58 protein-coding genes (1 of these 58 running past the window's edge) are annotated in these 54,311 nt (G+C 70.8%); 35 read left to right on the top strand and 23 right to left on the bottom strand.

Features of this window, described 5'->3' with window-relative positions; genetic code table 11:
• Together ACE3T5_RS03930 and ACE3T5_RS03935 are read left to right on the top strand one after the other, a co-directional pair.
• Nucleotides 1-314 (top strand): hypothetical protein (locus tag ACE3T5_RS03930; protein ID WP_374664670.1); only part of this gene is annotated, 314 nt, incomplete at its 5' end.
• A 228-nt stretch (nt 315-542) separates the two neighbouring features.
• Nucleotides 543-2,456 (top strand): ATP-binding cassette domain-containing protein, encoded by a 1,914-nt coding sequence (locus ACE3T5_RS03935; protein WP_374664672.1) that lies wholly within the window; start codon nt 543-545, stop codon nt 2,454-2,456.
• A gap of 27 nt (nt 2,457-2,483) precedes the next feature.
• On the opposite strand, the gene ACE3T5_RS03940 is transcribed toward ACE3T5_RS03935, so the two are convergent.
• A complete protein-coding gene (locus ACE3T5_RS03940) occupies nt 2,484-3,935 on the bottom strand; it encodes a PLP-dependent aminotransferase family protein (RefSeq protein ID WP_374664674.1) in 1,452 nt (483 codons plus the stop codon).
• Between the two features lie 128 nt (nt 3,936-4,063).
• Here ACE3T5_RS03940 and ACE3T5_RS03945 point away from each other — a divergent pair, with 128 nt between their 5' ends.
• The 8 genes from ACE3T5_RS03945 (at nt 4,064) to ACE3T5_RS03980 (ending at nt 10,727) form a co-directional block, all read left to right on the top strand.
• Nucleotides 4,064-4,678, top strand: coding sequence for a LysE family translocator (locus tag ACE3T5_RS03945; RefSeq protein ID WP_374664676.1), 615 nt, complete (start codon nt 4,064-4,066; stop codon nt 4,676-4,678).
• Nucleotides 4,675-5,583 (top strand): DMT family transporter, encoded by a 909-nt coding sequence (locus tag ACE3T5_RS03950; protein WP_374664678.1) that lies wholly within the window; start codon nt 4,675-4,677, stop codon nt 5,581-5,583. Before ACE3T5_RS03945 ends, ACE3T5_RS03950 begins: the two co-directional genes overlap by 4 nt.
• Before the next feature lie 24 nt (nt 5,584-5,607).
• Nucleotides 5,608-6,807: a PLP-dependent aminotransferase family protein gene (locus ACE3T5_RS03955; protein ID WP_374664680.1), complete on the top strand. Its 1,200-nt coding sequence runs from the start codon at nt 5,608-5,610 to the stop codon at nt 6,805-6,807.
• A gap of 2 nt (nt 6,808-6,809) precedes the next feature.
• Complete coding sequence (locus ACE3T5_RS03960; protein ID WP_374664682.1) at nt 6,810-7,430, top strand: glutathione S-transferase family protein; 621 nt, start codon at nt 6,810-6,812, stop codon at nt 7,428-7,430.
• A 7-nt stretch (nt 7,431-7,437) separates the two neighbouring features.
• Complete coding sequence (locus tag ACE3T5_RS03965) at nt 7,438-8,307, top strand: PhzF family phenazine biosynthesis protein (protein WP_374664684.1); 870 nt, start codon at nt 7,438-7,440, stop codon at nt 8,305-8,307.
• Nucleotide 8,308: 1 nt separating this feature from the next.
• A complete protein-coding gene (locus tag ACE3T5_RS03970; protein ID WP_374664686.1) occupies nt 8,309-8,986 on the top strand; it encodes a VOC family protein in 678 nt (225 codons plus the stop codon).
• A gap of 28 nt (nt 8,987-9,014) precedes the next feature.
• The gene (locus ACE3T5_RS03975; RefSeq protein WP_374664688.1) at nt 9,015-9,983 is read left to right on the top strand and encodes a threonine dehydratase; all 969 of its coding nucleotides are present in this window, start codon (nt 9,015-9,017) and stop codon (nt 9,981-9,983) included.
• Nucleotides 9,984-10,055: 72 nt separating this feature from the next.
• Nucleotides 10,056-10,727 carry a histidine phosphatase family protein gene (locus ACE3T5_RS03980; RefSeq protein ID WP_374664690.1) on the top strand — a complete coding sequence of 224 codons (672 nt, stop codon included), beginning with the start codon at nt 10,056-10,058 and terminating at the stop codon, nt 10,725-10,727.
• Here ACE3T5_RS03980 and ACE3T5_RS03985 read toward each other — a convergent pair.
• Together ACE3T5_RS03985 and ACE3T5_RS03990 are read right to left on the bottom strand one after the other, a co-directional pair.
• Entirely contained in the window at nt 10,718-12,085 is a 1,368-nt protein-coding gene (locus tag ACE3T5_RS03985; protein WP_374664692.1) for an ATP-binding protein, read from the bottom strand. The two genes, ACE3T5_RS03980 and ACE3T5_RS03985, sit on opposite strands and share 10 nt — an antisense overlap.
• The gene (locus ACE3T5_RS03990) at nt 12,082-12,768 is read right to left on the bottom strand and encodes a response regulator transcription factor (protein ID WP_374664694.1); all 687 of its coding nucleotides are present in this window, start codon (nt 12,766-12,768) and stop codon (nt 12,082-12,084) included. Before ACE3T5_RS03990 ends, ACE3T5_RS03985 begins: the two co-directional genes overlap by 4 nt.
• A 64-nt stretch (nt 12,769-12,832) precedes the next feature.
• Here ACE3T5_RS03990 and ACE3T5_RS03995 point away from each other — a divergent pair, with 64 nt between their 5' ends.
• Nucleotides 12,833-13,525, top strand: coding sequence for a phosphatase PAP2 family protein (locus tag ACE3T5_RS03995; RefSeq protein ID WP_374664696.1), 693 nt, complete (start codon nt 12,833-12,835; stop codon nt 13,523-13,525).
• Between the two features lie 83 nt (nt 13,526-13,608).
• The gene (locus ACE3T5_RS04000) at nt 13,609-15,216 is read left to right on the top strand and encodes a phosphoethanolamine transferase (RefSeq protein WP_374664698.1); all 1,608 of its coding nucleotides are present in this window, start codon (nt 13,609-13,611) and stop codon (nt 15,214-15,216) included.
• A 23-nt stretch (nt 15,217-15,239) separates the two neighbouring features.
• Here the strand turns inward: ACE3T5_RS04000 and cynS are convergent, their stop codons facing one another.
• The 11 genes from cynS to mdeB form a co-directional block, all read right to left on the bottom strand.
• Nucleotides 15,240-15,683: a cyanase gene (cynS, locus tag ACE3T5_RS04005; RefSeq protein WP_374664700.1), complete on the bottom strand. Its 444-nt coding sequence runs from the start codon at nt 15,681-15,683 to the stop codon at nt 15,240-15,242.
• Nucleotides 15,684-15,703: 20 nt separating this feature from the next.
• Nucleotides 15,704-16,507, bottom strand: a complete 804-nt coding sequence (locus ACE3T5_RS04010; protein WP_374664702.1) for an ABC transporter ATP-binding protein — start codon at nt 16,505-16,507, stop codon at nt 15,704-15,706.
• 82 nt (nt 16,508-16,589) lie between these two features.
• A complete protein-coding gene (gene ntrB / locus ACE3T5_RS04015) occupies nt 16,590-17,450 on the bottom strand; it encodes a nitrate ABC transporter permease (protein WP_374664705.1) in 861 nt (286 codons plus the stop codon).
• A gap of 7 nt (nt 17,451-17,457) precedes the next feature.
• On the bottom strand, nt 17,458-18,819 hold the full coding sequence (locus tag ACE3T5_RS04020) for a CmpA/NrtA family ABC transporter substrate-binding protein (protein WP_374664707.1): 1,362 nt from the start codon (nt 18,817-18,819) through the stop codon (nt 17,458-17,460).
• Nucleotides 18,820-18,937: 118 nt separating this feature from the next.
• Nucleotides 18,938-19,597, bottom strand: a complete 660-nt coding sequence (locus ACE3T5_RS04025) for a response regulator (protein ID WP_374664709.1) — start codon at nt 19,595-19,597, stop codon at nt 18,938-18,940.
• Entirely contained in the window at nt 19,594-20,796 is a 1,203-nt protein-coding gene (locus tag ACE3T5_RS04030) for a PAS domain S-box protein (RefSeq protein WP_374664711.1), read from the bottom strand. Before ACE3T5_RS04030 ends, ACE3T5_RS04025 begins: the two co-directional genes overlap by 4 nt.
• 67 nt (nt 20,797-20,863) lie before the next feature.
• Nucleotides 20,864-21,331: a DUF1348 family protein gene (locus ACE3T5_RS04035; RefSeq protein ID WP_374664713.1), complete on the bottom strand. Its 468-nt coding sequence runs from the start codon at nt 21,329-21,331 to the stop codon at nt 20,864-20,866.
• Nucleotides 21,332-21,429: 98 nt separating this feature from the next.
• Nucleotides 21,430-21,621, bottom strand: coding sequence for a hypothetical protein (locus ACE3T5_RS04040; protein WP_374664715.1), 192 nt, complete (start codon nt 21,619-21,621; stop codon nt 21,430-21,432).
• A gap of 207 nt (nt 21,622-21,828) precedes the next feature.
• Nucleotides 21,829-22,650, bottom strand: a complete 822-nt coding sequence (locus ACE3T5_RS04045) for a creatininase family protein (RefSeq protein ID WP_374664717.1) — start codon at nt 22,648-22,650, stop codon at nt 21,829-21,831.
• Between the two features lie 23 nt (nt 22,651-22,673).
• Nucleotides 22,674-24,146, bottom strand: coding sequence for a serine hydrolase domain-containing protein (locus ACE3T5_RS04050; RefSeq protein WP_374664719.1), 1,473 nt, complete (start codon nt 24,144-24,146; stop codon nt 22,674-22,676).
• A gap of 158 nt (nt 24,147-24,304) precedes the next feature.
• Entirely contained in the window at nt 24,305-26,929 is a 2,625-nt protein-coding gene (mdeB, locus tag ACE3T5_RS04055; RefSeq protein WP_374664721.1) for an alpha-ketoglutarate dehydrogenase, read from the bottom strand.
• A 162-nt stretch (nt 26,930-27,091) separates the two neighbouring features.
• On the opposite strand from mdeB, the gene ACE3T5_RS04060 reads away from it, so the two are divergent.
• From ACE3T5_RS04060 to ACE3T5_RS04085, 6 genes are all read left to right on the top strand, one after another.
• Nucleotides 27,092-28,981 (top strand): SEC-C metal-binding domain-containing protein, encoded by a 1,890-nt coding sequence (locus ACE3T5_RS04060; protein WP_374664723.1) that lies wholly within the window; start codon nt 27,092-27,094, stop codon nt 28,979-28,981.
• A gap of 15 nt (nt 28,982-28,996) precedes the next feature.
• A complete protein-coding gene (locus ACE3T5_RS04065; protein ID WP_374664725.1) occupies nt 28,997-29,461 on the top strand; it encodes an Lrp/AsnC family transcriptional regulator in 465 nt (154 codons plus the stop codon).
• Nucleotides 29,462-29,528: 67 nt separating this feature from the next.
• The gene (locus ACE3T5_RS04070; RefSeq protein ID WP_374664727.1) at nt 29,529-30,518 is read left to right on the top strand and encodes a hypothetical protein; all 990 of its coding nucleotides are present in this window, start codon (nt 29,529-29,531) and stop codon (nt 30,516-30,518) included.
• 80 nt (nt 30,519-30,598) lie between these two features.
• The gene (locus ACE3T5_RS04075) at nt 30,599-30,778 is read left to right on the top strand and encodes a hypothetical protein (RefSeq protein ID WP_374664729.1); all 180 of its coding nucleotides are present in this window, start codon (nt 30,599-30,601) and stop codon (nt 30,776-30,778) included.
• Between the two features lie 91 nt (nt 30,779-30,869).
• Nucleotides 30,870-31,493: a nucleotidyltransferase domain-containing protein gene (locus tag ACE3T5_RS04080; RefSeq protein ID WP_374664731.1), complete on the top strand. Its 624-nt coding sequence runs from the start codon at nt 30,870-30,872 to the stop codon at nt 31,491-31,493.
• Nucleotides 31,480-31,869 (top strand): hypothetical protein, encoded by a 390-nt coding sequence (locus tag ACE3T5_RS04085; protein ID WP_374664734.1) that lies wholly within the window; start codon nt 31,480-31,482, stop codon nt 31,867-31,869. The genes ACE3T5_RS04080 and ACE3T5_RS04085 overlap by 14 nt, the downstream gene beginning before the upstream one ends.
• A gap of 57 nt (nt 31,870-31,926) precedes the next feature.
• On the opposite strand, the gene ACE3T5_RS04090 is transcribed toward ACE3T5_RS04085, so the two are convergent.
• The gene (locus ACE3T5_RS04090; protein ID WP_374664736.1) at nt 31,927-32,349 is read right to left on the bottom strand and encodes a helix-turn-helix domain-containing protein; all 423 of its coding nucleotides are present in this window, start codon (nt 32,347-32,349) and stop codon (nt 31,927-31,929) included.
• An 84-nt stretch (nt 32,350-32,433) separates the two neighbouring features.
• Between ACE3T5_RS04090 and ACE3T5_RS04095 the strand changes: the two genes are divergently transcribed.
• Genes ACE3T5_RS04095 through ACE3T5_RS04105 form a run of 3 tightly spaced genes read left to right on the top strand, consistent with a single transcriptional unit; the run spans nt 32,434 to nt 33,826 of the window.
• Nucleotides 32,434-32,937 (top strand): DUF2938 domain-containing protein, encoded by a 504-nt coding sequence (locus tag ACE3T5_RS04095; protein WP_374664738.1) that lies wholly within the window; start codon nt 32,434-32,436, stop codon nt 32,935-32,937.
• A 53-nt stretch (nt 32,938-32,990) separates the two neighbouring features.
• Complete coding sequence (locus ACE3T5_RS04100; RefSeq protein WP_374664740.1) at nt 32,991-33,599, top strand: flavodoxin family protein; 609 nt, start codon at nt 32,991-32,993, stop codon at nt 33,597-33,599.
• On the top strand, nt 33,596-33,826 hold the full coding sequence (locus ACE3T5_RS04105; protein WP_374664742.1) for a DUF2798 domain-containing protein: 231 nt from the start codon (nt 33,596-33,598) through the stop codon (nt 33,824-33,826). The genes ACE3T5_RS04100 and ACE3T5_RS04105 overlap by 4 nt, the downstream gene beginning before the upstream one ends.
• A gap of 6 nt (nt 33,827-33,832) precedes the next feature.
• On the opposite strand, the gene ACE3T5_RS04110 is transcribed toward ACE3T5_RS04105, so the two are convergent.
• Nucleotides 33,833-34,720: a LysR family transcriptional regulator gene (locus tag ACE3T5_RS04110; RefSeq protein ID WP_374664744.1), complete on the bottom strand. Its 888-nt coding sequence runs from the start codon at nt 34,718-34,720 to the stop codon at nt 33,833-33,835.
• Between the two features lie 71 nt (nt 34,721-34,791).
• Between ACE3T5_RS04110 and ACE3T5_RS04115 the strand changes: the two genes are divergently transcribed.
• From ACE3T5_RS04115 to ACE3T5_RS04125, 3 genes are all read left to right on the top strand, one after another.
• Nucleotides 34,792-35,013, top strand: coding sequence for a hypothetical protein (locus ACE3T5_RS04115; protein WP_374664746.1), 222 nt, complete (start codon nt 34,792-34,794; stop codon nt 35,011-35,013).
• A gap of 163 nt (nt 35,014-35,176) precedes the next feature.
• Nucleotides 35,177-36,466: a M16 family metallopeptidase gene (locus tag ACE3T5_RS04120; protein WP_374664748.1), complete on the top strand. Its 1,290-nt coding sequence runs from the start codon at nt 35,177-35,179 to the stop codon at nt 36,464-36,466.
• Nucleotides 36,467-36,648: 182 nt separating this feature from the next.
• Entirely contained in the window at nt 36,649-38,001 is a 1,353-nt protein-coding gene (locus tag ACE3T5_RS04125; protein WP_374664750.1) for a hypothetical protein, read from the top strand.
• Nucleotides 38,002-38,010: 9 nt separating this feature from the next.
• Here the strand turns inward: ACE3T5_RS04125 and ACE3T5_RS04130 are convergent, their stop codons facing one another.
• A complete protein-coding gene (locus ACE3T5_RS04130) occupies nt 38,011-38,253 on the bottom strand; it encodes a hypothetical protein (RefSeq protein WP_374664752.1) in 243 nt (80 codons plus the stop codon).
• A gap of 142 nt (nt 38,254-38,395) precedes the next feature.
• Nucleotides 38,396-39,007, bottom strand: a complete 612-nt coding sequence (locus ACE3T5_RS04135; protein ID WP_374664754.1) for a hypothetical protein — start codon at nt 39,005-39,007, stop codon at nt 38,396-38,398.
• Between the two features lie 111 nt (nt 39,008-39,118).
• On the opposite strand from ACE3T5_RS04135, the gene ACE3T5_RS04140 reads away from it, so the two are divergent.
• From ACE3T5_RS04140 to ACE3T5_RS04160, 5 genes are all read left to right on the top strand, one after another.
• Nucleotides 39,119-39,862: an alanyl-tRNA editing protein gene (locus ACE3T5_RS04140; RefSeq protein WP_374664756.1), complete on the top strand. Its 744-nt coding sequence runs from the start codon at nt 39,119-39,121 to the stop codon at nt 39,860-39,862.
• Nucleotides 39,863-39,932: 70 nt separating this feature from the next.
• Complete coding sequence (locus ACE3T5_RS04145) at nt 39,933-42,077, top strand: protein-disulfide reductase DsbD family protein (RefSeq protein ID WP_374664758.1); 2,145 nt, start codon at nt 39,933-39,935, stop codon at nt 42,075-42,077.
• 22 nt (nt 42,078-42,099) lie between these two features.
• Entirely contained in the window at nt 42,100-42,714 is a 615-nt protein-coding gene (locus tag ACE3T5_RS04150) for a thioredoxin family protein (protein ID WP_374664760.1), read from the top strand.
• 70 nt (nt 42,715-42,784) lie between these two features.
• A complete protein-coding gene (locus ACE3T5_RS04155; protein WP_374664762.1) occupies nt 42,785-43,276 on the top strand; it encodes a CoA-binding protein in 492 nt (163 codons plus the stop codon).
• A 10-nt stretch (nt 43,277-43,286) separates the two neighbouring features.
• The gene (locus ACE3T5_RS04160; RefSeq protein WP_374664764.1) at nt 43,287-44,627 is read left to right on the top strand and encodes an O-acetylhomoserine aminocarboxypropyltransferase/cysteine synthase family protein; all 1,341 of its coding nucleotides are present in this window, start codon (nt 43,287-43,289) and stop codon (nt 44,625-44,627) included.
• Here the strand turns inward: ACE3T5_RS04160 and ACE3T5_RS04165 are convergent, their stop codons facing one another.
• On the bottom strand, nt 44,628-45,731 hold the full coding sequence (locus ACE3T5_RS04165) for a tetratricopeptide repeat protein (protein ID WP_374664766.1): 1,104 nt from the start codon (nt 45,729-45,731) through the stop codon (nt 44,628-44,630).
• A 63-nt stretch (nt 45,732-45,794) separates the two neighbouring features.
• On the opposite strand from ACE3T5_RS04165, the gene hemE reads away from it, so the two are divergent.
• Entirely contained in the window at nt 45,795-46,901 is a 1,107-nt protein-coding gene (gene hemE, locus ACE3T5_RS04170) for a uroporphyrinogen decarboxylase (RefSeq protein WP_374664768.1), read from the top strand.
• Nucleotides 46,902-47,252: 351 nt separating this feature from the next.
• On the top strand, nt 47,253-49,295 hold the full coding sequence (locus tag ACE3T5_RS04175) for a primosomal protein N' (protein ID WP_374664770.1): 2,043 nt from the start codon (nt 47,253-47,255) through the stop codon (nt 49,293-49,295).
• A 36-nt stretch (nt 49,296-49,331) separates the two neighbouring features.
• On the opposite strand, the gene rsmI is transcribed toward ACE3T5_RS04175, so the two are convergent.
• On the bottom strand, nt 49,332-50,234 hold the full coding sequence (gene rsmI, locus ACE3T5_RS04180) for a 16S rRNA (cytidine(1402)-2'-O)-methyltransferase (protein ID WP_374664772.1): 903 nt from the start codon (nt 50,232-50,234) through the stop codon (nt 49,332-49,334).
• Nucleotides 50,235-50,264: 30 nt separating this feature from the next.
• On the opposite strand from rsmI, the gene ACE3T5_RS04185 reads away from it, so the two are divergent.
• The 4 genes from ACE3T5_RS04185 to ACE3T5_RS04200 all read left to right on the top strand — a co-directional run bounded on the left by ACE3T5_RS04185 (nt 50,265) and on the right by ACE3T5_RS04200 (nt 52,660).
• Nucleotides 50,265-50,633, top strand: a complete 369-nt coding sequence (locus ACE3T5_RS04185; protein ID WP_374664774.1) for a YraN family protein — start codon at nt 50,265-50,267, stop codon at nt 50,631-50,633.
• Nucleotides 50,634-50,639: 6 nt separating this feature from the next.
• Nucleotides 50,640-51,263, top strand: a complete 624-nt coding sequence (locus ACE3T5_RS04190) for an ORF6N domain-containing protein (protein WP_374664776.1) — start codon at nt 50,640-50,642, stop codon at nt 51,261-51,263.
• A 105-nt stretch (nt 51,264-51,368) separates the two neighbouring features.
• The gene (locus ACE3T5_RS04195) at nt 51,369-51,968 is read left to right on the top strand and encodes a phosphoheptose isomerase (protein WP_374664778.1); all 600 of its coding nucleotides are present in this window, start codon (nt 51,369-51,371) and stop codon (nt 51,966-51,968) included.
• A complete protein-coding gene (locus tag ACE3T5_RS04200; RefSeq protein WP_374664780.1) occupies nt 51,965-52,660 on the top strand; it encodes a BON domain-containing protein in 696 nt (231 codons plus the stop codon). The genes ACE3T5_RS04195 and ACE3T5_RS04200 overlap by 4 nt, the downstream gene beginning before the upstream one ends.
• Here the strand turns inward: ACE3T5_RS04200 and ACE3T5_RS04205 are convergent, their stop codons facing one another.
• The 3 genes from ACE3T5_RS04205 to ACE3T5_RS04215 all read right to left on the bottom strand — a co-directional run.
• The gene (locus ACE3T5_RS04205) at nt 52,661-53,563 is read right to left on the bottom strand and encodes an NAD(P)-dependent oxidoreductase (RefSeq protein WP_374664782.1); all 903 of its coding nucleotides are present in this window, start codon (nt 53,561-53,563) and stop codon (nt 52,661-52,663) included.
• 31 nt (nt 53,564-53,594) lie between these two features.
• Nucleotides 53,595-54,008, bottom strand: a complete 414-nt coding sequence (locus tag ACE3T5_RS04210) for a tautomerase family protein (protein WP_374664784.1) — start codon at nt 54,006-54,008, stop codon at nt 53,595-53,597.
• Nucleotides 54,009-54,193: 185 nt separating this feature from the next.
• A protein-coding gene (locus ACE3T5_RS04215) for a PilT/PilU family type 4a pilus ATPase (protein ID WP_374664786.1) crosses the window boundary here: on the bottom strand, nt 54,194-54,311 show its 3' end. The gene runs 1,019 nt beyond the window's last position; only the last 118 of its 1,137 coding nucleotides appear in the window; the start codon falls outside the window, past its right edge; it ends in the stop codon at nt 54,194-54,196.

Raw genomic sequence — 54,311 nt, forward strand, 5'->3', positions numbered from 1 at the left:
TTCCGAAGAACTTGGCAATTCGCCATCAAACGCCCACGCTTATCGGCTGTATCTTGTTAAAGATCCTCAACCAGCCAGGCAACTCTCGCCGCCCCTCCAGTTTCGCTCCGCTGCGATCAGCGAAGCCCTCGATTATGACGCAGTTTTTAGAAACCCGTCAAGCGCTGTGGTTTTTTGACGCTGCCGAATCGATGGTTCGTTCGACGTTGGCTGCCAACCGCAGAGCCTCGCATTCTATACCGATTTTTCGGCAGATTGCGTCTGCTTCCAAAACTTTGCGTGCACTGGCTGTTGCCGGCACCCGCATCCCGTGAGAAGCAGAGCCAGCGACTATAGCACGCATTTGCGTCCATCAGCCCATTCTTCAAGGCCGCGAGTCATCAGAGCGCCGGCGACCTGACTCCGCGAGACAATCGTTGCTCGATCCAGCGTCGAGCACAAGGCCTGCGGTGCAGAGTGGCAGTCGCTGCCTGTAAAGCTCCGCGCGCCGCGTTGCCCCCACCCGCTCGGAGAGCGCTGCCTGCTCCGATGTTCCGTTGCCCATGTCCCTGATCACACTCGCTCGCGCCCATCTCGCCTTCGGCGACAGACCCCTGCTTGACGAAGCCGACTTCTCCCTGGAGGCCGGCGAACGCGTCGGCCTGATCGGTCGCAACGGCACGGGCAAGTCGTCCCTGCTGCGCATCCTCGCCGGCATGGAGCGCCCGGACGACGGCTCCGTGCAGTTTCAGCAGGGGATCGCCATCGCCCTCGTTCCCCAGGAACCCGTCCTGACGGATGCATCAACGGTGTTCGAGGCCGTGCGCGAAGGGCTATCGGATGTGATCGACCTCATGCAGCGCTACGAACGCGGCGACGGAGACCTCAACGCGCTGCAGACCGCCATCGAGTCGCTGGATGGCTGGAATTGGCGCCAGCGGGTCGACGAGGCCTTGCAGCGGCTCGCGCTGCCACCCGACGCGCTGATCGGCACCTTGTCTGGCGGCACGCGCAAGCGCGTGGCGCTCGCGCGCGCGCTGGTCCGCCGGCCGGACGTCCTGCTGCTCGATGAGCCCACCAACCACCTGGACCTCCTCGCGATCCAGTGGCTGGAGGATCTGCTCAATGCCTTCCGCGGGAGCGTCGTCGTCATCACCCATGACCGGTCCTTCCTGGACCACGTGGCCACCCGCATCGTCGAGCTCGATCGCGGTCGGCTCCTTTCCTACCCGGGCAACTTCAGCGCCTACCAGGCGCAGAAGGAGGAGCAACTGGCGCAGGAGGCCGTGATCAACGCCAAGTCCGACAAGCTGCTTGCCCAGGAGGAAGTCTGGATCCGCCGCGGTGTGGAGGCCCGACGGACCCGCTCGCGCAGCCGCATCGTGCGCCTGGAGCGCCTGCGCACGCAACGCGCAGAGCGCCGCGAGGCCATCGGGCGGGCCCGCATGGAGCTGGTCACCGGCCAGGCCGGTGGCAAGCTGGTCGCCGAGCTCACCGACGTCTGCAAGGCCTTTCCCGACCCCGCCACCGGGGCGCCCCGGGCCGTCGTGCGCGACTTCACCGCCACCTTCCTGCGCGGCGACAAGGTCGGGCTCGTCGGGCCCAACGGCGCCGGCAAGACGACGCTGCTGCGCCTCATCCTCGGCCAGATCGAACCCGACAGCGGGCGCATCCGTCAGGGCGCGGGGCTCCAGGTGGCCTACTTCGACCAGATGCGCGCCGCGCTCGACCCGGACGCGGCCCTGGAGGACTTCATCAGTCCCGGCAGTGAGTGGATCGAGCTGGGCACGCAGCGCAAGCATGTCAAGAGCTACCTGGGCGACTTCCTGTTCTCGCCCGCGCGGGCGCGCTCGCCCATCCGCTCGCTTTCCGGCGGCGAGCGCAACCGGCTGCTGCTGGCCCGGTTGTTCGCGCGGCCGGCCAATGTCCTCGTGCTCGACGAGCCCACCAACGACCTCGACATCGACACGCTGGAGCTGCTCGAGGAGCTGCTGCAGGACTACGCCGGCACCGTCTTCATCGTCAGCCACGACCGCGCCTTCCTCGACAACGTGGCCACCAGCATCGTCGCCTTCGAAGGCGACGGTCGCTGGCGAGAGTACGAGGGCGGCATCACCGACTGGCAGACGCAGTCACGCCGCGCCGCTGCCGCCACCCCGGCCACCCCAGTCAACAAGCCCTCCGGCGCACCGCCGCGGGAAACCGCCGACGCGCCAGCGGCCCCGCCGGCGGAACCCCGCGGCGCACGCCGCAAGCTCGGCTACAAGGAGCAGCGCGAACTCGAGGCCCTGCCCGGCCTGATCGCGCAGCTGGAGGCGGAGCAGAAGGCCATCGATGCGGAACTGGGCGAAGGCAGCGTGTACCGCGCCGACCCAGCACGCGCACAGCAGCTCGCCGCCCGCAGCAGCGAGATCGAGGACGCCCTCATGGCCGCCTTGGAGCGCTGGGAGACCCTCGGCGCGGCCCAGGGCGCCTGACCTGGCACCCGCCACGCCAGAGATGCGTCAGCGACCACGCACGGCTTCTGCGAACTTGCGCCAGAAGGCGGCGTCCTGCGTGGTGGCGAAGTTGATGCGCATCAGCGTGCTGGGCGCGCGCTCCGCGTGGAACAGGGCGCCCGGCGCGAGCAGATAGCCCTCGTCCAGCATGCGTTGCGCCAGTTCATCCGTGTCCACCCCCGCATCGACCCAGCCAAACAGACCTGCCGGCTCGGCCACGAAGCGGCAGCCGGCCTGCAGCGCCAGCTTCACGCTGCGCGCGCGGGCGCCGTCGAGTCGCTCGCGGATGCGTTCGCTGTGCCTGCGCAGCTGCCCCTGCTCGATACACAGTGCCAGCGCGCGCTCCAGCAGGGCCGGCGTGGTCAGCGTCGCCAGCAGCTTGGTGTCCAGCAGGGGCTCCACCAGCCGCGGCGGCGCCGCCAGGAAGCCGATCCGCCAGTTGGGCGCCAGGATCTTCGCGAAACCGCCGACGTAGATCGTCCGCTGCAGCCCGTCGAGTGCGCACAGCCGCGTCGCGTGCGGTGGCGCGATGTGGCAGTAGGTGTCGTCCTCGACCACATGGAAGTCGTGCTGGTTGGCCAGTTGCAGCACCCGATGCGCAGCCCCCGGCGACAGGCAATAGCTCGTGGGGTTGTGCAGCACGCTCACGCTCACGTAGAGCTTGGGTCGGTGCTGCTCGCAGTAGCGCGCCATCACCTCCAGATCCGGGCCGTCGGCGCGGCGCGGCACCGGCAGCAGGCGCATGCCCAGCGCGGTCAGGCGGGCGAACTCCACGGCCCAGCCAGGCTCCTCGACCATCACCGGGTCCCCGGGGCGCAGCAGCGTGCGGCTCACGATGTCCAGGGCGTGCGTGGCGCCGACCGTGGTGATGATCTGCTCCGGCACTGCCGGCACGCTCAACCCGCCGAGCTTGTTCGCGAGCGCGCGCCGCAGGCTGGCGTCCCCCAGCGGCTCACCGTACTGCAGCGAGAAATCATGCAGCGCCCGCGTGGAGGTCACCTTGCGCACGGCGGCCGGCATGAAGGTCGACTCGAGCCACTCCGGGGGAAACACGCCCATGCCAGGCTGCGGCTTGGGGCCGACCTTGTGAAACATCCCGCGGATGAGCGCCGTCGCGTTCACCGGCGCCGGCCCGCGACGGGCCGCCAGCCAGTGCGTCGTGCTGAGCGCCGGCAGCACGCCCTCGGCCGGCAGCGGTGCGGGCGACGCCAGTTCCGGACGCAAGGGCGTGGCGTCGCGCACGAAGAAGCCGCGGTTCTTGCGCGCTTCCACCAGCCCCTGCGCCAGCAGGTGGTCGTAGGCCGCGACCACCGTGGAGGGGCTCACGCCGTGCTGGCGCGCGCACTGCCGCACCGATGGCAGACGCGCGCCGGGCGCCAGCAGGCGATTGCGGATGCGGTCGCCGAACCGCGCCACGAGTTGTTCGGTGAGCGACTGGGACGAGGCCTTCATCAGCATGGGGCACGGCTCCTGTGTATTGCCCGTCGCACCAGTACAGCGCAACGGGTGACATGCCCAACTGTACTGCATGTGTATTGGTGCCGGCGACTACATTGGCGGCTGATGTCGTCCCCCGCCCTGTCCGCATGAGCCCCACCGAACTCACCGCGCTGCTGGTGTTCTGCACGGCCATGAGCTTCTCGCCAGGCCCCAACACCACCTTGTCCACGGCCCTGGCCGCCAACCTGGGCCTGCGGCGGGCGCTGCGCTTCTGCCTGGCCGTGCCCACGGGCTGGACGCTGCTCATGGCCGCGAGCGGGCTGGGCCTGGGCACGCTGGTCATGCAGCTGCCCCTGCTGCGCTGGGGCATCACCGCCGCCGGCGTGGCCTACCTGCTCTGGCTGGCGTGGCGACTGGCGGGCACGCGCACCTTGTCCGATGTCGATGCATCGCGCCTGCAGGTGACCTTCTGGCAGGGGGTGGCGCTGCAGTTCCTGAACATCAAGGCCTGGATGCTGGCCCTCACGCTCACCGCCGGCTGGGTGGTCAACGCGGCGGGGCAACCGGCCCCCAATCCGGGGGAGCGGCTGCTGATCATCTGCGTCATCATGGTGGGGTTCGCGTTCAGCAGCAACTTCACCTACGCCCTGGCGGGATCGCTGTTGCGGGCCTGGCTGGCGCAGGGCCGGCGCCTCCTGTGGTTCAACCGCACGCTCGCCCTGGTGCTCGTCGCCACGGCGGCCTGGATGGTGACGGTATGACGCCTGCTGAGACCCGCGGCCTGTGGCTTGGCCTGCTCGGCGTGGGCATCTTCGCGCTCACGCTGCCCATGACGCGCCTGGCCGTCGGCACGCCCGACGCCCCACAACTCTCCGGCGTCTTCATCGCCCTCGGCCGTGCCGTCGTGGCGGCCCTGCTGTCCATCGCGTTCCTGATCGCGACCCGTGCGCCCTGGCCAAGACAGGGTGACTGGCTGCCCCTGGCCCTCACCTCGGCCGGCGTGGTGTTCGGGTTCCCGCTCTTCACCTCCATCGCGATGCGGCACGTGGAAGCCATCCACGCCAGCGTCATCGTGGGCGTGCTGCCCCTGGCCACGGCCGCGGTCGGCGCGGCGCTGCACCGGCAGCGGCCATCGGCCGCCTTCTGGGCCTGCGCCGCCGCGGGCAGCCTGCTCGTGGCGGTCTACGCCGCCACCCGTGCGCAGAGCGGCCTGCAGGCGCACGCGGCCGATCTGCTGCTGCTGGCAGCCATGGCCTGTGCCGCCGTCGGCTACGGCTATGGCGCGCGGCTGGCGCAGCACATGCAGGCCGAACACGTGATCTGCTGGGCGCTCGTCATCGCACTGCCACTCACCCTGCCGCTGGCGTGGTGGACCCTGCCTCGCAGCCCCGTCGCGCCGGCCGCATGGGCAGCCTTCGGCTACGTCGCGGTGTTCTCCATGTGGATCGGCTTCTTCGCCTGGTACCGCGGCCTGGCCCTCGGCGGCACGGTGCGGGTGAGCCAGGTCCAGCTCGTGCAGCCGTTCCTGAGCATGGTGTTCGCCGTGCCCCTGCTCGGGGAGCACCTCGACGCCCAGACCGTGATGTTCGCCGTCGCCGTCATCGCCACTGTCTTCGTCGGCCGTCGCATGCCGGTGCGCCCCGCTCCGCCACACCCCGCGCGCTGACCCCCCTGAAACCAAGGAGAGCCCATGAACCCCCACGACCTGCAGACCACACCGGGCTGGACCCTGGCGCGACGCGCCGAGCGCATGAACCCCTCGGTGATCCGCGAGATCCTCAAGGTGACCGAGCAGCCCGGCATCATCAGCTTCGCCGGGGGACTGCCTTCCCCCGCCACCTTCCCGGTGGAGGCCTTCCGCACGGCCTGTGACAAGGTCCTGCGCGACGACGGCACGGCCGCCCTGCAGTACGCCGCCAGCGAAGGCTACGGCCCGCTGCGCGAGGCGGTCGCTGCCATGCTGCCCTGGCCGGTCGACCCGGCGCAGGTGCTGATCACCACCGGCTCGCAGCAAGGCCTCGACCTCGTCGGCAAGGTGCTGATCGACAGCGGCAGCCGCGTGCTGGTGGAAACACCCACCTACCTCGGCGCCCTGCAGGCCTTCGCCCCGATGGAACCCGTGGTGGAAGGCGTCGCCAGCGACGAGGAGGGCGTGGACCCCACCGACCTCGCGGCCCGCGCGCCGGGTGCCCGCTTCGCCTACCTGCTGCCCAACTTCCAGAATCCGACCGGCCGCACCATGACCGAGCCGCGCCGGCAGGCCGTGGTCGACGCGGCCGCGGCCGCCGGCCTGCCGCTGGTGGAGGACAACCCCTACGGTGACCTGTGGTTCGACGCACCGCCGCCGCCGCCCCTCGCGGCGCGCCGGCCGGACACCTGCATCTACCTCGGCTCGTTCTCCAAGATCCTCGCCCCCGGCCTGCGACTGGGCTTCGTGGTGGCGCCGGCCGCGGTGGCCCCCAAGCTGCTGCAGGCCAAGCAGGCCGCCGACCTGCACACCCCCGGCTTCAACCAGCGGGTAGTGGCCGAGGTGCTGCGCGACGGCTTCCTGGCACGCCACGTGCCCACGATCCGGGCGCGCTACAAGGCCCAGCGCGATGCCATGCTGGCCGCGCTCACGCGCGAGATGGCCGGCCTGGGCGTGCAATGGAACCAGCCCGAAGGCGGCATGTTCCTCTGGCTGCGCCTGCCCCGCGGGCTCACCGCCGCGCGCCTGTTCCCGGCCGCCCTGGAGCGTCACGTGGCCTTCGTGCCCGGTGCGCCCTTCTATGCCGGCGCGCCGGACGACCGCACCCTGCGGCTGTCGTTCGTGACGGTCACGACGGAGCAGATCGACACCGGCATCGCCGCGCTCGCGGCGGCGACGCGCCAGCTCGTCGAGGCGGGCTGACGATGCTGCGCATCTGGGGTCGCCTGTCGTCCATCAACGTGCGCAAGGTGGTGTTCGCGGCGCAGCTGCTGGGCCTGCCGTTCGAGCGCGTCGATGCAGGCGCAGCGCATGGCATCGTCCGCACGCCGGCGTACCTGGCGCGCAACCCCAATGCGCTCGTGCCACTGCTGGAAGACGGCGACTTCACGCTCTGGGAGTCAAACGTCATCGTGCGCTACCTGTGCGCCCGCCATGCCCCGGGCACGCTGTATCCGCTCGACCTCCGGCAGCGCTTCGACGCCGAGCGGTGGATGGACTGGCAGCAGACCACGCTCAACCCGGCCGGCCGCGACGCCTTCCTCCAGCTCGTGCGCACGCCGCCCGGGCAGCGCAGCCCGGCCGCCATCGACGCATCGATCGCGGCCACCGAGCCCCTGCTGGCCCTGCTGGATGCCCAGGTGGCGAAGCAGCCCTTCCTCGCCGGCGATCACCTCACCATGGCCGACATCCCCGTGGCGTGCGAGCTGCATCGCTGGCGCGGGCTGCCCCTGCCGCAGCCGCCCCTGACGCATCTGGACCGCTGGCATGAAACACTGCGGGCGCTCCCCGCTGCACGAGGCGCGCTCGACGTGCCGCTCACCTGAGGCCCCCATGAACCGCCTGCGCCCTTTCAAGCAAGTCGACGTCTTCACCGCCGTGCCCTACCTCGGCAACCCGCTGGCCGTGGTGATGGACGGCGAGGGCCTCACGACAGAGGCCATGCAGCACTTCACGAACTGGACCAACCTGTCGGAAGCCACGTTCCTGCTGCCGCCCACGCAGCCCGGCGCCGACTACCGCGTGCGCATCTTCTGCCCCGGGCGCGAGCTGCCCTTCGCCGGCCACCCCACCCTGGGCAGCTGCCACGCCTGGCTGCAGGCGGGCGGGCGCCCGCAAGGCGCGCATGTCGTGCAGGAGTGCGGGGTCGGCCTGGTGAAGCTGCGCCGCGACGGCGGCCGCCTCGCCTTCGCCGCGCCGCCCCTGCGCCGCGGCGGGCCGCTGCCCGAGGACGACGTGGCGCTCATCGCCCGCGGCCTCGGCGTGGACCGCGCCGACATCCTGCATCACGCCTGGTGCGACAACGGGCCCAACTGGCGCGGCGTGATGCTGCGCTCGGCCGAACAGGTGCTGGCCCTGCGGCCCGACGCCGGCGTGCTGGCCGGGCTGGACATCGGTGTCGTCGGGCCGCGCGGCAAGGTCGGCGTGGTGGGCGCGCGCGACGCGAGCGATGCGTGCGCCTTCGAGGTCCGCGCCTTCTTCCCCGGCAACCAGGGCCTGGCGGAAGACCCCGTCACCGGCTCGCTCAACGCGGCCCTCGCGCAGTGGCTCATCGGCGCCGGCCTCGCGCCGGCGCAGTACGTGGCCAGCCAGGGCACCGCGCTCGGTCGCGCCGGCCGCGTGCACGTGTCGCGCGACGAAACCGGCGAGGTCTGGATCGGTGGTGCCTCGGTCACCTGCGTCGACGGCACCGTGGCGCTCTGACATGCAGGCCCGCATCGATCACCTGGTGGTGGGCGCCGCCACGCTGGACGAAGGCGTCGCCTGGTGCGAAGCCACGCTGGGCGTGGTCCCCGGCCCGGGCGGCGAGCACCCGCTCATGGGCACGCACAACCGCCTGCTGCGCGTGGCCACCGTGGACTACCCGCAGGCCTACCTGGAGATCATCGCCGTGCAGCCGGGCCGCCTGCCGCAGCGCACGCGTCGCTGGTTCGACCTCGACGACGAGGTGCTGCAGGCACGCCTGCGCCGCGACGGCCCCCGACTCATCCACCTCGTGGCGCAGGTGCCGGATGCGCGCGCCGCGGTCGCTGCGCTGGCCCCGGCCGGCATCGATGCCGGTGAAGTGGTGCAAGCCTCGCGGCTCACCCCGCGCGGCCTGCTGGAATGGCAGATCACCGTGCGCGCCGACGGCCGCCGCCTGTTCCAGGGCGGCCTGCCGACGCTGATCGAGTGGGGCGCCGTCCACCCGGCAGCCGGCATGCCCGAATCTGGCGTCACGCTGCACGCGGTGAACATGCGCCATCCCGATCTGTCCGCCCTCCGGCAGGCCCACCAGGCCATCGGCCTGCAACGCGTATCGCTGCAGGCCGGCGAGCCCGCCCTGCAGGCCGTGCTGGAAACCCCGCTCGGGCGCGTCACCCTCGCCAGCGGCGGCGCCTGAGCGCCGCGGCCCACCTGCCCCCATCCTCATGAGCTACACCCGAGAAGAAGTCCAGCATGCGCGCGCCGTGGTGGCGCGCACCGTTCCACCGACGCCGCAATACGCGTGGCCGCTGCTGCGCGAGCGCCTCGGCTTCACCGTCTGGGTGAAGCATGAGAACCACACGCCCGCCGGCGCCTTCAAGGTCCGCGGCGGCGCCACCTATTTCGAGCAGCTCGCACGGCGCGAGCCGGCCGTTCGCGGCGTGATCTCGGCCACGCGCGGCAACCATGGCCAGTCGGTCGGCTGGGGCGCGCGGCGGCACGGCCTGCAGGCCACCATCGTCGTGCCGCGCGGCAACTCGACGGAGAAGAACGCGGCCATGCGGGCGCTGGGCGTCACGCTCGTCGAGCACGGCGATGACTTCCAGGCGGCGCGCGAGCATGCCCAGGCGCTGGCACAGGCCGAGGGCCTGCACATGATCCCGTCATTCCACCGCGACCTGGTCCTGGGCGTGATGACCTACTGGGTCGAGTTCTTCGAGGGCTTCGCCCCCGGCGAGGCACCGGCCGTCGTCTACGTGCCGGTCGGCCAGGGCTCGGGCTTCTGCGCCGCAGCGGCCGCGCGGGCCTACACCGGCGCCCGCAGCCGGCTGGTGGGCGTGGTCTCGGCACACGCCACCACCTACCTCGACTCGTTCCGCGCCGGCCGCGTGCTGGAGGCGCCGGTGACCACGCAACTGGCCGACGGCATGGCCTGCCGCGTGGCCGACGAGGAGGCGCTCGCGATCCTGCTGCGCGAGGCCGACGACGTGGTGGCCGTGACCGATGACGAGGTGGCGGCGGCCATGCGGATCCTCTTCGCCGACACCCACAACGTGGCCGAGGGCGCCGGCGCCGCCGGCCTGGCTGCCGCCATCCGCGACGCCAGCCGCGCGGGCGGGCAGCCCGTCGGCTTCGCGCTCACGGGCGGCAACGTCGACAGCGACGTCTTCGCCCGCGTGCTCGCCGGACACTGAGCGTCCAGCTCGCTGCTTCCCAGTCACCGGCGAGACGCCGCGCCGGGCCGCGGCCCGCCAGAATCGCCCGCCATGGGCACCCTCTATCTCGTCCGCCACGGCCAGGCCTCGTTCGGCGAGGCGGACTACGACCGGCTCAGCGCGCTCGGCCACCGGCAGAGCGTGCGCCTGGGCGAGTACTTCGCCGAGCGCGGCCTGCGCTTCGACCGGCTGATCACCGGCACCCTGCGTCGCCACCGCGAGACGCTGCAGGGCATCCTGCAGGGCATGGGGCAGTCCGGCGACCCGCTCGCCTGGGACGGCCTGAACGAGTACGACAGCGCCGCCGTCATTGCCACGGTGCATCCACAGCCGCTGGCCAAACCCGATACGCCGGAGCTGTACCGCCACCATTTCCGCCTGCTGCGCGACGGCCTGGCGCAGTGGATGGCCGGCGTCGTCAGCCCGCAAGGCATGCCCTCCTACGACGAATTCGTGGCCGGCGTGACGCACGCGCTGGACCACGTGCGCGCCAACCATTTCGGCGGCCATGTGCTGCTGGTCAGCAGCGGCGGGCCGATCGCCACCGCGGTCGGGCATGTGCTGGGCACCTCGCCCGAGACCACGATCGAGCTGAACCTGCGCATCCGCAACACGGCCATCACCGAGTTCAGCTTCACGCCGAAGCGGCACGCGCTGCTCAGCTTCAATACCATCCCCCACCTCGACGCGCCCGCGCAGCGGGACTGGGTGACCTACGCCTGATCGCCCGCGCCGGTAGCGGGCGCGAAGCGCAGGCGGAACACCCGCCGGGCGCCATCGGCCTCGGACTCGAAGGCCGCGCCATGCAGCGCGGCGACCTTGGCCACCACCTTGTGGCCAAGGCCCAGCCCGAGGTGATCCGCCGGTCGCTCGTCAGGCGTCTGAGTCGTCGCCCGTGCAGGGCCGTCGTCCTCCACGGCGAGGCAGCGGCCTGCCCCATCGACCCGCACCGTCACCTGCGTCCCCGGCGGCGTGTGGGCCAGCGCGTTGTCGACCAGGTTGCGCAGCGCCAGTTCCAGCAGCACGGCGTGCCCCGGCAGGACGAACGCCCCCTCGCCATCCAGACCCAGCTCGCGCCCGCCGGCATCCGCCCGTGGTGCCGTGGCAGCCACCACCTGCCGCGCGAGTGCCGCCAGGTTCACCGGCTGGGCCGCCTCGTCCATCTCGGCCCGGCTGGCACGGGCCAGCGCGAGCAGGTGATTGAGCACCTCGCCGGCGCGCAAGGCCTCGTCCTGCAAGCCGGCCAGCGCCGCCTGCAGGCCGGGGCCGGGCGGCAGCTCGCGTGCGTGACGGGCCTGCAGCGCCAGCGCCGCCAGTGGCGTGCGCAACTCATGCGCGAACTCGTTGGCCAGGCCGCGCTCGCGGTCCAGCGCCGCGTGGTAGCGTGCCACCAGCCGGTTGATCGCCTGGGTGGCGGCCTGCAGCTCCTCGAAAGGCGGGTCATCGGCCAGCCCGTCGGCGCGCCGGATGTCCAGCCCGTGCACCTGCTGCGCCAGCGCCCGCAGCGGTCTCAGCCCGCGGTGCACGGCCAGGCCGAGCACCAGCGCCACCACCGGCAGCAGCCACAGGCCCGGCTCCATCACCTGTTCGGCGATGTCGCTGGCCAGGTCATCCCGCTCGCGCAGCGACAGCAGCACCGTCATCTTGTGCTGGCGCGCCTCGTCCCACCGGGTGTACGCCCGCCAGTCCCGCGGCGGCTCGCCGAGGCGGAGGGTGGCGAAGCCCTCCGGGCTGTCGAAGCGCGCCGGCGGCGCATCGCCGGTGTGGACGACGAGCCGCCCCTGCGCATCCCAGACCTGCACACTCATGGACTGCTGGTAGTCGTGCGCCCGCAAGCTCGATGCCGCGCCTGCGGGCGCGTCCCGCCTCACACCCGGCTGCACGGCCGCCAGGCCGCGCGGCACCAGCGGCAGCAGCAGCGAGCTGACGCTGGCCAGGTGGCCGTCAGTCAACTCGTCGGCCTCATGCTCACCGGTCAGGTAGGCGAAGCCGATGAAGCTGGTCCATACCAGCACCAGGGCGGCCAGGGCCCAGGCGAGCAGGTGGCCGGTGAGCGAGCGGCGCGTGCGCTCCGCCGTCACGGCGACGGCTCCGCCGGCACGAAGTAGCCCACGCCGCGCACGGTGCGGATCAGCCCCTCACCCAGCTTGCGGCGCAGGCGGTGCACATGCACCTCGATCGCGTTGCTCTCCAGCGCTTCGTCGAAGCGGTAGAGCCGGGCCTCGATCTGCGCGCGCGACAGCACGTGCGGCCGCGCTTCCAGCAGGGCCAGCAACACGGAGAACTCGCGCGCCGACAGCTCCACCGGCTGCCCGCCGCGCAGCACCGTGTGCGCCGCCGGATCGACCTCGATGTCGCCCCAGGCCAGGCGGGTCTGCGCCCGACCGGTGGCACGCCGCCGCAGGGCGCGCATCCGGGCGGCCAGTTCGTCCGGATCGAAGGGTTTGGTCAGGTAGTCGTCGGCGCCGAGATCCAGGCCGGCGATGCGCGCGCTCACCTGGTCGCGCGCGGTCATCACCAGCACCGGCAGGGCCGGATCAGGCATCCGGCCCGCCGGCTGGGCGCGGATGCGTCGCAGCAGCTCCATGCCGTCGCCATCGGGCAGGCCGAGATCCAGCAGGACCAGCTCGAAAGGCTCCGCGGCCAGCGTGGCCCAGGCCTGCGACAAGGTGCCGGCCGTATCCACCGCGTCACCCAGGCGCCCCAGGTGCGCGACCAGCGCGGTCGCGATGCCCGGATCGTCTTCCACTACCAGCACACGCATGGGCCCGATTGTCCACCGGCGGCGCTTAAGGATGACTTAAGGCGATCCCCCGAGCATCCGCCGCATGTCATCGACTTCTTCCGCCGACCGCTCGGCGCCCCTCGCGCTCTGGGCCTGGACAGGCCTGGGCCTGCTGGCGTTGCTGGCCTGGGACGCCAGCGGCCTTGACCTGCCGCTGGCCCGCCTGGCCGGCGCGCACACCGGCTTCCCGTGGCGCGACAACTGGTTCCTGGCGACGGTCCTCCACGAGGGCGGGCGCCGCCTGGCCTGGCTGCTCGCGCTGCTGCTGTGCCTGGGGGTCTGGTGGCCGCGCGGCCCGCTGCAGCGGCTGAGCCCCGGCGCCCGCGTGCAACTGGCCCTCACCTCGCTGCTGGCCGCGGCGGCCGTCTCCCTGCTCAAGGCCGGCAGCGCCACCAGCTGCCCCTGGGACCTGGGTGATTTTGGCGGCACGGCCCGCTACGCCAGCCACTGGCAGCTGGCCTCCGATGGCGGTCCCGGGCGCTGCTTCCCGGCAGGTCACGCCAGTGCGGGCTTCAGTTTCATCGGCGGCTTCCTCGCCTTTCGCGACGTCGACAACGCCCTGGCCCGCCGATGGCTGCTGGCCGCGCTGACCGCCGGTCTGGTCTTCGGCCTGGCGCAGCAGTGGCGCGGCGCCCACTTCATGAGCCACACCCTGTGGGCCTGCTGGGTCTGCTGGGTCACCGCCCTGGCGGTCGACGCCGTGTGGCAGCCGCTGCAGGCCTGGGTGATGGCATGACGAGCCCTGTGTCCACCCTTCGAGCCGTCGTCCCCGCGAAGGCGGCGATCCAGGCCCCGGCTGGCCCCGCGACCCCCGCAGCCGTGCGCCCCTTCTGGCCGGTCGCCGCCGCGAGCCTGTGGATGGCGACGCTGGGCAACCTGCCGCTGTGGCGCGAGCTGCTCGACCTGGGCGTGAGCCAGGGCGCCACCGGCTGGCTGCTGGCCACGGCGCTGGCTGGCGTGATCGCCTGCGCCCTGTTCGCGATCCTGTCGCTGCTGGCGTGGCGCGGCGTGCTCAAGCCGGCGCTGGCGGTGCTGCTGCTCGCCACCGCGATCGGCGGCCACTACATGCTGACCTACCGCGTCGTGATCGACGCCACCATGGCCACCAACGTGCTGCAGACCGACTGGAAGGAAGCACGCGACCTGCTGGGCCCGCCCCTGCTGCTGACCCTGGGCATCGGCGCGCTGCTGCCGGCGTGGCTGCTCTGGCGACTGCCGCTGGCCCATGCGCCCTGGCCGCGACAGGCGGCCCGCAACGTGGGCGCCGCGCTGGTCGCGGCGCTGGTGGCGGCCGCGCTGATCGTCGCGGCCTTCCAGCCCCTGGCCTCGACCATGCGCAACCACAAGCACCTGCGCTACCTGATCAACCCGCTCAACACGCTGTACGCCGGCGCGGTGGCGGCCCGTGGCGAGACGCGCAAGCCCGGCCCCCTGCAGCCGCTGGGGACCGATGCGGTCGTGGCCGCCCCCACCGGCAGTCGACCAGCCCTGCTGATGCTGGTGCTGGGCGAGACCGGCCGCAGCGGTCATTTCGGCATCAACGGCTACGAGCGCGACACCACGCCAGAGCTGGCCCGCGCCGGCGTGGCGACCTTCCGCAACGCGTGGTCCTGCGGCACGAGCACGGCAGCGTCGGTGCCGTGCATGTTCTCGCACCTGGGCCGCGAGGGCTGGAACAGCCGCGACGGCGACTGGGAGAACCTGCTGGACGTGCTGCAGCGCGCCGGCCTGGCGGTGCTGTGGCTGGACAACCAGCCGGGTGGCTGCAAGGGGGTCTGCGATCGCGTGCCGACGGTGAACACCGCCGCCGAGAAGGACCCGGCCCTGTGCCCGGCGGGCGAGTGCCACGATGCCATCCTGCTGAAGGACCTGGACAGCCACATCGCCGCATTGCCGGCGGAGCGCCGCGCGCGGGGCGTGGTGGTGGTCCTGCACCAGATGGGCAGCCACGGGCCCGCCTACAGCCAGCGCACGCCGGAGGGCTTCAAGCGCTTCCAGCCCGAGTGCCGCAGTGCGCACCTGCCCGACTGCGACGCGCAGTCGCTGCGCAACGCCTACGACAACACCATCGCCTACACCGACCACGTGCTGGGCCAGGCCATCGGCTGGCTGCAGCGCCAGCCCGGCTATGACGCCGGCCTGCTGTACGTGGCCGACCACGGCGAGTCGCTCGGCGAGAACAACATCTACCTGCACGGCATGCCGTACGCGCTGGCCCCCGACGTGCAGAAGCATGTGCCGTGGGTCACCTGGCTCTCACCGGCCTTCGAGCAGCGCACCGGCATCACGCTGAACTGCCTGAAGGCGCGCGCCGATGCGCGCGTGACGCACGACCACCTGTTCCACTCGGTGCTGGGCCTGATGCAGGTCCGCACGCAGGTCTACCGGCCCCCGCTGGACGCCTACGCCGGCTGCACGCGGGCCTGAGCCCGCATGCGGTGCGCCCCGGATCAGTAGGTCTTGTAGGGCAGGAACTTGCCCGAGAGCACCACGTTGACGCGGTCTCCCTTGGGATCGGGCTCGCGCGTGATGTCCATCGAGAAGTCGATGGCACTCATGATGCCGTCGCCGAATTCCTCGTGGATCAGCTCCTTGATCGTCGTGCCGTACACGTTGACGATCTCGTACCAGCGGTAGATCAGCGGATCGGTCGGCACGGCCGTCGGCAGGGAGCCCTTGTACGGCACCACCTGCAGCCACTTCTGCTCCTCCGCCGTCAGGCCGAAGATCTTGCCGAGCACCTTGGCCTGTTCGGCGGTGGCGGTCATCTGACCCAGGCACAAGGCGGTCGTCCACTCCTTCGAGTGCCCGATCTTCTTGGCCACGGCCTCCCACTTGATGCCCTTGGCCACCTTGGTGGCGATGATCTTCTCGGTGACGTCGTTGCGGTTCATGCGTTGGCTCCTCTAGCGGTTCAATGGTCGGCGCCGGCGCGGGCGCGCGACACCAGGAAATCGACGATGTGGTTGCGCAGGTCGTAGTAGCCCGGCAGGTGGTGCAGGCCGGCGCGGGTGCGATCACGCGGCAAGGGGTTGACCACCGTCTCGGCGATGCCGCCGGGTGCGTAGCCCGAGGGTGTCTCGCGGCCGTTGGACATGAGCAGGATGCGGTCGGCCAGCAGGATGGCCTCGTCCACGTCGTGCGTGATCATGAAGACGGTCTGCCGCGTCTCCCGCACGATGCCCATCAGCTCGTCCTGGATGGTGCCGCGCGTCAGCGCGTCCAGCGCGCCGAAGGGCTCGTCCAGCAGCAGCATCTTGGGCTGGATGGCGAACGCCCGCGCGATGCCCACCCGCTGCTTCATGCCGCCGGACAGTGCCGAAGGCTTCTTGTCGATGGCCGGCGTGAGGCCCACCATGGCGACGAACTTCTCCACCTGCGCGTTCACCTGCGCACGCGACCAGTTGGGCCAGCGCGACTCCACCGCGAAGGCAATGTTGCGTCGTACGCTCAGCCAGGGCATGAGCGCGTGCCCCTGGAACACCACGCCACGCTCCAGCCCCGGGCCGACGACCTCGCGCCCGTCCATGAACACATGGCCCGCGCTCGCCTCGTCCAGGCCCGCCAGCACGTTCAGGATGGTGGTCTTGCCGCAGCCGCTGTGGCCGATGATGCAGACGAATTCCCCCTGGTCGAGGGTGAAGCTCACGTCGGCGAACACCGGCTTGCCCGGCACGAAGGTTTTGGCCAGACCCTCGACTTTCAGGAATCCCTGCATGCCATCTCCAAGCGCCCGCCCGCCCCTGGCGACAGGACCGAGCTGGGGGGCGACGCCGGCCAGGCCGGCGGCCGAGGTGCCTTCACTCCACATAGGTCACCAGCCTTTGCAGCTGCGCGAACGCCAGGTCCAGCAGCATGCCCACGACGCCGATCACCACGATCGCGAAGATCACGTTGGTGAGCGACAGGTTGTTCCACTCGTTCCACACGAAGTAGCCGATGCCCGTGCCGCCGACCAGCATCTCGGCGGCCACGATCACCAGCCAGGCGATGCCCATGCTGATGCGCATGCCCGTCAGGATGGTGGGCGCCGCCGCCGGCAGGATCACGCGGAAGGCCTTGCGCATCGGTTTCACCTCCAGCGTGCGGGCCACGTTGAGCCAGTCGCGCCGGACCGAGGCCACGCCGAAGGCCGTGTTGATCAGCATGGGCCACACCGAGCAGATGAAGATCACGAACACGCCGGAGACCGAGGAGTCCTTGATCGTGTACAGCGCCAGCGGCATCCAGGCCAGCGGCGAAATCGGCTTCAACACCTGGATGAATGGGTCGAGCGCCTTCTGCAGCAACGGCGACATGCCGATGATGAACCCCAGCGGCACCGCCACCACGCACGCCAGCAGGAAGCCCAGCGCGACCCGGCCCAGCGAATGCCCGAGCTGGATGGCGATGCCCTTGTCGTTGGGACCCTTGTCGTAGAACGGGTCCGACAGCTGCTGCGCAAAGGTGGTGGCCACCTGCCCCACGGTCGGGAAGCCCGAGGCCTTCTGCGCCCCCGGGTCCTTGCCCATCATCTTCTGGTACTCGATCTGCTCGGCCGTCATGCCGGCCGTGGAAGCCGCCGTGCCGCCGGCCGGCAACGTGGCCACGTGCCACACGCCCAACAGGGCGAACAGCAGCAGCAGCGAGACCAGGCCCGCCTTGAGGTGGAGAGAACGCATCACGGCCTCAGGCCGCCTTGGCGATGGCGAAGCTCTTCACGTAGTCCTCCGGCCTGGCCGGATCGAACTCCTTGCCCATCACCTTGAACTTGCGGTACGCGCCCTCCGGCGGCTTGAAGCCGGCCTGCGACATGTACTTCTTGGCGTCGGTCAGCAGGAACACCTTCTCGGCGATCTGCTTGTAGTTGACGTCGCCCTTGATGTAGCCCCAGCGCTTCATCTGCGTGAGCATCCAGACCGCCATGCTCTGCCACGGGACCGGGTCGAAGTTCGCGCGATCCGGCACGTTCTTGATGCTGCCCAGGCCGTCGGCGAACTTGCCGGTGAGCACCTGCGCCAGCACCGTCTCGGGCTGGTTCAGGTACTGCGCGGGCGCGATCACCTTGGCGATCAGTTCCCGGTCCTTCGGCTGGCTGGCCATGAAGCTGGCCGTGAGGATGGCGCGGTACAGGGCCGCGAAGGTGTTGGGGTTCTGCTTGATGAATTCGTCGGAGACACCGAAGGCGCAGCAGGGGTGGCCATCCCAAATTTCCTTGGACAGGATGTGGATGAAGCCCACCTCGTCGTACACGGCCCGCTGGTTGAAGGGGTCGGGGCCGAGGAAGCCGTCGATGTTGCCGGCACGCAGGTTGGCCACCATCTCCGGCGGCGGCGTCACGCGGATCTGCACGTCGGTGTCCGGGTTGATGCCATGCTCCGCCAGGTAGTAGCGCAGCAGGAAGTTGTGCATGCTGTACTCGAAGGGCACCGCGAACTTGAAGCCCTTCCAGCTCTTGGGATCGCGCTTGTCCTTGTGCTTCACGTGCAGCGTGATCGCCTGGCCATTGGTGTTCTGGATGCTGGCCACGTTCATCGCCACCTGGTTGGAGCCCAGGCCCATGCTCATGGCCAGTGGCATCGGCGACAGGAAGTGCGAGGCGTCGTGCTCCTTGTTGATCATCTTGTCGCGGATCAGCGCCCAGCCCGCGGTCTTGTTCAGCGAGACGCTCAGGCCTTCCTTCTTGTAGAAGCCCAGCGGGTCGGCCATGATCAGCGGGCTGGCACAGGTGATGGCGATGAAGCCGATCTTCAGATCCTTCTTCTCCAACGGACCGCGCTCCTGCGCCATGGCCTGCAAGGCGCCGATGGGCAGTACCGAAGCGATGGCGGCGCGGGCCGTATTGGCGCCCACGGCCTTCAGGAAGCCGCGGCGCACGCTGTCCACCGGAAACAGCGCCTTGACCAGGCTGGCCTCGACGAAGCTGGTCGACAACTCCTCCTCGTTGCGCGCCTGGGCGGCGGCGTGCTCGCCGGGCGCGTGGTCCTGGCCGCAGGCGCAGCGCAGCATCAGGGGACGGTCGGCATCGTAGGCGTCGTAGCGTTCGGACATGGGGCACCTCATGAGAAGCAGATGCGTCGCCTCTTGCAAGCCCTGCGCCTGAGTCGTGCCAGCCGGCAGCCGCGCCCGCAAATCGTGGCAGGCGGCCCGAGCCCGTGTAGGGCCAGCCCTACACGGCAGGGCCTGACGGGCCGGGGCGAGCCAGCCGCTCGGCGTAGAGCGCCAGCTCCACGTCGTTCTTGGTCCCGGTCTTCTCCAGGATGCGCGCCCGGTAGGTGCTGACCGTGTTGGGCGCGAGCTGCAGCTGCGCACCAATTTCGCTCACGCTGTGCCCCATTGTGAGCAGCCGGAACACCTGGTGCTCGCGGTGCGACAGCGCCTCCGGCCCACCGCGGGCGCTACCGCCCACCGCGCTGGCCAGTGCCTCGGCCGTGGCCGGTGTCACGTAGCGCCCGCCGGAAGCCACCTTGCGCACGGCGGCAATCATGTCGTCCGGGTCGGCGCTCTTGTTCAGGTAGCCGGCCGCGCCCAGCCTGATGGAGCGCACCGCGTACTGACTCTCCGGATAGGTGGAGAGCATCAGCACCGGCAGCGCGGGCCACTGCTTGCGCAGGGTCTGCAGCACATCCAGCCCGTCGCGTCCGGGCATGGCGATGTCCAGCAGCACCACGTCGAGCCCCGCGGGCCCGCCGAGCCTGGCCACCTGCTGGAGCACCTCCTCACCGTTCACGGCCTCGGTGCACACCTGGATCTCCGGCGCGTCGGCCATCACCTGCTTCAGGCCCTCGCGCACGATGCGGTGGTCATCGCCCAGCAGCACGCGGATCATTCGCCGGCCCCTGAGGACGCGGTCGGCAGGGGCATCCGCAGGGTGAAGCAAGTCCCGCGGCCGGCCTCACTGGCGATGGCGATCTGGCCGCCGAAATGGCCTGCGCGCTCGCGCATGCCCATCACGCCATAGGCCGTGGCCGCCTCGAACGCCTCGGCCGGGGCACCCTGGCCGTCGTCCGCGACGGCCATGCACAGCACACCGGCCTCGTCGGCAATGCGCACCGTCACGCGGCTGGCCTGCGCGTGCCGGCCCACGTTGCTCAGCATCTCCTGGAAGATGCGGAACACGGCCATGGCCATGGTCTCGGGCAGCTCAGGCGGGCAGGCCAGGCGCATGTCCCAGTCCAGATCGAGCTCCGCCGATTGCACGAACTCGTGCGCCTGCCACTCCAGCGCCGCCCACAGGCCCTGATGATCCAGGATGCTGGGGCGCAGGTCTGTGATGATGCGCCCCACGTTGCCCACGGCGTTCTCGATCAGGCGGCTCATGTTCTGGCACTTGCAGCGCATGCGGTCGCGCATTTCCTGTGCCGCCTCGGGCTCACGGCGCTGCTGTTCCGAGAGACGCTTGTCCAGCCAGTTCACGTCCATCTTCAGCGCCACCAGCAGGCTGCCCAGCTCGTCGTGCACCTCGCGCGCGATGCGGGTGCGCTCCTCCTCGCGGACGGTGTCGGAGTAGGCGGCCAGCTCGCGCTGGCGGGCCAGCGCCTCGGACAGCTCCCGGGTGCGCTCGGCGACCCGCTCCTCCAGCTCCGCCTTGGCGCGCTGCAAGGCCTCGGCGGCCCGGCGGCGCTCGGTGATGTCGACGAAGGTGATCACCGCTCCGCGCACCTGGCCGTCGTCGATGACCGGGTGGCTGCTGTACTCCACCGGAAAGGCGCTGCCGTCCCGCCGCCAGAACACCTCGGTGTCCAGCCGGCACGGAAGTCCCCGGCGGAAGGCGTTGAAGATCGGGCACTCGCTGTCCGGGTAGGGGCTGCCGTCCGCGTGCGAGTGGTGGGTGAGCTCGTGCATGTTGCGGCCCAGCACCTGCGCCGCCTCCCAGCCCAGCATGCCGGCGCCAGCCCGGTTGATGAACATGCAGTGGCCGTCCATGTCCACGCCGAAGATGCCCTCACCGGTGGAATCCAGCAACAGCTGCGCCGCCTTGGGAGGCAGCGCGGTTGCCGGGGGTTCGCCAAGGGCCGTGACGGGCATGGCAGAAATCCAAGCAACGCCTGTGCCACATTGGTGCGTGCCCGCGGCCGGTGCGCGGGTCGCCGTGCTACAGGCCCAGGTCGCTCAGGCCGGGATGCTCGTCGGGCCGCCGCCCCAGCGGCCAGTGGAACAGGCGGTCCGCCGGCTGGATGGGCAGGTCATTGATGCTGGCGAAGCGCCGCTGCATGAAGCCGGACGCGTCGAACTCCCAGTTCTCGTTGCCATAGCTGCGGAACCAGTGGCCGGAGTCGTCATGCCACTCGTAGGCAAAGCGCACGGCAATGCGGTTGCCGGTGAACGCCCAGAGCTCCTTGATCAGCCGGTAGTCCAGCTCGCGCGCCCACTTGCGCTGCAGGAAGGCGCGGACCTGCTCGCGGCCGACCGGAAACTCCGCCCGGTTGCGCCAGCGCGTGTCTTCCGTGTAGACCTGCACCACGCGGTCGGGGTCGCGCGTGTTCCAGGCGTCTTCGGCCATGCGCACTTTCTGCGCGGCGGTCTCGGCGGTGAAGGGCGGCAGGGGCGGCTTGGTGCTCATGGAACCTCCGGAGAGGCGGCGAGCAGCAAGCGTGCCATGCGGGCCTGGCAGTTGCCAGGCGGAGAAAAGCTGGAGGGGAAGGGGGCGCGCGGAGACGATCAGTCGTCTTCGCCAAGCTGCCACTCGCCGATCAGGCGAACGCGCTGGTCCAGATCATCCGGCGGCTCGGCTACCAGGGGCGCGGCGTCGGAAGGCCGGAAGTCGGAGGGCGCGGGCTCCGTCAGCGCGTGCTGGGCCTGGCCCGCGTTCGATCGCGAGGAGGGCAGCTGGAAGATGGAGGAGAAGCGCATGACTGAACCTATGACCTGAAGTCTAGGCAAGAGCCGCTGCAATCCCTGTGACAGATCGCACAGCGATCCGGAAACCCGTGCACGTTGTCGCTCGCAACCAACGGCCCATGCACAAACGGCGGTGCGAGTTCGTGACGGGTTGCACGAAGCCGCGCCACGGCGGCGGATGAAGGTGCGCCCCGCTAGCCGTGTGCGGCGCGACGGACGTCAGCCATGCAAGGGCCTGACGGTGTCGAGCGGCAGATCGCTGATCTCGCCCAGCAGGCGTGCCAGTTGCACGGCCGCGGCGGCGAGCACCGCCTCGCCCTTCGCGGCCGTGGCGGCGGTGGCATCGCCGGCGGCGCCAGCCGCGTTGTAGTCCTGCATGGCCCACCCCAGCTTGGCGCTGCGGCCGTTGCCCAGCACCGCGTAGCGTGCCGCACGGTCCTGGGAGGTGGAGTGGAAGGCCCGCGCCTGGTCCGTCCGCACCGTGTCCGGCGCCAGCGCCAGCATCAGCGAGGTCTCGATAGCGCCGGCGTGGATGCCAAAGCGGTGCTCCTCGCCGGAGAACAGGCCCTCCACCTCCGCGCCCAGGGGCAGGTTCCACCAGTTGCAGCCGTAGACGATGAGGCCGTGCCGCATGCGCAGCTCCCGCCCCACGATGTCCATCAGGCTGGCCTGGCCGCCGTGCGCGTTGAACAGCAACAGCTTGCGCACGCCCGCCCGCGCCACGCCGGCGCCGATGGCCGTCCAGGTGGCGATCACCGTCTCCACCGGCAGCGTGAGCGTGCCGGCGAAGTCGGCGTGCTCCGGGCTGTAGCCGACCGTCTGCGGGGGTAGCACCAGCACCGGCAGATCCGCCGGCAGCAGCGGCAGGGCGCGCTCGACGATGCCCTGCGCGATCAGGTGATCCACCGCCAGCGGCAGGTGCGGGCCGTGCTGCTCCGTCGCGCCCAAGGGGAGCACCGCCACCGTCCGGGCCGGGTCCAGACCGGTGAAGTCGGTCGTGGCGAGCTGGGCCCAGTGGCGCGAAGGCAGGGGAGAGGCCATGGCGCGATCTTACGGCGCAGGCCTCAGGGCGCGGTGATCCGCTGCCCGCGGACCACCGTCCGTGCGCCGAAGTCATTGGTGCGCGAGACCTCGACGGCATCGCCCTCCAGCTTCAGCACATAGTCCACGGTGGCGCCCTCCTCGGCCCAGATCTGGCGAAAGGCCAGCGTGCGCGGATCCTGCCAGCGCGCCGCGGTGAAGAGCGGCGCGCCCTCGTCCGCGCCTTCGGCCAGCACGCCCTCCAGACCGATAGGGGCCACGATGTCGCGCGTGCGCAGGCGCATGCGGTACGTGGGCGGCGAGGCGGTGAAGTCGAAGCTGAATTCGCGCACGCCCAGCGGGTTGTCGTCCAGCGCGTAGGTCGCCTGGCGCACCACCGGCTGAACCCCCTCGGGGCCGGGCAGCGGCTTCGGCACAGCCACGGCGGCGATCCGGTCCCGCAGGGCGGCCTGGGCCTGCGCGTTCTCGGGCAGTGGCGAATCGGACCGCACGGCGCGCTGCAACTGCTCCGCCAGGTTCTCGAGCGGATGCATGCCGCGTCCGGTGACGGCCGCCACGATCCGCTGCTGCGGCAGCACCACCACCACCTGCCGGTTGAAGCCGACCATCATGTAGGCGCCCAGCCGCGGATGGCCCCACCACATGTCGGCGTAGCGCCAGCCCGGGAAGCCCATGTCCACCTGCGGCGCGAAGGCGCGGGCGGCCCATTCGCGCGGAATGAGCGCACGGCCCTGCCATTCGCCCTGCTGCATGTAGAGCTGCCCCAGCAGGGCCATGTCGCGCGTGCGCAGGTACAGGCCCCAGCCACCGGTGGAGACGCCCTGCGGGTCGCGCAGCCAGCGGTGCTGGGTGATGCCGAGCGGGCCGAACAGGTGCTTCGCCGCATACGCCTCGGCGGATTCGCCCGTACGGCGGGTGAGCGCCGCAGACAGCAGATGCGCATTGCCGCTGTTGTAGTGGAAGCCGGCGCCGGGCGCCTGCGCGAACGGCCGCGCCAGGACGAAGGCCGCCCAGTCGCGCGAGCGCGTCATCTCCAGCATCGTGCGCGGGACGCCGTCGGCCAGGGGCTCCTCCCAGGCGATGCCCGAGGTCATGTCCAGCAGGTGCTGCAGCGTCATCTCGCGCCAGCGCGCGTCGCTGGCGTTCGCGAGCTCAGGGAACACGCCGGCGATGGGTGTGCGGGCCGGCGGCAAATCTCCGCGTGCGATGGCGATGCCCGCCAGCGCCCCCACCACGGCCTTGGTGGCGGAGTTGATGCGGTGCTTCATCTCCGCGCGAAAGGGGGCGTAGTACGCCTCGGCGACGATCTGCCCGTTGCGCATCACGACCAGGCTGTCCATCTTCACGTTGGCGCCGTACGTGACCAGATTGGCCAGCGCGGTGGAATCCATGCCCTGGGATTCGGGCGTGGCGACGGGCGCGCCCTGCGCCGCCGTGCGAAGGTGAACGCCCGAGACGACCGCAGCAAGCAGCAGAGACGTGGCGAGACGGATCAAGGGGCTTCCTGGGGGCATGGGGCATCGTAGCGGGTGCCTGCACCCGTCGCCGAGCAGGTGTTGCCGTGCCCCTGTAGGCTGGCGGTGACCGAAGGGAACCCCAGCGTTGTGGGGGGCGCGGCGAAAACGCTGGGGTTGCGCTGGCGCTCCACCCCAGCCTACGAGGAAGACGGGAGCCCCACAGCCGCATGCGCCGCCTGCGCCACGCTCGGCGCGTCAACGCCGAAGTAAGAGCGAAGCGCCGCCCGCGTGTCACTGCGGCCAAAGCCGTCCGTGCCCAGCGTGATGTACGTGCGGCCCGCCGGAACGTACGCGCGGATGGCCTCCGGCACGGCGCGCACATAGTCGGTGGCCGCGATCACGGGCCCCGTCGCTGCGCCGAGGAGACCGGTGACATGGGCCGTCTGCCCCTCCCCTGCAGCCGCCGCCTCGCGCGCCAGCTCGCTCCAGCTGGTGACGCTGATGACCTCGCTGGCGATGCCCTCTGCCGCCAGCGTCTCGGCCGCGCGGATCACCTCGGTGAGGATGGCGCCGGAGCCCATCAGCGTGACCTGCGGCGCGCCTTCGCCATACGCGCCGAAGCGATAGCCGCCGCGGATCACGCCGGCCCGCGCCGCATCCGGCAGATCCGGCTGCGCGTAGTTCTCGTTCATGAGCGTGACGTAGTAGAAGACATCCTTCTGCTCCACCAGCATCTCGCGCATGCCCTGGTCGATGATCACGGCCATCTCACCCGCGAAGGCCGGGTCGTAGGCCTTGCAGTTCGGGATGGTGGCGGCCACCAGGTGCGAGCTGCCGTCCTGGTGCTGCAGGCCCTCGCCGCCCAGCGTGGTGCGGCCGCTGGTGGCGCCCAGCAGGAAGCCGCGCGCGCGCTGGTCGGCCGCGGCCCAGATGGCATCGCCCACGCGCTGGAAGCCGAACATCGAGTAATAGATGTAGAACGGCAGCATGGGCACGCCGTGCACGCTGTAGCTGGTGGCCGCGGCCGTCCAGCTGGCAATGGCGCCGGCCTCGCTGATGCCCTCTTCCAGGATCTGGCCGTCCAGCGCCTCGCGGTAGGACAGCACGGAGCCGATGTCCTCGGGCTCGTACTTCTGCCCCACGGAGGAGTAGATGCCCACCTGCTTGAACAGGTTGGCCATGCCGAAGGTGCGCGCCTCGTCGGCCACGATCGGCACCAGCCGCCGCCGGAAGGCGATGCCCTGCGGGCCGGGCGTGTCGTCCTTCAGCAGGTTGCCGAGCAGGCGCACGAACGCCATGGTGGTGGACATCTCCTTGCCGCCCGCCTGAAGCGCGAACTGTGCGTAGCGCGCCAGGTCCGGCACCGGCACGACATCACACGCCGACTGCCGCTTCGGCAGGTAGCCGCCCAGCGCCTGCCGACGCGCATGCAGGTAGCGCATCTCCGGGCTGTCGTCCGCGGGCTTGTGGAAGGCGAGCGTGGTCGCCTGCGCATCTGTCAGCGGCAGGTTGAAGCGGTTGCGGAAGGCCAGCAGATCGGACTCGTCCAGCTTCTTCTGGCTGTGCGTCGTCATGCGGCCCTGGCCGGCCGCGCCCATGCCGTAGCCCTTCTTGGTGTGCGCCAGGATCACGGTGGGCTGGCCGGTGTGGCGCGCCGCCGCGTCGTAGGCGGCATGGATCTTCACCAGGTCGTGCCCGCCGCGCTTCAGGCGGTCGATCTGCTCGTCGGTCATGCCCTGGGCCAGGCGCGCCAGTTCCGCGTTCTGACCGAAGAAGCTGTCGCGGTTGAAGCGACCGTCCTTGGCCGCGAAGGTCTGCATCTGGCCATCCACGGTGTGCGCGAAGGCCCGCACCAGCGCGCCGGTGGTGTCCCGCGCGAACAGGCCGTCCCAGTCGCTGCCCCAGAGCAGCTTGATCACGTTCCAGCCGGCGCCGCGGAACAGCTTCTCCAGCTCGTCGACGATGCGGCCGTTGCCGCGCACCGGGCCGTCGAGGCGCTGCAGGTTGCAGTTGACCACCCACACCAGGTTGTCCAGCTTCTCGCGGCTGGCAAGGGTGAGCGCGCTCATGCTCTCGGGCTCGTCCATCTCCCCATCACCGAACACACCCCACACCTTGCGACCTTCGCAATCGAGCAACTGGCGGTGCGTGAGGTAGCGCATGAAGCGCGCGTGGTAGATCGAGCTGATCGGCCCGATGCCCATGGAGCCGGTCGGAAACTGCCAGAAGTCCGGCATCAGCCACGGATGCGGATAGGACGAGAGGCCGCGCGCGCCCGCGGCCGGCGCGGTGATCTCCTGCCGGTAGTGCGCCAGATCCGCCTCGGTCAGCCGCCCTTCCAGGAAGGCACGGGCGTAGACGCCGGGGGCGCTGTGCGGCTGGAAGAAGACGAGGTCGCCGCCTTGCCGGTCATTGCGCGCGCGAAAGAAGTGGTTGAACCCCACCTCGAACAGATCCGCCGCGCTGGCATAGGAAGCGATGTGCCCACCCAGCTCGCCATACGCCGCATTGGCCCGCACCACCATCGCCAGTGCATTCCAGCGCATCAGCGAAGCCAGCTTCTCCTCGATCGCCAGGTCGCCCGGAAACACCGGCTGCCGCTCCACCGGCACGGTGTTCACGTAGGGCGTGACGAGTTCCGGCGACCAGCCCACCTGCGGGCTGCGCGCCAGCACCGCGAGCTGGTCCAGCACGAAACGTGCGCGCGCCGGCCCGTGCGTGGCCACCAGGGCCTGGAAGGCATCGCGCCATTCGGCAGTCTCGACGGGATCGATGTCGCCGGACAGATCGGCGAGGTGGCGGGTGAGGTTCAGGTCGCTCATGATGACGGCACTTTAGGCCGGCGCCGGTGGAATGAGTTGCCGATTGAGCTATTCGATCTCGCCAGCAAAGCATAAAATGCCGCCGCAGGCCCGTTTGACGACACAGGATTCTGAAGTGGCCCTTGTCCAGCTTCGCGGCACATCCCCACTACGATCCACCCCATGACCGATCGCATCGACGCCGACACGCCGCCCGACGAGTTCGTGAACACGTTCCACGAGGCCATCCGCCGCATCCTCCACGGCGAACCCCTGCCCTCTTTCTGCGACTGGTTCGTGGACGAGATGGGTGAAACGCTGGCGGCCCTGGCATCACATCCCCCAGACGACGAAGCGACGAGCCTGCGCTTCCAGCGCCACATGGCGCGCGCACTCTGGCATGCCGTGCCGGTGCCAGACAACCGCTGGCGACCGCGACCGATGTCCAAGCCGGAGCGCAACGGCCCCTGCCCCTGTGGATCCGGCCGCAAGTACAAGCAGTGCTGCGCACAGTTCGCGGGCGACGCGTTGCCAATGCCCGCGGAACAGCTGTTCGCCCTGGCGCTGACCCTGGCCGAGCCGCACATGCTGCGGCCGGGCCTGGCCCGGCTGGTCCCTGCCGAAGCCCTGGGCCACGCCGCGGCCTCCTGGAACGCCGATGGCCAGGCGGACCGCACGATCGAGGTGCTGGAACCGCTGTTCGAGGACCTCGACGGCTTGGACGAGCGCCACGAGTACGCCTTCGACGTGCTGATGGATGCCCTGCAGGACATGGGACAGGAGGCGCGCCGCGACGCCCTGGCCCGCCGCATGGCCGGCGCGCGTGACCGGCAGCTGGCCAGCGCGGCCCGCGGACGGCTGATCTCCATGCTGGCGGATCGCGGCGAGCAGGGCGCCGCCTGGAAGCTGTTTCACGAGGCCGTGCGCCAGGACCCCGAGAACCCGCATTTTTGGCATCTGGAGGTGTCGCTGCTGCTCGGGGAGGGCCGCACCGAAGAGGCGAAGATGCGCGCCACCCTGTTGGCCGCCCGGGCGCGGCGCGAGGGGCTGAACGAGCTGGCGCAGACACTGACCGACCTGGGCACGCATGGCCTGCAACCGCTTCTGGGCGGGCCGGATGAAGACGACGCACTGGACGGTCAGGAAGACGAGGCCTGGGTCGACCTGAGCCAGCAGGCACCGACGGAGGTGGACGGTGAAGCGCTCGCAGGGCTCTACCAGGTGGCGCGGGAGCCGGCCGTAGGTGATGAGCCGCCCGTCCTGAGCCTGGTGCCCACGCCCGCGCTGGCAGCCGTGCAGGCGCAATGGGCACAGCGCTTCCAGATCGTCAAGCCGGCCGGGACCGACCTGATGGGCGATGCGTCCGCCCTGCTCGACGACCTGCCGGAGGTGGCCGCGTTCCTGCAGGCCCATCCCAACGCATGGCTCAGCCTGGAGGTGCTGGACGACCTGCTGCTGGCGGCCGCCGAGATCGCCGACCCGAACGCCCCGCGGCCCGTGCAGGTGGCCGCGCTGCGCCTGGCCGCACATGCCGTGACCGTCTTGCGCAGCCTCATCGGCACGGCGCCGGCGCAGCTCGTGTGGGTGCACAAGACCAGCCGGCCGGCCCTGCGCGTGCTGGCGCAGGCCATCCTGTTCGCGTTTGCGGACAGCGACGCCGAGCAGATGCACTCGCTCACCCGCTGGGGCCTGGCCATCTGCCCATCGGACCCCTTTGGCTGGCGCCGGCTGCGCGCCGAGCTGCTGCTGGTGGCCGATTGCCCGGCCGAGGCGCTGGCGCTGATCGAGGCAGCGCCGAGCGACGAGGCGATGCTGGCTTTCATGCGGGTGCTGGCCCTGTTCGCGCTGGGCCGCCAGCAGGAGGCCGAGACCGCGATCCGCGCGGCCCATGCACGGCACCCGCACATGCTGCCCATGCTGCTGCCCGACCTGCGGGATGCCCCGCTCGGCGACGAAGACACGTCCGAGGAGGAGCTGGGCGTGCAGGCAGTCGCCTGGGCGCACCGCACGGCCTTGCGGCCGAAGTGGGTGGGCACGGGTGCGCTGGATTGGGCGCGCGGCCTGGATCTGTAGCCCCACCTCCAGGCCATGCCCCTCGACACCATCGACCTGCGCATCCTGGCCGAACTGCAGCAGGATGGCGCCCTGACCAACGTGGAGCTGGCGCGCCGTGTGCACCTGTCGCCCAGCCCCTGCCTCGCGCGCGTGAAGGCGCTGGAGGCCGCCGGCGTGATCGAGCGCTACGTGGCTCTGGCCAGCGCCAAGGCGTTGGGCCTGGGCCTGAACGTCTTCATCAACATCAGCCTGAAGGAACAGAGCAAGGCCGCCCTGGCCGAGTTCGAGCGCCGCATCGCCGAGCACGACGAGGTGATGGAGTGCTACCTGATGACGGGCGACAGCGACTACCTGATTCGCGTGGCCGTGGCCGACATGGCCGCGCTGGAGAAGTTCATCCTGGAGCAGCTCACGCCGATTCCGGGCATCGAGAAGATCCGGTCGAGCTTTGCGTTGAAGCAGGTGCGGTACAAGACCGCGCTGCCGTTGCCAGGTTGATGCACATGAACTGGCCCGCCGCCCGCGACCCGTCGTGTATAAGGGCAGGCCATCGCCGAGGATTCCCATGAAGCAGTCCGCCGCCGAACGCCCCGACCCCACCCCCCAGCGCAAGGCCGCCATCGCGCGCGGCGCGGCGCTGGAACACACCGGCCAGGTGCGGGTCGAGCCGATCCCGAACTTCGATCTGGATCGCACCATCTTCAAGACCCTGGAAGGCAAGGCCGCCCGCTACGTGATCACCACCCGGGTCGGCAAGGAGGCGCACTGGGACACCCGTGCCGCGGCGACCGTGCAGGCCGAATACGAGCAGGCGCGCGCCAGGCATCCACTGCCCGCCGTCAGCCCGGAACTGATGCAGTTCCTGGTGAGCGAGTGCGACTTCGACGTGGAGCATGCCGACGGCTCCTTCCTCGACCACCTGTACTTCTGCTTCGAGTACACCGTGCAGCACTACCCGCAGCAGTCCGCCCTGGTGATGCTGCTGCACTCGATCCTCGGCACCGGCACCAACACCTTTGCCATGACGGCGGACAAGATCCCCGCCTTGCGCCAGCTGATGAGCCCGTCGGACTGGAAGCAGGTGGAGGCCTTTCCCTCCGTGCTGCGTCTGCTCTACGCCGGTCCGCTGCGCCGGGAGCTGCGTGAGAACCTGCACCGCCCCGACGCCATCGCATCGATCTCCTTCCACCGCGTGATCGACAACGCGCCCATCACGATCACCGGCGAGGACCTGTGGATCGCGCTGAACTACCAGCTGATCCACCTGGTGGATTTCCTGCCCGTGGCGAACTGGTCCATGCACCAGAACGACACCTCGTTCATCCTGTTCCGCGATCTCTACGATCTGCTGGGCCGGGCCGGCAAGCGGCAGGCCCATGTGGACTACACGCCCGACCCCACCCCGCGCCCGCCCGAGGGAGAGCCCCAGAGCCTGGGCGCCTGGCTCACCACCAAGATCCCGGTCAGCGTGAGCGAACGGATGGCCGCGCAATCGGTCACCCGCTTCTCGCAGCGCATCGGCCACTCGCTGGATTACAGGATCAGCTGGGCTTGAGCGGGCGAGGGTGCAGGCCGATCAGGTTTCCAAGTTCAGCGTCCGGCTCTTGCGTCGTCTGATCAGCGATGGTTCCCACGATGACCGGCAAACGTCCTGATTCGGTTTCCTTCCCCCGCGCGTTCTACGTCAAGCTGGGGGCTGGCGGCCAGTGGGAAAGCGACTCGCTCGCCAACGGCGTGATGCGCTTCGGCTGGGCGCAGCGAGCTGGCCGAATCCATCTCATCGCACCGTCGCGCACTGGCTGCGGCGTCAGCTGAACCTGCGGCTCTAGGAGCCCGCTTCCGTGGAACAGACGCTTGTGAGAGCACACTTGCACCCTGTCGCCATTCAGGCAACAATCGTCGCCCAATGAGCAACACCTCCAGCTTGATGGACCTGCTGTTCCCAGCCACCCGTCAGCGGGTGCTAGCGGTGCTACTGCTGCAGCCAGACGCCAGCTTCCACTTGCGGGAGCTGGCACGGATGGCGGACGCCCACGCCGGCACTCTGGCGCGGGAGCTGGACAAGCTCACCCAGGCCGGCCTGCTGGTGCGTACCGAGCAGGGCAACCAGGTGCATTGCAGGGCACAGGCCGCCCACCCGCTTTTTCCCGAGCTCGCCGGCATCTTCCGCAAGACGCACGGCATCGTGCCGGCGCTCCGTGCCGCGCTGGAGCCGCTTGGGCCCAAGGTCACGCTGGCGCTGGTGTACGGCTCCATCGCACGCGGCACCGCCACGGCCGGCAGCGATGTAGACCTGCTGGTGCTGGGCAAGGCCAGCTTCGCTGAACTGGCGCAGGCGCTGTTTCCGCTGCACGCGCAGCTGCGGCGTGAAGTGAACCCGGCGCTGTACACGCCGGCGGAGTTCAGCAAGCGGTGGCTGCAGGGCGACGCGTTTGCCCGCGACGTGATGAGCAAGCCCAGGCTGTGGGTGAAGGGAGGAGAAGATGACCTTGCAAAACTTGCTGGCCATCCAACGCTTGCAAGCGCATGAAGCCGACCGCACATCGGTACGCAAGCTGCTGGACGCGGCGCAGCGCAACCTTGCGGACGCGCAGATCGCCGAGCTGAGCGCCGACAACCGCTTCGACGCCGCCTACAAGTGCATCGTGCAGTGCGCGATGCTGGGTCTGTGGGGCCACGGCTTTCGCACCGCCACCAGCCAGCCAGGGCATCACCAGACGGCCATCCAGTGCCTGAGCCTGACCATGGCGGTGCCGCAGGCCACCGTGATCGTGCTTGCGGCGGCAGCGCAATGCCACCGACTATGCGGGCGACCCCGTGCCGCCGGCCGCGCTCAGTTCGTGCCTGGAGGAAGCCGCCAAGCTGCTGGCGCACACGCAGGCCTGGTTGAAGCGCCAGCGACCTGACTGGATGGAGGGCGAATGAGCAGCCAGTCGCTCGTCCTGGCCCATCCTGAAGCGCCTTCAGCCACCTGACTTGAAGGGGCCTGGTGCGACTTTCAGCACCCCCTCCGCCGCGGCCTTCACCAACCGCCGGAACGTCGGGCACTCCGCATGACTCGGCGCCGGACACACGGCCGCATGCCGCAGCCCGTCGCTCATCGCCTTCAGCCGCCGGATCGTGCGGTCGATCTCGTCGGCCTTGGCAGCCAGCTGGGTGCGGTCGATGCTTGGCTGGCCGTCGGCACCGAACATGGTGCGGATCTCCTCCAGCTTGAAACCGGCCGCCTGACCGAGGGCGATCAGCGCGAGCTGGTCCAGCACAGCCGGCGCGAAGAGGCGCCGCAGCCCCTGGCGGCCGGTGGAGGCGATGAGCCCCTTTTCCTCGTAGTAGCGCAGGGTGGAGGCGGGTACGCCGGAGCGCCGCGCCACTTCAGCGATGTCCATGCTGCAAAAAGGTCTTGACCTCAAGTCGGCTTGAAGTTGCATCCTGCCGGCTCTGCTCGCTTCGGTCAATCACGAGGACCCGCCATGGACACCATTTCCCCCCTTGAAGCACTCGCCCGCATCACCGCGATCGGCATCGGCGCCACCGTCGTCATGGATGCCTGGCTGCTGCTGTTGCAGCGGCTGGGTGTGCCCACCCTCCACTTCGGCCTCGTCGGGCGCTGGGTGGGGCATTTGCCGCGCGGCCGCTGGTTCCACGCGGCCATCGCCAAAGCGCCGCCCGTGCGGCATGAGCGGGCCCTGGGCTGGTTCACGCACTACGCCGTGGGCATCGCCTTTGCCGCGCTCGCAGTGGCGCTGCATGGGGTGGCCTGGGCGCAAAGCCCCAGCCTGCTGCCCGCGCTGTGCGTGGGCGTGCTGACCGTGGCCGCGCCCTGGCTGGTGATGCAGCCGGCCATGGGCGCCGGCATCGCGGCTCGCCGGACACCCACGCCCTGGGCCAACCGCGGGCGCAGCCTTGCCAATCACGCCGTCTTCGGCGTCGGCCTCTACCTGGCCGCCGCCGGCATCGCCTGGGCCACGCGCTGACTCGGTGCCTGCGCCCCTTTCCTTCCCCTCCACTTCCACAAGGAGTGACTGCCATGAACCTGCCGCAAATCGCCATCGTCTATCACAGCGCCCACGGGCACACCGACCACATCGCCCAGCATGTCGCCGCCGGCGCCAGCAGCCTGCCGGGCGTCCAGGTGCAGCTGCTGCGCGCCGAGGCCGTGGCGCAGCAGCCCGATCTGCTGTCGCCTTTCGACGGCCTCATCCTCGGCTCGCCCACCTACCTGGGCGGCGTGTCGGGGCCCTTCAAGACCTTCATGGATGCCACCGGCCGCCAGTGGCGCCACCAGCAGCTGCGCGGCAAGCTGGCAGCGGGCTTCACCGTGTCGTCGCTGCCCGCGGGCGACAAGCAGTCCACGCTGCTGTCGATGTTCGTGTTCGCCATGCAGCATGGCATGGTGTGGTCAGGCAACCCCATCCTGCCAGAGCAGCAGAGCGGCGTGCCCTACGACGAGGCGGCGAATCGCCTGGGCTCGTGGTCCGGCCTGATGGCGCAGGCCGGGCACTCGGCGCCGGCCGATGCCTTCCCGCCCGGGGATGTGAAGACGGCGCACCAGTTCGGCCGCACCTTCGCGCAGCGGCTGCTGTGCCTGGCGCGCGGCCGTCAGGCGGTGCGTGAAGCGCAGGAGGCCACGGCATGATTCCCGCCCGCTTCGCGCCCGCGCTGTTCGGCCTGATCCTGTCCGGCCTCATGTCGCTGGTGGTGTCGGGGATCGCCACGGCCCGCGCCGTGGGGCTGGGCGCGAACTTCACCGGCGCATGGGTCGGCGGCTGGCTCATGGCCTGGGCCATCGCCTTCCCCATCGTGCTGGTGGCCGCACCATTCACGCGGCACGTGGTGGCTCGGCTCGTGCGGCCCGATGCTTGAAGGCGCTCAGCCCTGGCGGTACTGCTTCAGCACCGCCAGCAGGCTGCGCGTGGCGCCGCTCAGCAGGGGCAGCGCCCGATGCACGATCACCGTGTCGCGCACCAGCAGCGGCTTCAGCGGCACCACCCGCACGCCGCGCGCGGTGTGCGCCTCCATCGGCCCTTCCATCGGCAGGATGGCCGCGCCATAGCCCGCAGCCACCAGGCTCTTCATCGCCTCGTTGTAGTTCAGCACGATGCGGGGCCGCGCCACGATGCCGGCGGTGGCGAACCACTCGGTGGTCTGGCGGTACAGGCGCGTGGTGCTGTCGTTGGCGATCAGATGCTGCGCCGCCAGCCACTGTGGCGTCACGCGCCTCGGCGCTTTCCAGCCCAGCGGCAGGAAGGCCATGAGCGGGTCACGCCGCCAGCGCGTGACCACCAGGTCGCCTGCGGCCTGCGGCGGGGCGATGAGCGCCACGTCCAGCGTGCCGGCCTGCAGCGCCGCCTGGCCATCGTTGGTGCCATAGATGCTCACTTCCACATGCACCTCCGGATGGGCGCGCTCCATGTCCTGCAGCACCCGCCCCAGCAGGTAGACCAGCATGCCGGTGGAGGCACCCAGGCGCACGCGGCCTGTCACGCCCTGCTGCTGGCGGCGCACGGCCTGCACCGCATCGTCGGCTTCGGCCAGCAGCCTGCGCGCGTGGACCAGCAGCACGTCGCCCGCCGGGGTGGGCTGCACGCGGCGGGCACCGCGCAGCAGCAGCGGAACACCCAGCCGAGCCTCCAGTTCGCTCACGTGCAGGCTCACCGTCGGCTGCGCGAGGTTCAGCGCCCGCGAGGCCGCCGACAAGGTGCCCAGGTCGGCCACGGTGACCAGGGTGCGAAGCTGGTCGAGGTTCAGCTCACGCATCAGGAATCCTGATTGGTTGTTTCAGAAAACTCAACTTTTCAGATGGCAGTGTAGTCCCCATCATTCAACCCATGAACACGATGACACATGCCTGGGCCAGCCAGCGGCCGCTGGCCCTCCAGATCGGCGCGGACTTGACCGGGCGGCTGCGTGCCGTGCTCGCGGGGCTGCGCCAGGCCTTGCGATCCGCCCCGCGCGGCGACGCGGAACTGCGGGGCATGAGCGATCTCGACCTGCGGGATCTGGGCATCGGCCGCAGCGAGGTGGCGCGCCTGCTCGACGCGGGGCGCTGAAGCACGACGTGGAACCGCTGGGGTTGCACCCCAGCCTACGAAAACCTGCGCAGGTCGCTGCGTTCACGTAGGCTGGCGGAGGAGCGAAGCGAAACCCCAGCGCTTCGAGGCGATCCGCCATGCGGGACAATTCGCCGTCCCCATCCACCCACCCCGCTTCCCCTTGCCTGCCGCTCCTCGCCGTTCCGCCGCCCCCCTGCACCACACCCTGCCCAACGGCGTGACCGTGATCGCGCTGCCGATGCCGCATCTGGTCAGCGCGAGTGTGGCGGTGTTCATCCGCGCCGGCAGCCGTGACGAGTCGCCGGCCAAGGCGGGCGTCAGCCACTTCCTGGAGCACATGGCCTTCAAGGGCACGCGGGCGCGCACGGTGCAGGCCATCAACTTCGCGGCCGAATCACTGGGCGCGGACCTGAACGCCTACACCGACAAGGACGCCACCTGCTACCACCTGGAGGGCCTGGGCGAGCACGCGCCGCAGATGCTGGACCTGCTGGCCGACATCGTGCTGAACAGCACCTTCCCCGCCGACGAACTGGCGCGCGAGCGCGCCGTCATCCTGCAGGAATGCACGGAGTACGAGGAGGATCCGCAGCAGCTCTCCTACACCCTGCTCGATGAGGCACTGTGGGGCGCGCACCCCATGGGCCGCCCCATCATCGGCACGCCGGAAACCATCTCGGCCCTCACCCGGCGCGACCTGGTGCAGCACGTGAAGCGCCACTACGTGGCCGAGCGCATCGTGGTGGCGGCTGCGGGCCGGCTGCAGGCCGATGCCTTCCTGCGCCAGGCGCAGGCCCTTTTCGGCGATGTGGCCCGTGCCGGCCGCGCGCCCGCGCACCAGGCGCCGGCCCATCTGGGGCAGGCCCGCGCACGACGGCTGCCCGGCGTCTCGCAGACCTACGTGAACGTCGCCTGGCCGCTGCCCAGCCGCGGCGAGAATCCCTACCTGGGCACGCTGCTGGCCACGCTGTTTGGCGGCGGCATGAGCGCGCCGCTGGTGGATGCCGTGCGCGAGCGCCTGGGCCTGGCCTACAGCGTGGGCGCCACCGCCGACCTGGGCGACGTGCATGGCGCTCTGGTGGTGGATGCGATCACCACGCCCGACAAGGTGCCAGCCTTCACCGCCGAACTGGCCCGTCTGCTGGCTGAACAGGCCGATCGCATTGCCGCGGCAGACCTGACGCGCGCGCGCAACCAGCTGCTGGTGTCCCTGGTGCGTGGCGCCGAACGGCCCATGCGCCTGCTGCAGCGTTGCGTGGAGCACTGGTGGGCCACCGGCGAACTGTTCGACGCGGCACGCGCCGCCGAGACCATCCATGCTGTCACGGCCAGCAGCCTGCGCGAGCAGTTCCAGGCCCTGCGGGCGCAACCGGCCGCCACCGCGCTGGTGGGCGCCGGCGCCACGCTCAAGGGTGCCCGCTCGCTGCAGGCCGCGCTGCGCGCCCATTGACCAGCCGCGCAGCCCTCCGCTAAGCTGGGCTGCGCCGGCCGTGTCACACTCGGCCCTGGCGCAGGGGGCCCGTGCAGGGCCCGCGCGCCCTGCCAGGAATCCAAGCTGTCGATGCCTCTCACCCCATCCCCGCTGAACGCCGCTGGCGGCCCGGTCGTGGCCCGGCGCCGGCCGAGACCCGCATGAAGCCGCAGGCGGAATACATCGTCAGCTGCCGCGCCTGCGGCAACCATTGCATGGTGGTGGAACGCACCAGCCCCGCGGTCGCGGGCGACGAGGTCGCCTATTCCGACGGCTTTCTCGGCGGCTGGGCCGGCGTTCAGAGCGAGGTGGTGACCTGCCCCCATTGCACCCTGGTGATGTCCTGGCGCAAGAGCTGCCAATCGGCCGATCTGCTGCGCCAGGCCGGCGACCTGGGGCGCTTCAAGATTCCGGATGCGGCCTGGGGCCCGGCCGGCCTGTACTGGATCGGCTTCGACCAGTACGACGCCGAGTTCCACAAGCCCTCGCCTTCGGCCCGCTCGGCCACGCTGCCGCGCATGAAGCAGGCCCCGGACGAATCCCGCATCTGGGCGCTGCGCAAGCGCGCTGCGCTGGCGCGCGGCCTGCTGTGGCTGGACAACGACCGCAACCGGGTCGAGCACTTCTTCGGCCGCACGCCGGCCAAGGGCCCGCGTTCGTCCGACGAAGAGCGGCGCCGTGCGCGCCTGCTGCGCGCCTTGCTGGAAGGCGCCCTGTTCGCCGGGGACGGCAGCGAACTCAACATCCTGGAAGCCGCGGAGTGGCACCGGGAGCTGGGCGAATGGGAAGATGCCCTGAAGCTGCTGGAACGCGAGTTCCACGATCCGCTGCTGGCTGTCCGTGCCGAGCAGCTGCGGGATCTGGCGGCCGCCGGCATCGGCACGGTGGTGCCGTTCGAGGACGAGCCGTTCGACGAGCCAGACGAGACCCCCGCGTCCGTGGTGGAGGACGAGCCCGCCACGCTGGCGGGTGAACTGCCGCCGTTCGAGCTGCCGGCATTCGAACTGGAGCCGCTGCCCGAACCCGCGGCGCCGCCCCCCCAGAGGGCGCCCGCTTCGGCGGCCGCGCCCGTGGCCGCCCCCCCGGTGGAGCCAGCGCCGGAACCGGCAGCGCCCTCGCCCGAGCCACCCGCGGGTACGCCCTCGCCGCGGGCCGCGGCCGCCTCCCGGTCGCCGCGCGCGCTGCTCGCCACCCTGCTGGAGGTGCTGGGCACGCTGCCGGCGGAGACGCTCGCGCGCGAGTACATCCCGCGGCCTTACGGCACGCTGGTGCACGGCCTGATGAAGTCCCATGGCTGGGACCAGGATTCGATGGCGGTCTCGCTGATCCGCGGGTTCGCGCGCCAGCATGGCTGGCCCGACGACGTGGACCCGGCCGCCTTGCGCGACCTGGAGGCCTTCGGGGTGGATGACGACGAGCTGCTCGATTACCTCGCGGCGGCGTTCAAGAAGGCCACCTGGGACAAGTGGGCCTTCGAGGTTCCCACGGGCCGGACAGTGCCCAAGCGCGGCTGAACGCGGCGATCAGAGCGCACCGGCCGGCTGCTCGGTACCCGCGACGAAGCGCATCTCGCGCGGCGCCACGATCTCCACCCGCGGCAGCGTCACGTGCACCACCTGCGGCGCGGGCGTCACGGCCGCCAGGCGCTCGTGGCTGACGCGGCTCGCGCCGCTGGCCACCACCGCGACCAGGCCCACCGCCGCCACGGCGACGGCCAGATGCACGGAGAGGGCGATGGCGGGGCGGAAGGCGGTGCGGGCTTGCATGGTGTTCTCCAGGGCGTTGTCGGTGTCGATGGATGGCACTCTAGGTGGCCACCCGCCCCGTTTCGACCGCCTTGCGACGAACTGCAGCGCCGCGCGATGAAGCGCCGCCTGGCCGGACCGGCCGCCGCGGCCCCGCGGTCGATCAGCCGGCGATCAGCGCCCGGTAGTCGGTCCGCGTGGCAACCGACACCCCTGCCACGACCTGGGCGTAGGCCGTCTGGTGCAAGGCCTGCAGGCGCGCGGACGCGATCAGGCGCGATCGGCAGAACCACTGGCAGGTGTGCTGCAGCAACAGCAACTCCGCCACCAGGGTGAAGGCGGCATCGCGGCGTCGCGTGTCCGGCGGCAGCGCCTCCAACGCGTCGAGCGCGGCGCGGATGCCGCGCGCGTGCACGGCCACGGCGCCGCGCAGGTCGAAGCACAGCGCCGGCACGCCGCTGGCCCCGGGCAGGTGAATCGGCAGGCGGCTCACCCGCAGGCCGTCCGGCGGGAGGCGGGCCACGTCGTCCGCGAAGCGCGTGATGTCCTCGCGCAGGGCCGCACCGGTCGGCTGCAGGGTGCCCCAGATGGCCGCGGCACGGTCGGCATCCGCCTCGCCCAGCGCGCGCAGGCAGCCTTCGGTCAGCGCCTGCAGGTGACGCTCGATGCGGTACGGCGCGAGCAGCGCCGCCAGGCGGGCGATGCGCTGGCGCTGTTCCGCGGCGCGCAGCATCCACACCCCGCCGGCGACGAGGACGATCAGAAAGGCTTCCATGCAGGGGGGCGAGTGTAGCGGCCGCCCCCAGCCCGTCATGGGCGACCTGGCTGACCCGGGATATCCGCCCCGGCCGCACGGGCCGGCCGCGCAGCGCCGACAATCGCAGGCATGACGCAAGAGCTTTTCCGCCAGGACGCCTACCTCCGCGAGACCCCGGCCACCGTGGTGGCCCTCGACGCCCAGGGCGTGCTGCTGGACCGCACCGTGTTCTATCCCCTGGGGGGCGGGCAGGCCGGCGACACCGGGGAGCTGGTGCTGGCCGACGGGCGCACACTGCGCATCGCGGACACCCGCAAGCACAAGGACGCGGAAGGCCAGCCCAGCGGCGCCATCGCGCATGTGCCGGCGCCGGGCCAGGAAGAACTGCTGGCCGCGCTGAAGCCCGGCGACGCGCTCACGGCCCGCATCGCCTGGGATCGGCGCCACCGGCTGATGCGCTTCCACACCACCACGCACCTGCTGTGCCACCTGGTGCCGCAGCCGGTGAACGGCTGCTCGATCACGCCCGAGTACGCGCGACTCGACTTTCACATGACCGACCCGCTGGACAAGGACGCCCTCACCGCCGGCATCGCCCGGCTGGTGGCCGAGGCACACCCGGTCACCGTGGGCGCGATCACTGACGACGAGCTGGATGCCAACCCGGCGCTGGTGAAGAGCATGTCGGTGCAGCCCCCGCGCGGCACGGGCACGGTGCGCACCATCCGCATCGGTGCGGGCGACATCGCCATCGACTTCCAGCCCTGTGGCGGCACCCACGTGGCCGGCACGGCCGAGATCGGCGCGGTGGTCGTGACCAAGATCGAGAAGAAGAGCGCCACCACCCGCCGCGTGGTGCTGGGCTTTGCCTGAACCCGGGCCCGCCCCGGAACTTCAGCCCCGCCCGCACGCTCCACTCCTGCTGCAACCCCGATCACCCGTGATGCGTCTCCTGCGCCCCCTCTTCCTTCTCTTCTGGCTGGCCGCGGCCTCCGCCGCCTCCGCCGCGCCGGGCGCGGTGGTCACCACCGAGCGCGTGCGCGCCGAGTTGCTGGCGCACGCGCCCGAGGGCGTGGAGCCGGGCAAGCCGGTCTGGCTGGGCCTGCAGCTCAAGCATCAGCCCGAGTGGCACACCTACTGGAAGAACCCGGGTGATTCCGGCCTGCCCACCCAGCTGCAATGGACGCTGCCGGCTGGCCTGGAGGCCGGTGAGATCGCCTGGCCCACGCCGAAGAAGATTCCCATCGGCAACCTGGCCAACTACGGCTATGAAGACACGGTGCTGCTGCCCGTGCCGGTGACCGTCTCAGGCAGCTTCCAGCCGCCGCCAGGCGCCGCCACGGTCGACGTCAAGCTGCAGGCCAGCTGGCTGGTCTGCCGCAAGGAATGCATCCCGGAAGAAGGCAGCTTCGTGCTGAAGCTGCCCGTGCGTGGCGCCACGGGCCTGCATGGCCCGGCCTTCGACGCCGCGCAGAAGGCCCAGCCACGGCCGGTGGCCGCCGGCCTGCAGGGCGTGCGGCCCGAGAGCACGGTGCGCGCCGAAGGCAGCCAGCTGATGGTGGAAGTGCAAGGCCTGCCGGTGGCGCTGCGCGGCCAGAAGCTGGAATTCTTCCCCGAGCTGGGCGAGATCATCGAGACCGGCGCCGCCTGGACGCAGTCCTGGGCCGGCGCGGTCTGGAAGGCGCAGATCCCCCTGAACCCCCAGCGCAGCAACAGCCCGGACGTGCTGCCCGTGGTGCTGGCCGGCGCGGATGGCGCCGGCTGGCGCGCCGAGGCCCGGGTGGTGGGTGGCTGGCCGCAGGTGGCGCAGGCCGCACCCGCTGGCGTGCCGCCGGCGCTGCAGGCCGCGCTGGACGCGAATGCCGCCGCGCCGGCCGCGCCTGCCGCCAACATGGGCCTGGCGGCTGCCCTGCTGTTCGCGCTGCTGGGCGGCTTGATCCTGAACCTCATGCCCTGCGTGTTCCCGGTGCTGGCGATCAAGGTGGTCGGCTTCACGCGGCATGCGGATGACGTGCGCGGCCACCGGCTCGGCGGCCTGGCGTACACGGCGGGCGTGGTCGTGTCCTTCCTCGCGCTCGCCGCCGTGCTGCTGGCCCTGCGCGCGGCCGGCGAGCAGCTGGGCTGGGGCTTCCAGCTGCAGTCGCCGCTGGTGGTGGCGGCGCTGGCGGCGCTGTTCACCGTGATCGGCCTCAACCTGGCCGGCGTGTTCGAGTTCGGCAGCCTGCTGCCCTCCAGCGTGGCCAGCCTGCAGGCGCGGCACCCAGTGGCGGATGCCTTCCTCACCGGCGTGCTCGCCGTGGCGGTGGCCTCGCCCTGCACCGCGCCCTTCATGGGCGCGGCGCTCGGCTTCGCCGTCAGCCTGCCGGCCGCGCAGGCGCTGCTGGTGTTCGCCTTCCTGGGCCTGGGCATGGCCCTGCCCTATCTCGTGGCCTCCTGGGTGCCGGCGGTAGCCCGCGCGCTGCCGCGCCCCGGCGCGTGGATGGACACCTTCCGCCGCTTCATGGCCTTCCCGATGTTCGCCACCGTGGCCTGGCTGGTGTGGGTGCTGGGCCAGCAGGCCGGCATCGACGGCGCCGGCGCGCTGCTCGCCCTGCTGGTGGCGCTGAGCCTGGTCGTGTGGGCCTTCACCCTGCACGGCAAGGCCCGCACGGCGATGGGCACGCTCTCGCTGGTGCTGTTCGCCGGTCTCGCCTGGGCCATGGGCGGGGCCATCGTGCAGACCGCGGCGCCCCAGACGGCGGCTGCCGGCGAGCGCTGGCAGCCCTGGGCGCCCGGCCGGGTGGACCAGCTGCTGGCTACCGGCCAGCCGGTCTTCGTGGACTTCACCGCCGCCTGGTGCGTGACCTGCCAGTACAACAAGAAGACCACGCTCGCCGACCGCGAGGTGCTGGCCGACTTCGAGGCGCGCCGCTTCACGCTGCTGCGCGCCGACTGGACCCGCCGCGACCCGGCCATCACCGCGGCGCTGGCCGCGCTGGGCCGAAACGGGGTGCCGGTCTACGTGATCTACCGCGCGGGCCGTCCGCCGGTGGTGCTTTCGGAAGTGCTGGGCGTGCAGGAAGTGCGCGCCGCCATCAACGCCCTGTAGCCCCCTCGACAAGGAGATCGTCATGCTGCTGCGCCGGACCCTGCTCGCCGCCTCGCTGGTCACCCTGGCGGCCACCGCCCAGGCCGCCCCCGCCGTGGGCCAGGCCGCGCCCGACTTCACCCTGAAGGACGCCAACGGCAAGACCGTGAAGCTGAGCGACTTCCGGGGCAAGCACGTGGTGCTGGAGTGGACGAACCCCGGCTGCCCCTACGTGCGCAAGCACTACAACAGCGGCAACATGCCGGCCACCCAGCAGGAGGCCATGGACAAGGGCGTGGTGTGGCTGGCCATCAACTCCACCGAGCGCGAGAGCGGCGACTACCTGGCACCGGCGCAGCTGGCGGCCTGGAAGGCCGAGCGCAAGTCGAAGCCCAGCGCGATCCTGATGGACGAAGAGGGCACGGTCGGCCGCGCCTATGGCGCGCGCACCACGCCGCACATGTACATCGTCAACCCGCAGGGCCAGCTCGTGTACGCCGGCGGCATCGACAGCATTCCCTCCAGCAACCCGGACGACATCAAGCGCGCCACCAACTACGTGAAGCAGGCCGTGGGCGAGCTGCTGGCCGGCAAGCCGGTGAGCCAGGCCGCCACGCGGCCGTATGGCTGCAGCATCAAGTACAAGTCCGCGGCCTGAGCGGGGTGGGCGGGGGAGCTGGGGTGGAGCGCAGCGCAACCCCAGCGTTCCCACGGCCTACACTCCCCCCATGAGCACCATCCACGAACTGCGGCGCATCCTCGGCGGCTGCCGCACGCTGGCGGTGGTGGGCCTGTCAGCCCAGTGGCACCGGCCCAGCTTCTTCGCCGCCAAGTACATGCAGGCGCACGGCTACCGCATCGTGCCGGTCAATCCCACGGTGACCGAGATCCTGGGCGAGCGCAGCTACCCCAGCGTCACCGCGGCGGCCGAGGCCCTGGCAGAACAGGGCCAGCGCATCGACATCGTCGACTGCTTCCGTCGCACGGAGGAGATCCCGCCGCTGGCCGAGGAGGCCATCGCCGTCGGCGCGAAGTGCCTGTGGCAGCAGATCGGCGTGGTCAACGAGGCCGCGGATGCACGGGTGCGCGCAGCCGGGCTCTGGTCCGTCATGAACCGCTGCGTGAAGATCGAGCACGCGCGGCTGTTCGGCGGGCTCAACTGGGCGGGCGTCGACACGCGGGTCATCTCCGCGCGGCGGCCGCAGCAGCTGTTCTACTGAGGGGGAAAGCATGAGCGACACACCCCCGGGCGCCGACCACGCCTATGGCTTCGGCACCCGTGCCATCCACGCCGGCGCCATCCCCGATCCGGTGACTGGCGCGCGCGCCACGCCGATCCACCAGACGACCAGCTTCGTCTTCGATTCCGCCGAACACGCAGCCAGCCTGTTCAATCTGCAGACCTTCGGCAACGTGTACAGCCGCATCAGCAACCCCACGGTGGCGGTGCTGGAGGAGCGCGTGGCGTCGCTCGAGGGCGGCCGCGCGGCGCTGGCCTGCGCCACCGGCATGGCGGCGCAGATGACGGCCATCCTCGCCATCCTGAAGGCGGGCGACCACATCGTGGCCGCCTCCACGCTGTACGGCGGCACGGTCGGCCAGCTGGGCGTGGGCTTCGGCCGGCTGGGCATCACCACCACCTTCGTGGACCCATCGGATCCGGCGAACTTCCGCGCCGCGATCCAGCCGAACACGCGCGCGGTGTACGCCGAGACCCTGGGCAACCCGCTGGTGAACGTGCTCGACATCGAGGCGGTGGCCCAGGTCGCGCACGATCACGGCCTGCCGCTCATCATCGACAACACGGTTGCCAGTCCCTACCTGTGCAATCCGTTCGCGTTCGGCGCCGACATCGTGGTGCACAGCGCCACCAAGTACCTCGGCGGCCACGGCACCACCATGGCGGGCGTGGTGGTAGAGTCGGGCCGGTTCGACTGGGGCAGCGGCCTGGCGGCGAAGAACTTTCCCGAGATGCTGGAGCCCAGCCGCGCCTACCACGGCGTGAAGTTCTACGAGACGTTCGGCGACTTCGGCTACACGATGAAGGCGCGCATGGAGGTCAACCGCACCTTCGGCGGCTCGCTCTCGCCACTGAACGCATGGCTCATCCTGCAGGGCATCGAGACGCTGCACCTGCGCATGCAGGCGCACAGCCGCAATGCGCTGCAGGTGGCGCAGTTCCTCGCCTCGCATCCGCTGGTGGCCTGGGTCAACTACCCCGGCCTCGCCGACTCGCCCGACCACGCGCTGGCCCGCAAGCAGTTCCGCGCCATCGACGGTGGGCCGGGCTGCTCGGGTATCCTCACCTTCGGCATCCGCGCCGATGACGCGGCGCGGGCCGGCGAGCGCTTCATCGACGCCTGCGAGTTCCTCTCGCACCTGGCCAACATCGGCGACGCCAAGACGCTGGTGATCCACCCGGCCTCCACCACGCACCGGCAGCTGAGCGAGGAAGAGCTCGCGCGGGCCGGCGTGCGGCCCGACATGATCCGCCTGTCGGTGGGCATCGAGGACGTGGACGACATCGTGTGGGACATCGACCAGGCCCTGCGGGCCGCCGTGCGCGGCTGATCAGCCCCCGTTGCGCCGCAGGCGCACGTAGAGGCCCGGGATGGCGACCTGCTGGTCGTGGCGCACCGGCGCGCGCGCCAGGGCCTCGACGGTGAAGCCGTGCGCATCGGCCAGGCGCCGCACATAGGGCTCGGCGTGGGCGTAGCGCAGGCTGACGCGCAGCGCGAGCTCCGGCTCGTCGTGGGCCGGCTCTTCCACGCTGAACAGGAACAGGCCGCCCGGCTGCATCCGCGCGGCCACACCCGCGAACACCTCGTCGAGCGCGCCGATGTAGATGAAGACATCGGCGGCCACCACCAGGTCATGGCGGTCGCCGGTGCCCGCGAGGAACGCCGCCGCATCGGCCTGCACCAGCTCGTCATACGCGCCGGTGGCACGCGCCCGGTCCAGCATGGCCTGCGAGAGATCCACGCCGGTCACGCGCTGCGCCAGCGGGCGCAGGAGCGGCCCGCACAGGCCGGTGCCGCAGCCCAGGTCCAGCGCGTGGCGGACCTGCACGCCCTCATCGGCCAGGGGGCGCAGCAGGCGGTTCGGCGCGTCATAGCCGAGGCCGGCCACCAGATGCTGGTCGAAGGCGGCCGCGTAGTTGTCGAACAGCGCCTCGACGTAGGCGCGCGGTGCGTTGCGCGGCGCCGCCTCGCCGGTGAGCGCCGCGAGGTAGAACGCATTGAGCGATGCATCGCCCCCACGCGCCAGGGCCTCGCGGAACGCCGCCGCGGCCTCGGTGGCGCGCCCGGCCTCCTTCAGCGCCTGGCCGAGCTGTGTCCAGACCATGGGGCGCGCGGGGTCGAGCGCCACGGCACGCTGGAACAGGACGACGGCACGGTCGATCCGGCCCAGCTCCGCCGAGGCCACCGCGGCATGTGACACCGCCTCCAGGTTGTCGGGCTCGGCCGCCAGCGCCTCTTCCAGCAGGTCCAGCGCTTCCTGCAGCCGCCCCAGCTTCAGCCGCACCGCGCCCAGGTTGGTCAGCACCGAGGGTCGGCCTGGCGCCAGCGCCAGCGCGGCGGCGAAGTCGCGCTCGGCCTGCTCCAGCCGGCCGGCCTCATAGGCAGCCACGCCCTGGTGGAAGAACGCGCGGGCCTGTTCGAGGGCAGTGGTCATGGGCAAGCGGGGGGAAGGCGGCGATCATAGCGAGCCCGCCATCTGCCCTGCCACAATCCACTCATGCCCTTCGCGCCACTTGCCAACGACACCTTCCTGCGCGCCTGCCTGCGCCAGTCCACCCCCTATACGCCGCTGTGGCTGATGCGCCAGGCCGGCCGCTACCTGCCGGAGTACCGCGCCACGCGGGCGCGCGCCGGCAGCTTCATGGGCCTGGCCACCAGCCCCGACTACGCGACCGAGGTCACGCTGCAGCCGCTGGACCGGTATGACCTGGATGCGGCCATCCTGTTCTCCGACATCCTCACCGTGCCGGACGCCATGGGCCTGGGCCTGTCGTTCGCCGAAGGGGAAGGCCCCAAGCTCGCGCACCCGTTGCGCGACGATGCTTCGGTGGCGAAACTGGCCGTGCCCGACATGGAACGCCTGCGCTATGTGTTCGATGCCGTCACCTCCATCCGGCGCGCGCTCAATGGCCGCGTGCCGCTGATCGGCTTCTCCGGCAGCCCCTGGACGCTGGCCTGCTACATGGTCGAAGGCAGCGGCTCCGGCGACGACTGGCGCCGGGTGAAGAGCCTGATGTACAGCCGCCCGGACCTGATGCACCGCATCCTGGCGGTGAACGCCGAGGCCGTGGCGCAGTACCTGAACGCCCAGATCGACGCCGGCGCGCAGGCCGTGATGGTGTTCGACAGCTGGGGCGGCGCGCTGGCCGACGGCGCCTTCCAGGCCTTCAGCCTGCAGTACACCGCGCAGGTGCTGGCGAAGCTCAAGCGCAGCCATGAGGGCGCGACCATCCCGCGCATCGTCTTCACCAAGGGCGGCGGCCTCTGGCTGGACGAGATGGCCGGTCTGGATTGCGACGTGCTGGGCGTGGACTGGACGGTGAACCTGGGCCGTGCACGGGCGCAGGTGGGCGGCAGCAAGGCGCTGCAGGGCAACCTGGATCCGGCCGTGCTGTTCGCGCCGCCAGAGGCCGTGGCCACCGAGGCGAGGCGGGTGCTCGATGCGTTCGGCACGCCGCACCAGGGCGCGGGCGAGGGACCGACGCACGTGTTCAACCTCGGCCACGGCATCAGCCAGCACACGCCGCCGGAGCATGTGCAGGCCCTGGTGGAGACGGTGCACACCCATTCCGCCCGCCTGCGCAGTGGCGCCGGTGGCAACTGATCCCGCTCGTCATCGGGTGCAACCCTAGGTTCGCAGGCAGCAAGATCTTTGCCAGCGAGCCTTGACTTATGCACAAAAACCGTGTTGCGGCGCATCGAAGAGGGTCCGTCGGCCAGCCGCCCGCTCCGAATTCGATAGCGCACGCAAGTGCTTGATTTTCAATGGATTCGTTCGCTGCCCTTTTTGCGGGCAGTGCAGCCAAGCCCTTGATTTTTCGGGCTTGGCGGGCCGGCGGCCGCAGGGTATCAACAAAGTTATCCACAGAATTTGGGGGCTGCCCGCCAAATCTCCGTCAAATCAATGACTTACCGCCGATTCCGCCAATGTGGCTTGAACAAACGGGGCTAATGCATGGCTGACCTGGCGGCCCGGGTGCAGGTGGTCGTGCCCACGCCGGCCCACAGCAGCCTGGGCGACCCGCTGACCTACGCGAGTGAGGAGCCACTCGCGCCGGGAAGCATCGTCCGCGTGCCGCTGGGACGGCGACAGGTGTGCGGCGTGGTGTGGGGAGAGGCGGACGAGTCGGTGGATCCGCCGAACCTGAAGCCCATCGCGGGCGTGCTCGGGGAACTGCCTCCCCTCAGCCCCGCGTGGCGACAACTTGTTACCTTCACAGCGAACTATTACCAGCGCAGCCTGGGGGAGGTGGCGCTCGCGGCACTACCCCCGCAGCTGCGCGAGCTGGACGCGATCCAGCTCGCACGCCGCCTGCGTCGCACGGCGGGTGAAGGCACCGGCCCCACCGACCCGCCGCACGCCCTGACCTCGGAGCAGGATGCCGCACTGGCGCAGATCGACGCGGGCCGCGGCCCCTTCCTGCTGTTCGGCGCCACCGGCAGCGGCAAGACCGAGGTCTACCTGCAGGCCGTGGCCCGCCTGCTGGCGCGTGAACCCGAGGCCCAGGCCCTGGTGCTGGTGCCGGAGATCAACCTCACGCCGCAGCTGCAGGCGCGCTTCGAGGCCCGCTTCGGTGCCGCCGCCGTGGTGGCCATGCACAGCGGCCTGACGCCGCCGCAGCGCCTGCGTGCCTGGATCGCGGCGCACCGGGGGCAGGCGCGCATCGTGCTGGGCACACGCATGGCGGTGCTCGCCTCGCTGCCCACGCTGCGGCTGATCGTGGTGGACGAGGAGCATGACCCCAGCTACAAGCAGCAGGAGGGCGCGCGCTACTCCGCCCGCGACCTGGCCATCTACCGCGGCCACGCCGAAGCGGTGACCGTGGTGCTGGGCTCGGCCACGCCCTCGCTGGAGAGCTGGCAGGCCTGCCGCAAGGGCCGCTACCGCCAGCTCGACATGGCGCTGCGCGTGGGCGAGGGCCGGCTGCCCGCCGTGCGCCTGGTCGACATGCAGCACCAGCCCAAGGGCGCCCTGTTCTCGCCGCCCCTGCTGGAGGCGATCCGCGCGCGCATCGCGCGTGGCGAGCAGTCGCTGGTGTTCCTCAACCGCCGCGGCTATGCGCCGGTGCTGGCCTGCAACGCGTGCGACTGGAAGAGCGAGTGCCCGCACTGCAGTGCCTTCCGCGTCTTCCACAAGATCGACCGCACGCTGCGGTGCCACCACTGCGGCTACACCGAGCGCGTGCCCCGGGCCTGCCCCGCCTGCGGCAACGTGGACATCGCGCCGGTGGGCCGCGGCACGGAGCGATTGGAAGAGCAGCTCGCCGAGCTGCTGGCCGACGCGCAGCGGCCCGACGGCACGACCGCCCGCATCGCGCGCATGGACGCCGACACCACGCGCGCCAAGGGCGAGCTGGAACGCCAGCTGGCGCAGGTGCATGCCGGTGACGTGGACGTGCTGGTGGGCACGCAGATGGTGACCAAGGGACACGACTTCCGCCGCATCACGCTGGTGGCGGCGGTGAACCCCGACACCGCCCTCTTCGCCAGCGACTTCCGCGCGCCCGAGCGCCTGTTCGCCCTGCTGATGCAGGCCGGCGGGCGGGCCGGCCGTGACGCCGCGCAGGCCGAGGCGAGCGAGATGTGGGTGCAGACCTGGCATCCGCAGCACCCGCTGTACGCGGCGTTGCGGCGGCACGATTTCCCCGCATTCGCCGAGGCCGAGCTGAAGCAGCGCGAGGCCGCCGGCATGCCGCCCTTCGCCTACCAGGCGCTGCTGCGGGCCGAGGCGCGCACCCAGGCGGCGGCACAGGCCTTCCTGGCGGCCGCGGCGGCCGAGGCACCGGCGCTGGACCCGAGTGGCCGCGTGACCGTCTACGCGCCCGTGCCCATGGGCGTGCAGCGGGTGGCCAACGTGGAGCGGGCGCAGTTGCTGGTGGAGAGCGCGTCACGGCCGGCGCTGCAGGCTTTCCTGGCGGCGTGGCAGCCGCTGCTGCAGGCGACGCGGCCCGCCGGACTGATCCGCTGGGCGGTGGACGTGGATCCGCTCGCGATCTGACGCAGGCGGCCGCACGGCGACTGGCCGAGGGCGCCGTCAGCCCTTCTTCTCGCGCAGCGCCGCCTCGTACAGCTCGTTGCGCGAACCACCCGTGATCTCCGCCGCCAGCCGCACCGCCGTCTTGACCGGCAGCTCCGCCAGCAGCAGGCGCAGCACGCGCAGGCCGGCTTCGTCATCACGGCGCGCCGGCTGCGGATGCAGCACCAGCGCGAACTCGCCGCGGCCGCGATGCGGCTGCTCGGCGAGCCAGCCGGCGAAGCCGCCGCAGGTGGTGCGTGCCACCTCCTCGAACTGCTTGCTCAGCTCGCGGCCGACGGTGAGGCCGCGATCGCCCAGCGGGGCCAGGGCGGCCGCGAGCGCCTCGATGCGATGCGGCGCCTCCAGCAGCACCACGGCGCGCGCCTCGGCCGCCAGGGCGTTCACGCTGGCCGCCCGCTCGGCGGCCTTGGCCGGCAGGAAACCGGCGAACACGAAGCCCGCGTCATCCCCCACCGCACCGGCCACGCTGAGCAGCGTGGTCACGCTGCTCGCACCCGGCAGCGGCACCACGCGCAGGCCCGCCGCCTGCACCGCCGCCACCAGCCGGCCGCCCGGATCGCTCACGCCGGGCGTGCCCGCATCACTCGCATAGGCGACGCGCGCGCCCTCGCGCAGGCGCAAGATCACCGCCTCGGCCGCCTGCGCCTCGTTGTGCTGATGCACCGCCAGCCAGGCGCCGGCCGGTTTGTCGATGCCATAGGCACGCAGCAGCGCCTGCGTATGGCGCGTGTCCTCGCAGGCCACCGCGTCCGCGATCTGCAGCACATGCAGCGCGCGGAGGGTGATGTCCGCCAGGTTGCCGATGGGCGTGGCCACCACGTACAGCGCGCCGGGCGGGTGGTGCTGGCCGCCGGCGGCATCATGCGCGGCGGCCAGGGCGGCAGCGAAGGAGGCACTCAAGCGGACGGGCTCCGGTGGGGCGATGAGGGGATGGACATGACAACCAAGGCCGAAGGCGATGCCGCGGAAGACCGCGCGCTGGCGTTCCTGCTGGCGCGCGGGCTGCGGCTGGTCACGCGCAATTATCGGACGCCCGGGCGCGGCGGCGGCGAGATCGACCTGGTGATGCGTGCGCCCGATGGCACGCTGGTCTTCGTGGAGGTGCGCCGTCGCGCCCGCGCCTCGCACGGCGGTGCCGCCGCCAGCGTGCTGGGCGTGAAGCAGCGCCGCATCATCTTCGCCGCACGCCACTACCTCATGCGCCTGGGCGGGCCACCGCCGCCGTGCCGGTTTGATGTGGTGGCGGTGGAGGGGGCGCAGGTGCAGTGGCTACGGGCTGCGTTCGATGCAGACGCTTGAGTGTTGATGCCGCCTCACCCTTCATCGAACCCGGCCAACGCCACGGGCGCGACCAGCACCAACCCGCTGTCCATCGGCGAAGTCGCCCAGCGCATCCACCTCATTCGCGGCCAGCGGGTGGTGCAGGACGCCGACCTCGCCGCCTTCTACGGCGAGACGACCAAGCGCTTCAATCAGCAGGTGCGGCGCAATCTGGCTCGGTTTCCTGCGGATTTCATGTTCCAGCTGGATGCCGAGGAGTTCGCGGCTTTAAGGTTGCAATCCGCAACCTTGAAGACCGGGCGTGGCCAGCATCGCAAGTACCTGCCGCTGGCATTCACAGAGCACGGTGCCATCATGGCCGCGACCCTGCTGAACAGCCCGCGCGCCACGGAGTTGAGCGTGCATGTGGTGCGCGCCTTCGTGGAACTGCGCGGTATCCTGGCGAGCAACCGCGAACTGGCCGTCAAGGTCCACCAGCTGGAGCGCAAGGTCTCTACCCACGAGCGCAACATCGCTGAGCTGGCCGACTCAATGGGGCAGCTGCTGGCCGCACCGGCACCACCCCCCAAGCACTCGATCGGGTTCGTGCCGCTGGAGGCGAAGAAGAACAAGCCGGCCAGCAAGGCGGTGGCTCGCCGGATGACTTGAGTCCAGGCTCGTCGCCCCTGTCATGCATCCAGGCATGGAACGTTCAGCCCGTTCGCGCCTCCAACCCGCTCAGCCAGGGTTTTCAGCCCGGTATCATCCCCACCCATGCTCGAACAGCGGATCCAGCAGCACTTCATCGACAGCGCGGACCTCAAGTACCAGTCGGCCCAGTCGCTGAGCAAGCCGGTGGCACAGGCCGTGCAGGCGGTGCTGGCCTGCGTCACCAGCGGCGGCAAGGTGCTCGCCTGCGGCAACGGGGGCTCGGCCGCGGACGCGCAGCACTTCTCGGCCGAGTTCGTGGGCCGGTTCGAACGCGAGCGGCCCGAGCTGGCGGCCGTGGCGCTCACCACCGACAGCTCCATCCTCACCGCGGTCGGCAACGACTACGACTTCAACCGCATCTTCTCGAAGCAGGTGCGCGCGCTCGGGCAATCGGGTGACGTGCTGCTGGCGATCTCCACCAGCGGCAACTCCGCCAACGTGATCGCCGCCATCGAGGCCGCGCACGAGCGCGAGATGACCGTCGTCGCGCTCACCGGGCGTGGCGGTGGCCGCATCGGCACCCTGCTGCGCGAGACCGACGTGCACATCTGCGTGCCGCACGAACGCACCGCCCGCATCCAGGAAGTGCACCTCCTCGTGCTGCACTGCATCTGCGATGGCGTGGATACCCAACTGCTCGGCGACCAGGAATCTGCCTCATGACCCCTCGCATCACCCGCCCCCTCGTCACCGCCCTGGCCGTTGCCACGCTGGCCGGCGCCCTGGCCGGTTGCGCCCCGCTGATCGTGGGCGGCGCGGCGGTCGGAACGGTGCTGATGGCCACGGATCGCCGCAGCTCCGGCGCCCAGGTGGACGACGAGGCGATCGAGCTGCGCTCGGCGGCGCGCCTGCGCGAGGCGCTGGGTGACAGCGTGCACGTGAACGTGACCAGCTACAACCGCCAGGTGCTGCTCACCGGCGAGGTGCCCACCGCCGCCGCCCGCCAGCAGGCCGAGCAGATCGTGGCCCGCGTGGACAACGTGAAGGGCGTGGTCAATGAGCTGGGCGTGATGGCCAACACCACGCTGGGCCAGCGCTCCAGCGACACGCTGATCACCGGCAAGGTGCGCGCCTCGCTGGTGGACGCGCAGGATCTGCAGGCCAACGCCTTCAAGGTGGTGACCGAGCGCAGCGTGGTCTACCTGCTGGGCCGCGTGACACAGCGCGAGGCGGACCGCGCCACGAGCATCGCGCGCCAGGTGAATGGCGTGCAGAAGGTGGTGCGCATATTCGAGCTGGTCAGCCCGGAAGAGCTGCGCCAGCTGCAGGCGGGCACCCAGCCGCCGGCCGCCGCGCCGCAGCCGGCCGGCGCGACAGGGGGCACGCCGCTGCCGCCCGCGGGCGCCGCGCGCTGATCAACGCAGGCGGCGAATCAGGCTGGAAGTGTCCCAGCGGTTGCCGCCCATCTGCTGCACATCGGCGTAGAACTGGTCCACCAGGGCGGTGACGGGCAGGCGCGCGCCGTTGCGCTTGGCCTCGTCGAGCACCAGGCCCAGGTCCTTGCGCATCCAGTCGACCGCGAAGCCGAAGTCGAACTTGTCGGCGATCATGGTCTTGCCGCGGTTGTCCATCTGCCAGCTCTGGGCGGCGCCCTTGCCGATGACTTCGAGCACCTGCTCCATGTCGAGCCCGGCCTTCTGGCCGAAGGCGATGGCTTCCGACAGGCCCTGCACCAGACCGGCGATGGCGATCTGGTTGACCATCTTGGCCAGCTGACCGGCGCCACTGGCGCCCAGCAGCGTGAACGCGCGCGAGAAGGCCATGGCCACTGGCCGGGCGGCATCGAAGGCCGCGGCCTCGCCGCCGCACATCACCGTGAGCATGCCGTTCTGCGCGCCGGCCTGCCCGCCCGAGACGGGCGCGTCGACGAACGCGATGTTCTTCGTGGCGGCCTCGGCATGCAGCTCGCGCGCCACGTTGGCCGATGCCGTGGTGTGATCGATGAGCACGGCACCCGCCTTCATGCCCGCCAGCGCGCCATCATCCCCGAGCACCACCGAACGCAGGTCGTCGTCATTGCCGACGCAGCAGAACACGAAGTCACAGCCGGCGGCCGCCTCGCGCGGCGTGGCGGCGGCGAAGCCCTTGAACTCCTGCGTCCAGGCATCCCGCTTGGCGGCGCTGCGGTTGTACACCGTCACCTGATGGCCAGCCAGCGCCAGGTGGCCGGCCATGGGAAAGCCCATCACACCCAGCCCGAGAAAGGCCACCTTGCGGCTCGCGGTCGGTTCGTAGGTCTTCGGGTTGGTGCTGGGCATGGGTCGGTCCTTCTGGAATGGAACGGCGATTCTAGGAGGCCGACGCGGGGCGTGCACGATCCCTCACTGCATAGTGCGCGATGCCGGCGCCGAAGGACCAGTTGTCACGCACGGTCTCCACCAGGTTGATGATCACGTCGTCCGCCGGCACACGGGTGCCGGCGGCCACGCCGGCGGCGATGCGGGCATAGAGCTCTTCCTTCAGCCCGACACTGCGCCCCGGCGAGCATGCGATCTGCACGAACACCGCCAGATCCGAGTGCCGGATGCCGAGGTACTGCGGCGACACCACCATCTCCCCCGGCGCACGCCGCGCGACCACCTGGAACAGGTCATCGGCGGGCACGCCGAACACCTGGATGAGCGCGACATGCACGGCCTGCGAGATGGCAGCCGCCTCGGTGGCGGTGAGGATGGCGGGATGGTCGATGCGGACGAGGGGCATGGGGGTCTCCTGGGGATGGAGGCGCCACTGTGCCGATGCAACAGAGGACTGGAAACGTCACGCGCCGCACAATGGCTTTGCGCGCAAGGCAACACGCCGGCGGTTCCCCATGAACAAGGCCGACTTCACGTCGGCCTTGTTCATCTGATCACCAGCAGGTCAGGAAACGCGCAGCGCTTCCTGACTCAAACAATAGCCAGGTGCTCCGTGCCGGCGGACAGATCCTGGCTCTTGGCGCGCTGGCTGTTGAGCTTGATCTGCAGGCGCAGGTCGTTCACCGAGTCGGCGTTGCGCAGGGCGTCT

This window comes from Ramlibacter sp. (genome assembly GCF_041916345.1).
In the GTDB taxonomy this organism is placed as follows: domain Bacteria; phylum Pseudomonadota; class Gammaproteobacteria; order Burkholderiales; family Burkholderiaceae_C; genus Ramlibacter.

Bases quoted from the DNA above. Each gene is read 5' to 3' on its own strand.
- ACE3T5_RS04130 (WP_374664752.1), bottom strand. From the start codon at position 38,253: ATGCAAGCCCGCACCGCCTTCCGCCCCGCCATCGCCCTCTCCGTGCAT.
- ACE3T5_RS04145 (WP_374664758.1), top strand. From the start codon at position 39,933: ATGCGTCTCCTGCGCCCCCTCTTCCTTCTCTTCTGGCTGGCCGCGGCC.
- ACE3T5_RS04080 (WP_374664731.1), top strand. From the start codon at position 30,870: ATGAGCAACACCTCCAGCTTGATGGACCTGCTGTTCCCAGCCACCCGT.
- ACE3T5_RS03935 (WP_374664672.1), top strand. From the start codon at position 543: ATGTCCCTGATCACACTCGCTCGCGCCCATCTCGCCTTCGGCGACAGA.
- ACE3T5_RS03995 (WP_374664696.1), top strand. From the start codon at position 12,833: ATGTCATCGACTTCTTCCGCCGACCGCTCGGCGCCCCTCGCGCTCTGG.
- ACE3T5_RS04040 (WP_374664715.1), bottom strand. From the start codon at position 21,621: ATGCGCTTCTCCTCCATCTTCCAGCTGCCCTCCTCGCGATCGAACGCG.
- ACE3T5_RS04095 (WP_374664738.1), top strand. From the start codon at position 32,434: ATGGACACCATTTCCCCCCTTGAAGCACTCGCCCGCATCACCGCGATC.
- ACE3T5_RS04110 (WP_374664744.1), bottom strand. From the start codon at position 34,720: ATGCGTGAGCTGAACCTCGACCAGCTTCGCACCCTGGTCACCGTGGCC.
- hemE (WP_374664768.1), top strand. From the start codon at position 45,795: ATGCCCTTCGCGCCACTTGCCAACGACACCTTCCTGCGCGCCTGCCTG.
- ACE3T5_RS03970 (WP_374664686.1), top strand. From the start codon at position 8,309: ATGCAGGCCCGCATCGATCACCTGGTGGTGGGCGCCGCCACGCTGGAC.
- ACE3T5_RS04020 (WP_374664707.1), bottom strand. From the start codon at position 18,819: ATGTCCGAACGCTACGACGCCTACGATGCCGACCGTCCCCTGATGCTG.
- ACE3T5_RS04175 (WP_374664770.1), top strand. From the start codon at position 47,253: ATGGCTGACCTGGCGGCCCGGGTGCAGGTGGTCGTGCCCACGCCGGCC.
- ACE3T5_RS04105 (WP_374664742.1), top strand. From the start codon at position 33,596: ATGATTCCCGCCCGCTTCGCGCCCGCGCTGTTCGGCCTGATCCTGTCC.
- ACE3T5_RS04150 (WP_374664760.1), top strand. From the start codon at position 42,100: ATGCTGCTGCGCCGGACCCTGCTCGCCGCCTCGCTGGTCACCCTGGCG.
- ACE3T5_RS04060 (WP_374664723.1), top strand. From the start codon at position 27,092: ATGACCGATCGCATCGACGCCGACACGCCGCCCGACGAGTTCGTGAAC.
- ACE3T5_RS04030 (WP_374664711.1), bottom strand. From the start codon at position 20,796: ATGCCCGTCACGGCCCTTGGCGAACCCCCGGCAACCGCGCTGCCTCCC.
- ACE3T5_RS04190 (WP_374664776.1), top strand. From the start codon at position 50,640: ATGCCGCCTCACCCTTCATCGAACCCGGCCAACGCCACGGGCGCGACC.
- ACE3T5_RS04025 (WP_374664709.1), bottom strand. From the start codon at position 19,597: ATGATCCGCGTGCTGCTGGGCGATGACCACCGCATCGTGCGCGAGGGC.
- ACE3T5_RS03980 (WP_374664690.1), top strand. From the start codon at position 10,056: ATGGGCACCCTCTATCTCGTCCGCCACGGCCAGGCCTCGTTCGGCGAG.
- mdeB (WP_374664721.1), bottom strand. From the start codon at position 26,929: ATGAGCGACCTGAACCTCACCCGCCACCTCGCCGATCTGTCCGGCGAC.
- ACE3T5_RS04200 (WP_374664780.1), top strand. From the start codon at position 51,965: ATGACCCCTCGCATCACCCGCCCCCTCGTCACCGCCCTGGCCGTTGCC.
- ACE3T5_RS03955 (WP_374664680.1), top strand. From the start codon at position 5,608: ATGAACCCCCACGACCTGCAGACCACACCGGGCTGGACCCTGGCGCGA.
- ACE3T5_RS04140 (WP_374664756.1), top strand. From the start codon at position 39,119: ATGACGCAAGAGCTTTTCCGCCAGGACGCCTACCTCCGCGAGACCCCG.
- ACE3T5_RS04075 (WP_374664729.1), top strand. From the start codon at position 30,599: ATGACCGGCAAACGTCCTGATTCGGTTTCCTTCCCCCGCGCGTTCTAC.
- ACE3T5_RS04160 (WP_374664764.1), top strand. From the start codon at position 43,287: ATGAGCGACACACCCCCGGGCGCCGACCACGCCTATGGCTTCGGCACC.
- ACE3T5_RS04185 (WP_374664774.1), top strand. From the start codon at position 50,265: ATGGACATGACAACCAAGGCCGAAGGCGATGCCGCGGAAGACCGCGCG.
- ACE3T5_RS03965 (WP_374664684.1), top strand. From the start codon at position 7,438: ATGAACCGCCTGCGCCCTTTCAAGCAAGTCGACGTCTTCACCGCCGTG.
- ACE3T5_RS03975 (WP_374664688.1), top strand. From the start codon at position 9,015: ATGAGCTACACCCGAGAAGAAGTCCAGCATGCGCGCGCCGTGGTGGCG.
- ACE3T5_RS03950 (WP_374664678.1), top strand. From the start codon at position 4,675: ATGACGCCTGCTGAGACCCGCGGCCTGTGGCTTGGCCTGCTCGGCGTG.
- ACE3T5_RS04065 (WP_374664725.1), top strand. From the start codon at position 28,997: ATGCCCCTCGACACCATCGACCTGCGCATCCTGGCCGAACTGCAGCAG.
- ACE3T5_RS04125 (WP_374664750.1), top strand. From the start codon at position 36,649: ATGAAGCCGCAGGCGGAATACATCGTCAGCTGCCGCGCCTGCGGCAAC.
- ACE3T5_RS04090 (WP_374664736.1), bottom strand. From the start codon at position 32,349: ATGGACATCGCTGAAGTGGCGCGGCGCTCCGGCGTACCCGCCTCCACC.
- ACE3T5_RS04205 (WP_374664782.1), bottom strand. From the start codon at position 53,563: ATGCCCAGCACCAACCCGAAGACCTACGAACCGACCGCGAGCCGCAAG.
- ACE3T5_RS04135 (WP_374664754.1), bottom strand. From the start codon at position 39,007: ATGGAAGCCTTTCTGATCGTCCTCGTCGCCGGCGGGGTGTGGATGCTG.
- ACE3T5_RS04035 (WP_374664713.1), bottom strand. From the start codon at position 21,331: ATGAGCACCAAGCCGCCCCTGCCGCCCTTCACCGCCGAGACCGCCGCG.
- ntrB (WP_374664705.1), bottom strand. From the start codon at position 17,450: ATGCGTTCTCTCCACCTCAAGGCGGGCCTGGTCTCGCTGCTGCTGCTG.
- ACE3T5_RS04070 (WP_374664727.1), top strand. From the start codon at position 29,529: ATGAAGCAGTCCGCCGCCGAACGCCCCGACCCCACCCCCCAGCGCAAG.
- ACE3T5_RS03945 (WP_374664676.1), top strand. From the start codon at position 4,064: ATGAGCCCCACCGAACTCACCGCGCTGCTGGTGTTCTGCACGGCCATG.
- ACE3T5_RS04155 (WP_374664762.1), top strand. From the start codon at position 42,785: ATGAGCACCATCCACGAACTGCGGCGCATCCTCGGCGGCTGCCGCACG.
- ACE3T5_RS04010 (WP_374664702.1), bottom strand. From the start codon at position 16,507: ATGCAGGGATTCCTGAAAGTCGAGGGTCTGGCCAAAACCTTCGTGCCG.
- ACE3T5_RS04210 (WP_374664784.1), bottom strand. From the start codon at position 54,008: ATGCCCCTCGTCCGCATCGACCATCCCGCCATCCTCACCGCCACCGAG.
- ACE3T5_RS03990 (WP_374664694.1), bottom strand. From the start codon at position 12,768: ATGCGTGTGCTGGTAGTGGAAGACGATCCGGGCATCGCGACCGCGCTG.
- ACE3T5_RS04115 (WP_374664746.1), top strand. From the start codon at position 34,792: ATGAACACGATGACACATGCCTGGGCCAGCCAGCGGCCGCTGGCCCTC.
- ACE3T5_RS04165 (WP_374664766.1), bottom strand. From the start codon at position 45,731: ATGACCACTGCCCTCGAACAGGCCCGCGCGTTCTTCCACCAGGGCGTG.
- ACE3T5_RS03960 (WP_374664682.1), top strand. From the start codon at position 6,810: ATGCTGCGCATCTGGGGTCGCCTGTCGTCCATCAACGTGCGCAAGGTG.
- ACE3T5_RS04195 (WP_374664778.1), top strand. From the start codon at position 51,369: ATGCTCGAACAGCGGATCCAGCAGCACTTCATCGACAGCGCGGACCTC.
- cynS (WP_374664700.1), bottom strand. From the start codon at position 15,683: ATGAACCGCAACGACGTCACCGAGAAGATCATCGCCACCAAGGTGGCC.
- ACE3T5_RS04045 (WP_374664717.1), bottom strand. From the start codon at position 22,650: ATGGCCTCTCCCCTGCCTTCGCGCCACTGGGCCCAGCTCGCCACGACC.
- ACE3T5_RS04100 (WP_374664740.1), top strand. From the start codon at position 32,991: ATGAACCTGCCGCAAATCGCCATCGTCTATCACAGCGCCCACGGGCAC.
- ACE3T5_RS03940 (WP_374664674.1), bottom strand. From the start codon at position 3,935: ATGCTGATGAAGGCCTCGTCCCAGTCGCTCACCGAACAACTCGTGGCG.